The sequence below is a fragment of the Agrobacterium sp. LAD9 genome (genome assembly GCF_003031125.1).
GTDB classification, from domain to species: Bacteria; Pseudomonadota; Alphaproteobacteria; order Rhizobiales; family Rhizobiaceae; genus Agrobacterium; species Agrobacterium radiobacter.
On the sequence record NZ_PHGS01000006.1, the window covers coordinates 279,498 to 320,824 of the forward strand.

Consider the following 41,327-nt stretch of genomic DNA (forward strand, 5'->3'; position numbering starts at 1 on the left):
CCTCAAGAATATTCTTGGCGCAAATCCCCGCAGCACCCCATGGTGCGGCCTTTTCCTGCATGCTGTCGCCAGCAAGGCCGGCCGGCAGTCTCCCAAATCCTATGGATTTGCGAAGTCCTGGACATCCTTCGGTTATGCCGTTCCGGTGGGCCAGGCCAAGCCGGGCGATGTCGTTGTCATTCGCAACGGCCGCGGTTATCACGCCGGCATTTTGAAAAGCATGAGCGGCAAGACCGCCCAGATCCTCGGCGGCAATCAGTCCGGCCGGGTGCAGGTGTCGAACTTCAATCGCAAGGCCATCGTGTCGGTCCGTCGATAAAATCTCCAGACATTCCTTTGATAAAGGCGGGCTTTGACCCGCCTTTTCCATTTTCGGCCTATGGCTGCTCTCTGGTGCCCGGCGCCGCCTCGCGCTGGTCGTCGTCCTCAAGGTCCGTAGCGACGATAAAGGCATCCTCATGCTGCCTTGCCGCCTGCCGGCGTGCACGCAGGCTCATGCTCTCGTCCGGGTAAATCTCGCCGTCCTTTGCTTTCAGCTCGCTGTCGGTTTCGAAACGCGCGACATCCTCGTCGCGAATATCAAGCGGTTCGGTTTTCGGCTTTTGCGGGGTGTTCATGAAATGGTCTCCTGCGGGTTTCTGCAGGGCAAACGATCCGCGGTCGACAACGGTTCCCTTTCACGCGGAAATGCTCACCCGCGACGAAACCGCGCGGAACAAACTCTGGCTTTTTTTGTTTTTTCAGTGGCACAATCAAAACCGGTGCAACACGAAGAGGGAGGTCCGTTATGAGCCATGACCGCGAAGCCGCAATCCGTGAAAAAGCGCGCGCAATATGGGAGAGGGAAGGAAGACCCGACGGGCATCATGAAAGACACTGGATCGAGGCAGAACGGGAACTTTCCGCAGATGCGGAAGCGGCAAAGTCCAAAAGCGGGAATGGCGTGAAGAAGCCAGCTGCCGCGAAGGCGTCAGCGAAGAAAACGCCAGCGAAAAAGGCAGCCTCGGCAAAGGCCAAATCCCCGGCGGTAAAATCGCTTGAGAAGGAGCAGAAATCTGCGGTCAAGAACAAGGACGACGATTTGACCGAGAGCCTTGAGGAGAGTTTTCCGGCAAGTGATCCGCCGGCACTGACCAACGCCACAAGGGCGACGAAACGGGTGGTCAAGAAGACCTGACCGTTTGACGGCTGAATAATCGGGAATTCAGGAAAATCCCCGATCCAAATCGGGCGAATTGCAGCGGCACTTCGCTCTTCAAAACATGTTTTTGAGAGAGATGGCTCCCCGGGCCGGATTCGAACCGGCGACCTGTCGATTAACAGTCGAATGCTCTACCGCTGAGCTACCAGGGAACGTGCACCGCTTGGCGCGGTGTGAGCGGGGTAATACAAATGCTTTTCCGATTTGCCAAGCGGTTTTTTCAAAAAAAACGCATTCCTCTTGTTTTATCCCTCCAGAGTCCCGATTTTCCGGGCTTATCGGCGGTGAAAAAATTATCCACAGGCCAGATGAAAAAGGGCAGGATGGAATGAAATTCGGTATCGACCACAGAACGCATCGTCTCCATGTCGGAAAATGGAGCATTGCCATGCCGCGTTCGCGCGTCGGCAGGATCGCGACGGGCTCGGCTCTGGTGGTGGGCGGAACGCTGGGTTTCCTGCCCGTCCTTGGCTTCTGGATGATTCCGCTTGGTCTCATCGTGCTTTCCCACGATCTGCCCGTGGTTCGCCGCCTGCGGCGACGGCTGGCGGTCTGGTGGGCGTCGCGGCAGAACAGCCGCGACAGCCGTAATGGCGGCCGGTGATAGGTCTAAGCGCCGAAGGAGCTGCTGATGCCCTGGCCGGCCCAGAAAGCCGCATAGGCGAGCGCTGCGAAATAAATCGTCGTCAGACCCAGGAAAAGATAGCCGCCGAGCACGGTGACGCCATCCCGCTGAATCATCCCGGCCGAAAAAAGCAGGATCGCGACGCCCGGAAGGGTGTTGGAGAAGGGAATGAAGCCGAGCGGCATCATCAGCAATACGCCCGCCGTCATCAGCGCAAGCCCGTTTATCCGGTTGGCGATGATGCCCGTCGTCAGCGCGGGAATGCGCGGACGGATGAAACCATCGAGCTTGGAGACAATGGCGACGCCTTTTTGAAGGGCGGGAACAAGCTTTGCCGTTTCCATCTGCCGGTCAAGAATTTTTGCCGGCAACCATGGCAGGCGATTGAGGGTGATTGCCAGACTGACAAGGATGATCGCTGCGCCAAAGACCGTGCTGACGCCGGGAATGGAAACCGGAATGAGAAAGGGTAGAGAGGCGATCGCGCAGATGAGCAACAGGCCCTGTTCGCCGATTGCTTCCATCAACTCGCGCAACGTGATCGTCTGACCCTGCAGCTTTCCTATCAGCTTCTCAAGCGTCGTGCTGAGCTTTTCAGACGTATCAGTGAATGCGAATTCGTTCGTCATACGGCTTCCCGGGAGTTGTTTTAACTCCGGGCTTGATAACATTCATCCGGCCCAATGCCTATCGTTGATAGAAACGGAGCCTTTCACATTTGGTCGAGTGGTTCCGTCCTGCTCAGTGCGAAACCCAGCTGCTGTAAGCCCCTGCAAGAAGAACCACCAGCAGAATGACAAGTATGACCGGATTGATCGATGTAACGAAGCTTACATATTCCATGATAACTTCCTCCTCTTCCGTCCACCTTCATTCTACAGCAAAAAGGCGAGCTCATCTACCACAGGGTGAAATTTCGCATCGCAGCAACCGGCTCTCGGTATGGGCGGGAAATGCTCGTCATTATGATTTTTTGCGATGCAAAAATAAATTTTCCAACATTTGCCATTCTCTTGCGTTGTCTCTAATTCTCATTCGGGTTCGGTCTCTCCCGCCCGCCGGCCGCCGTCGGCAAACCACATGAATCACCGCCGGCCTGCCCTGGCTCCTTCACTCCGCAACACTCTTCCCCGGGGACATGAAATGCTGAAAAACATCTATGCCTGGACGATGGCGCTCGCTGCGCGCAAAACCGCCGTATGGTGGCTGGCGATCGTGGCTTTCGTGGAAAGCTCCGTCTTCGTCGTGCCTGCGGATGTGCTTTTCCTGCCCATGGTGCTGGCCAAGCCGAAAAAGGCGATGTTTTATGCCCTCGTGGCAACCGTCGCCTCGGTTCTCGGCGGCATCGCTGGCTGGTTCCTCGGTCACTATGCCTTTGAGAGCATCGCGCGGCCCATTCTCGAATTTTACGGCAAACTCGACAGCTTCGAGCATCTGAAGAGCTCGGTGGATTACGAGACCATCGTTCTCCTGCTGGTGACATCGGGCCTCGCGCATCTGCCCCCGATCAAGGTCGTCACGATTCTCTCCGGTGCGGCCAATATCAGCCTTGGCCTCTTCATTCTTTCGGCTGTCGTCACGCGCGGCGCGCGTTTTTTCATCCTTGCCGGGTTGCTGCAGAAATACGGTGAATCGGTACGCCATTTCATCGAAAAACGTCTCGGCGCCATCACCGCTGCGGCCGCCGCCGCACTCATCGCGGTCTATGCCGTCTACGTTTTTGTGCGTTGATCAAGCGCAAATTTTCTACTCTTACAATACTGTCGCAGAACTTTCAGCTTACTGTCAGAATCCACCTGTATCGGTTCTCTCGTCGAATGAGGGAACCGTTTTATTATGCGAAGATTCTGGAAGTGCTCCTTTTGGGGCATGGGTATTGCTGTGCTTGCCACAGGCGGTTATCTCTACGCCATTCAGCTCCTCGGCAATTTTCACGAGGTAGTCGCGGGGCAGCTTTATCGCTCCAACCAGCCGAGCAATGAGCAGCTCGTCCGCTATACCAGGGACCATGGTATCAGGACGGTCATCAATCTGCGCGGTGCGAATGAAGCCAAGGCCTGGTATCGGGATGAGGTCGAGACCTCCCGCGAGCTCGGATTGAATCACATCGATTTCGGCATGTCGGCCAGCCAGGAGCTTGACATGAACAGGGTCAACGAGCTGGTCGCGATCATGCGCGATGCGCCGAAACCCATTCTCATTCATTGCAAGGCCGGTGCGGACAGGACAGGCCTCGCCACCGCTCTCTATCTCAGCCGCGTCGCACGGTTTGATGAGGAACAGGCGGAAAGCCAGCTTTCCTTCCGCTTCGGCCATATCGGCATTCCCTATCTGTCGCAAACCTACGCCATGGACCGGACGTGGGAAAACGCGGAAAAGATGCCTGTCATCGACGATTTCGCGATCGCGTCCAACGAATATTGAACATCGCGTGGGGCAGGCGGTGTAGGCAACAGATGCCGGCACCGCCCTTCGTCGGGACACCTTGCCGGCTACGCCCACACAGCGGACTACCACGCAGCCTTAAACTTATCCCATCGCCCCGGCAGCCGATATGGCGGAGGATTTTTGTCCAAGGCTCAATCGCTCATCAGGCTTGCCGGTGTGTCATCGCGCCCAAAAGACTGTGGCGGAGACGATTCTAATCCCGCCTCGCGTCGGGCTTCCACCCGCGGGTATATCCATTTCCCATGATGGCGACCGCAAGGGAAAGCTGTTCCTGCAAATGCTCGATTTCGCCGAGAAGCGCTTCGACAGCCGCCTTCGCATCGCCGTCATGACACTGGATGACATATCCCGCTATGTCGTCGGGCCGTGTAGGGGTGATTTTTTCAGCGTCGGGCATAGTGGATGACCTCTCTTTTGTTCACTAAATGTTCTAATTTTAGCGGAGAGTCAACAAGGCAATGCGCGCTGTCCTTCTAAGGCTAGCGGCTTTACACCTGAGCTTATATTGTCGGGAATTTAACCGGAGAACGCTCTCGATCAAAAATGGGGATCGAGAAGAGAACGGTCGGAGCACGGGATTCTGGCCCAAAACCCCTACGGCTTGGTGCCGCAGAATCAAACGTTAATGAACGGACGGATCGTCGCCATCCAGGAAGCTGCGAATCCCATCTTTCTCACAAGTGGCCAGGAATTCTTCCCAGGCGTCTTTGTCGGTAGCGAAAGGTTCGTCCCAGGTGGTGACGTCATCGTGCTCGCTGATAACCTCGAGCGTCCAATCCTGCTGGGTACCAGCGGGCCGGTAGATATCAACAAGGACGGTGATGCCCTCGTCTTCAAACTCGCCCGAGAATTCTGAGTGTTCTATTTTCGGTTTTTTTGCCATCTCAGCACACTTCGTTCTCAAGGCTTGGATAAATGCACACCCGAACAGGGTCGTTTAAACTCGCGCATAGCGCTCATTACTAGAGAGCTAAAACAAATATAGCCAGCTCTGGGGGAACTGGCTATCTATCTGATTTTAATGGTCGGAGCGGCGGGATTCGAACCCACGACCCCTTGACCCCCAGTCAAGTGCGCTACCGGGCTGCGCTACGCTCCGAACCTGAAAGCCGTTTATATATAAGCCTGTTAGGGTGCAAGCGGAAAATGGTCTTTTCATAAAAAAAGGAACAAAAGGTGTGGACGGCAGGAAGGGGCCGGGGCAGGGTGATGCTTCCCGGCATGGGCGACCGTCAAACGCGTGACACATCCTCTTTCCATCATTGCCGGAACAAGCTGCGTTCTTCGGCGTTCAATCGCAGCGGAATTGAAACTCAGGGAGACGAACTATGTCCGAACTCGTCGTTGTTGGTTTTGACGGAACGGAAGTGGCCGACAGGGTGCTTCTGAAGCTTGCAGGCCTGAAAAAGGAATATCTGGTCGATCTGGAAGATGCCGTGGTCGTCGTTCGCGATGAAGACGGCAAGGTGCATCTGAAGCAGAGCGTCAATCTGACGGCAATCGGCGCAAGCTCCGGTTTCCTGTCTGGCGGTCTGTGGGGCGGCCTTGTCGGCCTGCTGTTCCTCAATCCGCTGGCGGGATTTGCCATCGGCGGCGCGATTGGCGCCGGCACGGGCGCCCTTGCGGGTTCGCTGACGGATTTCGGTATCGACGATGATTTCATCAAATCACTCGGCGAGACCATTCCCAATGGTTCTTCGGCGCTATTCGTGCTGATCCGCAAGGTGCAGCCGGAAAAGGTGCTGGCAGAATTCGAAGGCCTGCGCGGGCGGGTCATCAAGACCTCGCTGTCGCCGGCGCAGGAAGCGCAGCTGCAAAAGGCGCTCTCTGGTGGAACCGAACCGGCCACCGCGCCTGCCGTCTGAGCAGACGAAAAAGCGACGCTGCGGCATGTTCCATGTCGCAGCGATCCGTTCAGTCCTCGGGAAATCTGGCTTTATACGGTCAGGGTGCCGTTTTTCGCCTGTGGCCAGGTGAGATAATAATAACGGCTGCCGACGCTGCCGAAAAACGCGTTGTCGCCGGAAACAGTGTCGACATAGGCGCCGGTCTCGCTTCTGGCATAAGCCGAGCCGTCGCGTTTGAGATGGTCTTTCAGAAAGTCGCTCCATCCCGTCGTGGTGATCTCCGTCGTCGGCTTGGAGGTGGTTTTTGTATCGGAGGCCACGTCCCACGCCTTGATTTGGGCGCCCTCGGCGGGATCGGAGACCGTCAGCGTGCCTGTTGTCAAAGCCTCCAGCATGGCCTTGGCCTGCGAAGCCTTGTCCGGGTCCCTGGTCAGTTCTTCCAGCATCTCCTTCAGCTCCTTCATGAAATCGGCCTTGCTAATATCGCCGGAAGAAAGCTGCGTATCGGTATCGTCGGTCTGCGTGTCTTCGCTCGAGGTCTGGGAATATTGCGCCAGAAGCTGGGTGAGGCGCGTATTGGTGGAAGAAGATGAGGTGTCAAGCCCGTAGGAATCGAGGAGAGCCGCCCGCGTCGAGGAGGATGTGGCAGGGGAATTGTCTTCCTGCTCCTTGATGGCCTTGAGGGCGAGCCTGGTGGCGGTGAGGCGGGTGGACAGGTCGATGGAGGAGACCATTGCGCTAGCTGTTTCCTTGATCGGGCGATACGGATCATTCGTACCGAACCGGCGCAGCGGGCATCGATCCCGCCTTTCGTCCTCTCTCATAAGAAGACCGGGTACATCCCGGCCGTGTTCGGCGTGGGATGCACCCGGTCTTAATGGTCGGACTTTGCGCGACGCTTGCGGATCAGTTCTCCTGAACGGAGACGCCGTTCGGGCCGATATTCATCTCGATCCCCTTCGGCTTGCTTTCCTCGTGCCAGACATAAGCCCCAAGGCCAACAAGGACCACCAGGAGTGCGCCGATGATGAGATAGAGATTATTGGTCTGCGTCATAAGATGTCTCCCCGTTTAACAATCAGAATCGGGGGCTAAACGCATGAAATGGCGTAAGGTTCCGTAAGGGGAAGCGTTTTAGGCGGCCCGCGCGCGGCGGTGTAGGCTTTCGCGCTTCTCAAGCGCCATGCATCCCCACAATATGCCCAGCAGCAGGAAGAAATGCCGCCAGTGGTCGGTATCAATGACGGCGCCGATCATTACATGTCCGACGAAGGTCACCCAGGAAATGATCAGGAACGGCTGCCACGGGCGTGGCCGCAGCAGATGCCTGAAACCTGCGGCAATGGTCCAGCAGATCAGGACCAGATAGATGACGAAACCGAACCAGCCATGCGTGGTCAGGCTCTTCAGCCAGATATTATGTTCGGCGGCGGGGAAGATATTGTCGAACACCATGGGGCCGATGCCGAGCGGGTGTTCCATGGCGAGCAGGAAGCCGAGATAGTGGCGTGCAAAACGCCCGAGATGGCCGCCATCATAAGATTGCACCGCCGAAGCGCGGCTGGAGAACAGATCCGCCACCTGCTTGAACTGCAGCGCGATGATGACCGCCGCAACCATCAGCCCGGCGGCGACGAGAAACAGCACGAGGATTTTCAGACGAAACGCAGCCGTCCGTTCCTTCAGCAACATGACGAAGACGAGGAGAATGGTGGCGAACAGAAACAGGCCCCAGGCCGCGCGCGAGAACGACAGGAACACGCCAAGCGACAGGATGAGCAGCCCGACGATCCGCCAGGGCGCATGCATCGCCTTGCCGGTGAGAAGGCCGTAGATCAGGTAAAGCGAGGGTGTCACCAGAAAGGGACCGAAGACGTTCGGGTCCTGAAAGGCGCCTTTTGCGCGGTCGTAGAGGGTGAAGACCTCAAAACCCGGAATGGCGTGGAAATATCCGATGATGCCGAGCAGCGCTGTGATCAGCGCTGCCGTAAGCCAGGCCCGGAAAATCAAAAGCAGCCGCTGGTACTTGTCCTCCACGATCGCCGCATAAAAAACCGAGGTCAGCGCCAGGAAGGTCGAGACGGCGAGATAGAGCGGTCCCTCATCCAGATCGGCCATGGTGGTGAGCGAAAGATAACCGCCGACATTAAAGGCAAGCAGCAGGCACAGAAGCAGGACGACGGTGCGCGAAAGGCGAAGGCCAAGCAGGAACCACACGGCCACTTGTCCCACCATCATCAATTCATAAGGGGCCGGTTCGGAGATGACGAAGCCGGAAAGGAACACGCCGAAGGCGATGAAGAACGATCCGATGAGCCGCATGGTGGCCAACGGTGCGTCGAAATTCGCCGCGTGCTGGTAACCGGTGTGGGTCAATAGGCGTTTTCCGATTTGAGCAGCCGTATCGGCGTGAGGAACAGGATCTTCAGATCGAGGAACAGTGACCAGTTCTCGATGTAATAGAGATCATATTCGGTGCGGAACTTGATCTTGTCGCCGTGGTCGATCTCGCCGCGCCAGCCGTTGATCTGCGCCCAGCCGGTAACGCCGGGCTTCACCTTGTGGCGCGCGAAATAATGCTCCACCACCTCGGTATATTTCAGATCGCCCGTCTGGGCATGAACGGCGTGCGGGCGCGGCCCAACGAGCGAAAGATCGCCATAGAGAACGTTGAAGAGCTGCGGCAGCTCGTCCATCGAGGATTTGCGCAGGAAGCGGCCGACGGGTGTGACGCGGGGGTCGTTCTTCGTCACGGCCTTTTTAGCGGTGGGATCGCTGAGTTCCGTATACATGGAACGGAACTTCCAGACATTGATCGTTTCATTGTTGAAGCCGTGGCGCTTCTGCTTGAAGAGAACAGGGCCTTTCGAGGTCGTTTTCACCGCAATTCCCGCCCCCACCATCACCGGCCACAAAATGGCGATACCGATGAGGCTGAAAGTAATGTCGAACACCCGTTTCGCCACCGAATCCCAGTCACGGATCGGCTTGTCGAACACATCGAGCATCGGCACCTTGCCCACATGGGAATAGGCGCGGGGACGGAAACGCAATTTATTGGCATGCGCCGCGATGCGGATATCGACCGGCAGTATCCAGAGCTTGTGCAGGAGCTGGAGAATGCGCGCCTCGGCACTGAGCGGCAGGGCGATGATCAGCATGTCAAGCTTCGTCAGACGGGCAAACTCCACCAGTTCAGCAAAGGTGCCAAGTTTGGGATAACCGGCGACAACTTCGGGAGAGCGGGCGCTTTTCCGGTCGTCAAAGATACCGCAGATGCGGATATCGTTATCGGATTGCTGCTCCAGCGAGCGGATAAGGTCCTTGGCGGTATCGCCACCGCCGACGATGACGGCGCGGCGCTCCATGACGCCGTTGCGGCCCCAGTGGCGAATGGCAAAGCCGAGGATCAGTCGATCGGCGAAGATCGCGATCGCACCCGTTGCGTACCAGATGCCGAAAGCCTGCCAGGAGTGCAGCGCATCGGGAAAGAAGAGGAGAAGGAAACAGGCAATTCCCACGAAGGAGAGACAGACAGCGCCCTGAATGCGAGCGAACATCTTTAGTGGCGTGCGCAGCGTCGGAAGCTGATAACAATCACCCGCCTGCAGAAGAAAGACGCAGAGCGCCGCCCCCAGCACGCCACCGCCGAACACCGCCAGAAATGTTTCGAGACCGCGATCGGCTGCGATGCCGTTGACGATGGCGGCGATGACCACGAGCATCGTGAATTCGAGAAGCCGCAATTGCCCGATCACCATATTGGGCGAATGATTGCCGGCGCGAAGCTGGTTGGCGATCTGCCGAGCAAGCGGATTGAGAACGACGGGTTCGGATGCGGAGGATTCTCCGGTTTGACGCTCGGAGATTTTCTTGCGCAATGACGCCAGATCGAATTGCAGTCTGTCCTTGTCAGTCTTGGTCATTGCTTTGGTCCGCACCCTCCAGCGCATCGACCTGAAAACCGCACAGATTTTCAACCGGAACGATACGCAACCTCAAAGTGGTAGAGCGCCCTTTGTGCATCCGGGTGGATGGCCGCGCTCTACGAGCAGAAAACTAGCCGAAACATGCTAAGAAACGTTTATGATCAGTTTCTACAGGACGGCTGGAATATACAATTAAAAATCGTGTTTTTAAAATAACTTTAGCTCGTCAGCAGGTCGCGATAGAGCTTCATCATCTCATCGGCCATAACAGGGGTTGAAAATTTCGCCTTGAAGCTGTCGGGGTGCGGCATGACCCGCTGCGCCCAATCGGCATCCTCGGCATCCTTGACCATGATGCGCGCCAGCGCATCGGCATCGCCCGCCGGGACGAGCGCCTCGCTGTCTTCTCCGAGGATTTCGGGAATGCCGCCGACATGCGAGGCAATGACCGTCTTTCCCGCCGCAAGCGCTTCCAGCACGATATAGGGCATGGCTTCGGCGCGCGAAGGCACCACCACCGTCGTCGCCAGTTCGAAAGCCTGTCTGGCGGGCATGGCCGCATGCATGGAAATCCGCCGGGAAAGCCCGGCCTTGTCGATCATCGCGGCATATTTGTCCCTGTCCGGTCCATCGCCGACGATCACGCCGGACATGGGCTGGCCGAGGCTGCGTTCCATTTTCGCGAATGCCCTGATGAAGACATCCGGTCCCTTGAGATCACGGAGCATGCCGATGTAGAGGAAACGGGCCGTATCATCGCGGGCGGGGACGGTTTCGAACTCGCTTTCCTGCACGCCGTTATAAATCATCGCGGTGTGGGTGCGCGGCTTGCCGACCTTGGCTTCGTAAGTCGTCTGCTCGAAATTGCAGACGAAACAGAGCGCATCGGTGAAATGCTCCTGAAACCGCTCCAGCCGCAGGAAGAGCTGCCCCTTCAGGCTGTTTCTGGCATAATGCAGGCTGCCGCCATGCGGGGAATAGAGGCGGGCTACGCGATACCTGTTCGCCCGCAGGAGTGAGCCGATCAGCCGGGCAAGAGCGCCACCCTTGGCGCTGTGCCCGTGCAGAATGTCCGGCCGCAAACTTTTGATGTGCTTGTAGGATTTCCACAGCGCCATGAGGTCGCCGGGGCTGATGGACCGCCGGATGGGCAGGCGGGTGAGCCCAAGCTCCAGCATCGGCGTGATCTGTTCGAAAAGCCGTTCCTCATGCGCACCGCCGGTGGAACTGTCGCAGACGATGCCGACCTTGTGGCCCTGTTTGACATGTTCCTCGATAAGGTCGCGCACATGGCGGAAAACGCCGCCCACCGGGGAGCGGAAGCAGTGAATGATGCGCAGGGGAGGGCCGTCATCCGACACGTTCGCCGCTCCGTTTTCAGAAGAAGCGTTCGCGTACATAGACGGTATCACCCGCCAGAATGGGGGCGGTGATCCCGATCCGGCCGGTCATCACCTCGGCATTGATCTTGCGGGTGATGTCGACATCGGCCTGGTTGGCGCGCGGGGTGAAGCCGCCGGCAATGGCGATGGCGTTCTGTACCGTCATACCAGGCACATAGGAATATTGGCCGGGACGGCCAACTTCGCCCATGATGAAGACCGGACGATAACGGTCGATCTCGATCGTCACGTCGGGATCGCGCAGATAACCCTGGCGCAGCTTGGCGGCGATGGCCGCTTCGAGCTGCGGCAGCGTCTTGCCGCGCGCCGGAACCTGGCCGACCAGCGGGAAGGCGACGTAACCGGCCTGATCGACCGTATAGGTATTGGTCAGCCCGGCCTGCTCGAACACGTTGATGCGCAGCCTGTCGCCGCTATCGACATGATAGGGTTGCAGGGCAGCCTCATTGAAGGACCTCGGCGCGGGTTGATATGCCGCGCAGCCGGAAAGGGCCGTCAGAACGGCAAGCGTCAGTGCGGTGACATGTCGTGATCCGGCGAGCGGCATCTGATCTGGCTCCGAGTCGATCTTTGATCATTCTTATCGTTCTGTTAGGGTTAATGTGCGGTAAACAACCCGGGCGAGCGATGGTAATATCAGCTTTATTTCGTCGGATTCTCCGGGATTAACTGTTGTGTTACCGGCAAGACTTAAACTTCGCGAAAATTGGCCATCTATATTTGAGCGCCCGAGGTTTGTCTCGGTTACGGAGCCTGCATGAACGGCGATCGCATTGACGACAGGGATGTGGATATCGATCTTGCGCAGCTTGTCGCAGCCATATGGCAGCGCAAGGGACGGATCGCGGCGATCACGCTTCTGGCCGGAGGCTCCGCCTTCGTGATATCAAGCATGATGTCGCCCGCCTACAAGGGCGAGGCGCGCGTGCTCATCGAATCCCGCACCGCCTCCTTCGGCGCTTCGCAGCAGTCCAATGCGCCCGCCGAGCCCGTGCTCGATGAATTGACCGTTTCCAGCCAGGTGCAGATCATGCAGTCGGTCGATCTCATCAAGCAGGTCGCCAAAGACATGAAGCTCTACGAGCTGGATGAGTTCGATCCGGAAGCCCATCCTTCGCTCATTTCGCAGCTGCTGGTCGCCGTCGGCGTCAAGAAGGACCCGCTTCAGGTGCTGCCCGAAGAACGGGTGCTGAAGGCCTTCCGGGAGAAGCTGCAGGTCTATCAGGTCGAAAGCTCGCGCGTCATCACCGTCGAGTTCTCCTCGCAGGACCCCAAGCTTGCCGCCGCCATCCCCAATGAGATGATGAAGGCCTATATCGCCCTGCAGAGCGGCGCGAAACTGGATACAAGCACGGAAGCGGCGCGCTGGCTGGAACCGGAAATCGCCAATCTGCGCGAAAAGGTGCGCGACGCCGACAGGAAGGTCGCAGATTACCGCGCTTCGTCCGATCTTCTCTCGGCGGGGCAGGGCGAAACCCTCGCCACCCGCCAGCTCAGCGATATCTCCACCGAACTTGGCCGTATCCGCGGAGAGCGCGCCAATGCGGAGGCGCGGGCGGAAGGCGTGCGCAACGCGCTTGCTACCGGCCGTCCGCTTGATACTTTCCCCGATGTCGTCGGTTCCCCGACGATCCAGAGGCTGAAGGAAAACGAAACCACGATCCGCAGCCAGATTTCCGATCTCTCGTCTTCAATGCTGGAAGGCCATCCGCGCATCCGGGCGCTGCGCAACCAGCTCGACGGCATACAGCGGCAGATTCAGGAGGAAACCCGCAAGGTGCTGGCAAGTCTCGAAAACGAGGCCAATGTTTCGCGTCTGCGGGAACGGCAGCTGATCCAGCAACTGAACATGCTGAAATCGGAAAGCGTGCGTGCGGGTGAACAGCAGGTCGGCCTCAACGATCTGGAGCGGGAAGCTTCGGCGCAGAGGCAACTTCTGGAAACCTATCTTGCCCGTTATCGGGAAGCGACGTCGCGCGCCGGCTCGGTGGATTCCACGCCGGCCGATGCTCGTGTCATTTCGACGGCGGTGGAGCCGCGCGAACCCTATTTCCCGAAGATCGGCGCCATTACCATCGTCGTTACTCTGGCGGCCTTTCTGCTGTCCTGCATCGTGGTCATGCTGGTGGAGCTTTTCACCGGCCGGGCCTTGAAGCCGATGGGCCGGAAGCAGGTTCCGCCGCTCTCCGATCCGCCTTCCCCTTCGCGTGCTCCAGCCGATCCGGACAAGGCAACGGATATGCCGGAACAGCCTGTTGCCGTGCATCATGAGAGCATACCGTCTGCTGCGCGGGCCATGCCGGTTGCGGCATACCAGCCCGCTGCCGAAAAGGAGCAACGGCACCTGCCGGCTGTAGCCGCTACCGCCACGCTGGCCCCGCCGGTGGAAGCTGTCGCGGCTGCGAAGGAAGAGGCAGTGGAAGAGGACGTCGACACTTCTGACGATTTCTCGATCGATGCTGTCGCAGGTTTCCTGGCCAGCCGTCTTGCCAAACCGGTTGCCGCCATTGTGTCTCCAGCCGGTGATAGCGGTTCGACAACGACCGTCATGCTGGCTCGCGCTTTGTCCGAGATGGGCCGTTCGGTCGTTCTCGTTGACATGACGGCGTCTGCCTGTCCGACGCGGCTGATGGCGCCGGAAGCCGGGCTTCCCGGTGTCATGGACCTTCTGGCGGGTGCGGCCGCCTTCGGTGAAACCATTCACAGTGACCGCCTGTCCGACGCCCATATCGTGCCGCGCGGCAATGCGCAGCCGCGCGAGGCCATGCGCGCCATAGATCGCCTGACGATGATCCTCGGCGCGCTCTCCGACGCCTATGATACGGTTCTCGTCGAATGCGGCGCGGTGCAGATTTCGAGCCTTGGGAAAATGCTGCGCAACCTGCCGGCGGAAATCATCGTCTCGGTTCCCGGCAAGGATAGCGAACTTCTGGAAAAGACGCTCGGTGAACTGGTTGACCAAGGCTATGAACAGGCATTGCCGATGACCGGTATGCGCAAGCCGGACCGTCTGAGCGCGGCGTGATCTGCGCTCAGTCGGCAGCGGTGTCCGTCTTCGGCCGTCCGGCACGAAAACGCTGAATCAACGCATAAAGCGCCGGATTGGATTTGATCAGGCTCTTCGTCCGGGCAATGGCGACATAGACCGAGGCCGCTGCGCGACCCTTCAATGTCACCGGTAGGAATATATCGTGCTGCACGGTGAAAAGCGGGCACCAGCTGCGCTTATAGAGCTGGTCGCCGACGCCGAAATCGAAGATCGCCGCCTTCTCTCGACACGCCCTTTCGATCATCAGCCAGAACAGCAATTCGCCGGGGCTGAGTTCCGAAACGGACTCGTCGATCGAGCCGAACTGGCAGATGATGTGATCCTGCTTGCGCGAAAGGCCGGCTATCGCGGCAATGACGCCCTCGTTTTCACCATGAAGGCGAATGGCATGCAGTTCCAGCAGGCTGCCTGTGCCCGTCTCGGGAAAATTGGCGAGATCGTAGAAGAAATCCTTCACAGATTGATTGCGAAAGACATCCGGAATGCCCTGCGAGGCGAAACGGGCGGCCTTCTGGCGGAAAAACGCCTGCAACAATTCGCATCTTTCCTGTGGCGAACGCGCGATCACATGGCTGTAACCGCCCATTTCCTCGGCCCTTCGGCTCTGGATGCGGAATTTCTTCCGTCGCCTCTTGGCATTGACCTGCCGAAGCGTGGCCTCGAAGCTCTCGAGCAGGGGAAGCTGGAAGGCCGGATTCTGGTTTTCGACGGAAGCAAGATGCGAGAGGGGATTGGTCCTGCCGCGCCACGTCAGCGGTATGTTCTGCAAAGCCAGAATATCGGCCCGGCCATGCAGCAGCTTCCGCGCCTCGCGGGCAATTGCCGCCGCGATTTCCTGTCCGGCCTGTTCGGCAAAGGAGGGGTCGAAAAGCCCCGTATTGATATTGTTGAAACGGCCGCCGGGAAAACGTGCCTTGCGGATGCCGCCTTCCAGCACGATTTCGAGCGGAAGCAGGAAGATCGTCTTGCCGCCCTGCCGGCCGCGAAGTGTCAGGAGCGCGCTGTCCTGCGTTTGCGCCCAGATGGAGCACCAGCCAAAACCCTGATGCAGCGAATTGAGCGGGTCGCCTTCCAGCTGCTCCCAGTCGGAGCGGATGGTTGCGGCGTCATCGACGAGATCGATCAACAGACGATCAGCACTCCGCCGCTCGTTTTGCACGGCGGTCGGCGCTTGCTTGTCGCTGATAAAGACCGGCTCCTCAGCCGCCATCCACTCTCTCCGGTTGTTTCGGTCGGACTATATCGTTCAGCGGCAAACAATCGGTTTATAATATTGCGACCTGTGGATGTTATACAACGGCTGGCGCTCAGCCCTGTTTTTTAGGTCCGGCCATCCATTTGATGATCAGCATCGCCGGCAAAATCCACAAAATTCCGGTGAACACGAAATAAGCGAGATGCACCCACCAGGGCGATTGCGCCAGAGTCGCCGATGCAATGGCCGTCGCCACCACGGCGTAAACGACGACGAGGCAGATGATGACGACGGTGCCGATGAGCGATCTGAGGCGAGGATGCATGAAATCTTCCGTGATTGAACAGCTGTTGCGACTATACCGCCGCGACCGCATGCCGCAAACCCTGAGGCCTTGTTTTGTGGTGCCGGTTGGGGCTAATCAACATGACTGTATGAGGGAGACCTGAAAGATGCGTTCGAGCGGCATGACGATGGCAAATGGTTCTGCGGAAATGGTGGTGGAGGCTGCCCTGCAGAAACAGGAGAAGGACCGCCGCCTGCTGCGCATCTGGCTGCGCGTCGTGCTTTTCACGCTCGTCTGTCTGGTCCTCGTCGGCGGCGCCACGCGGCTTACCGAATCCGGCCTGTCGATTACCGAATGGAAGCCGATCCACGGCGCCATCCCGCCGCTTTCCGTTGCTGAATGGGAAGAAGAGTTCCAGCTCTACAAGCGCATTCCCCAATATCAGGAAATCAACAAGGGCATGTCGCTTGACGAGTTCAAGACGATTTTCTGGTGGGAATGGGCGCATCGCCTGCTTGCCCGCACCATCGGCATCATCTTCGCACTGCCGCTCGCCTTCTTCTGGCTGACCGGCCGCATCGAAAAGCGTCTGCGCCTGCCGCTGGTCGGCCTTCTGGCGCTTGGCGGCTTTCAGGGTTTTATCGGCTGGTGGATGGTATCGTCAGGCCTCGTCAACCGCACGGATGTCTCGCAATATCGCCTTGCCACGCATCTGACCATCGCCTGCCTCATCTTCGCGGGCTGCATGTGGATATTGCGCGGCCTGTCGCATCATTCGCCCGACGCCGCCGACGAAAAGACGGGCAGGGGCTTTGCTGCGTTGCTGACGGTGCTCTGTCTGTTCCAGATCTATCTCGGCGCATTGGTTGCGGGGCTGAATGCCGGCCTTTCCTATAATACCTGGCCGCTGATGGACGGCTCGCTGGTGCCGGGCGATCTCTTCCTGCAACAGCCCTGGTGGATCAACCTCTTCGAAAACCCCAAGACGGTGCAGTTCATCCACCGCCTCGGCGCCTATACGCTGTTTGCCGCCACGCTGTGGCATATGGTGTCGATGGCGCGCGCGCTGCCGAATACGCCACACGCCCGCCGCGCCGTACTGTTCTTCGTGCTGGTTTCCATTCAGGCGGCGCTCGGCATCACCACGCTTTTGATGCATGTGGATATTCATGTCGCGCTTGCTCATCAGGGCATGGCGCTGATCGTGCTTGGTTTTTCCGTCGCCCACTGGCGCGGGTTCATCGGCGAATATCCTGCGCCGGTTTCGGTCGAAATCAGGGACTAGAGTATGCAGGTTCATTCTGAACCTGCATACTCTGGATTCTTTTGTTTTCGTTTATCTTTTCGGGAAAACCGGGTTCCACTTTTCCCTGACAAACTCTGAGCCTGCTCAGAACTGTTTCAGGACGGCCTTGATGGTTGCCGCGACGGCGAGTTCGTTGTCGCGCTCTTCCGCATTATCGTCCTCTTCGTGCCACGTGGCCGAAAGGCAGCCATAGGCGAAGGCATATTGCAGCAACAGCCGTTCATCCCGTTGCAGCGTCTTAGCGAAAATCGCCGCCATGGAGGCGATGCGCGCCTCGCTACGGGTGAGGTCGAAACGGTCCAGCGGATTGGAGAACATGTTGGCGACGTCGAATGCCGCATCACCAATCAGGCCTGACGGGTCGATGATGATCCAGCCGCGTTCGCTGCGCATGATGTTCTCATGGTGCAGATCGCCGTGCAGCGGCTTGATATCCCGCTGCTTGCCGATCAGTTCCTGCGCAAGCGTGGCCGCCTCGATATAGGGGCTTTCCACGCCGTCAGTGCGGTCCTGTTCGGCCTTGCGGAACAGGCTTTCGAAATAGAGCGGCAGCGTCAGCAGGCTTGAGGGCGGCGTCTGCTGCGATGGCTGATGATATTCCAGCAGAACGTTAGCGGCGATTTCCGTGGTGGCATCGTCGTCACCGTCGCGGAACAGCACATCGCGCAGCGTCTCGGTTCCGGCATGCTCCATCAGCAGAATGTCGTCCGAGCGGTCGAGCAGCTCCACGCAGCCGACACCTGCGCGCCATGCGATGAAATCCGCACCGCGAAGGCTGTCTTTCAGCACTTTCTTTTTCAGGACCTTGGCAACGGCAAGGGAACCGTCCTTGCGCGTCAGTTCGTAAACGATGCCGGCTGGTGTATCGGCGATGCGTTTTGCGGCCTCGATATTCCACGAGGCCGGAAAAGATGGCGTGGTGCTGTTCATGCAAGTCTCATGCGGAGAGCATCAGTTCCATGTTCTGGACGGCCGCGCCAGACGCACCCTTTCCGAGATTGTCGAGCAGCGCGACGAGATTGATATGCTCGCCGCCCGGCGTACCGAAAACGAAGAGCTTCATCGTGTCCTTGCCCGCCAGTTCTTCGGCGTCAATGCGCGCGAGGCCCTTGCTTTCGGCCAGCGGCACGACGCTGACGATGTCCTGTCCCGCATAGTGGGCGCTCAGCGCCGCATGGATCGTTTCGATGGTCGCGCCTTCCTTCAGGTCAGCGGCAAACAGCGGCACCTGCACGATCATGCCCTGCGGGAAACGACCGACGGAGGGCGAAAACAGCGGTGCACGGTCGAGCTGACCGTGAATGGTCATCTCCGGCACATGCTTGTGCTTGAGCGTCAGGCCATAAAGGAAATTATTGGCGCTGATTGAGTCATCGCGGCTCTGGTCTTCCATCTGTGCGATCATCTGCTTGCCGCCGCCGGTATAGCCGGAAACCGCATTGACGCTGACCGGATAACCGTCCGGCAGGAGGCCTGCGGTGCGTAGCGGGCGCAGAAGGGCGATCGCGCCGGTCGGGTAGCAGCCCGGATTGGCGACGAGGCGGGCGGAACGAACCTTTTCGCCCTGTTCCTTATCCATTTCGGCAAAGCCATAAGCCCAGTCCTGATGGACGCGATAGGCGGTCGAGGTATCGATGATACGGACATTATTGTTGCCGGCCACCATGGAGACGGCTTCTTTCGAGGCATCGTCGGGCAGGCAGAGGATCGAAATGTCGGCGTTGTTGAGCATGTCCTCGCGCATCGCCGCATTGCGGCGCTCGGCCTCAGGGATGGACAGCAGCTCGATATCGCGGCGACCGGCAAGGCGCGTGCGGATCTGCAGACCCGTGGTGCCGTGTTCGCCATCGATGAAGATCTTCGCTGTCATGTCCTTGTCCTGACTTTTCAAAGGGTTGCGAGGGTATTCGGAATCAGTTCGGTAGGTGCCGTTTTCTTTGTCAGCCGGCCTTCGCCAGCCGTTCGGCACGCAGGCCAAGCATATACATTGCAACGGTGGCTCCGGCAATGGCGGTAATATCAGCATGGTCGTAAGCGGGGGCGACTTCCACGACATCGGAACCGCGAATATCCAGCTGGCCAAGCCCGCGTAGAACGGAGAGAATTTTCGCACTGGTCGGCCCGCCGGCGACAGGCGTGCCGGTTCCCGGCGCAAAGGCTGGATCGAGGCAATCGATATCGAAGGTCAGATAGGTGGGCATGCCGGCCGTGTGCTTGACGATCAGCGAGGCGATATCGCTCGCCCGCATTTCCTCCACCTCGTAACCATGGAGAATGCGAATGCCGAAATCGTCAGGCGCATGGGTGCGGATGCCGATCTGGATCGAACGGTCGGGATCGATCAGGCCATCGCGCACGGCGCGCGCCACGAAGGAGCCGTGGTCGATGCGCTTGCCGTCATCGAACCAGGTGTCCTGATGCGCATCGAACTGCACCAGCGCCAGCGGCCCGTGTTTGGCGACATGCGCCTTCAGGAGCGGCCAGGTAATGAAATGATCGCCGCCGAGCGTCAGCAGATAATCCGTCTTGGAGATGATCCGGCGCGCTTCCTTTTCGATCGTGTCAGGCGTTTTCCAGTGGTTGCCATAGTCGAGCAGACAGTCGCCGTAATCGATGGTGGGCATATGGGCGAAGAGATCGCGCGCGAAGGGATATTGCGGGTCGTTGTCGAAAATCGCCGAAGCCCTGCGGATAGCCTGCGGCCCGAAGCGCGCACCGGGGCGGTTGGAGGTTGCTGCATCGAAGGGAATGCCCCAGATGGCAGTCGATACGCCCTTGAGGTTCTTTGTATATTTGCGCCGCATGAAGGAGAGCGCACCCGCGTGGGTCGGGTCGGTGGCGGCAGATGTCAGCGTCGTGGCGGAAAAGGCATGGTCGATTGTTTTGGCCGGCATATGTCACCCCATCGCGTTTTGCGCTGAAGGTGCTGTCTTCGCGCCGAAAAAACAAGGGAGCAGACATGAAAAAAGGCGAAGCCGAAGCCCCGCCTTTCGAAGTTCTGAGCGAACCGTTCCGAGAAGCGATTAGCGCTTGGAGAACTGGAACGAACGGCGGGCCTTGGCCTTACCGTACTTCTTACGCTCGACAACGCGGCTGTCGCGGGTCAGGAAGCCACCCTTCTTCAGAACGGAGCGCAGGCCCGGTTCGAAGTAGGTGAGCGCCTTGGAAACACCGTGACGTACGGCGCCGGCCTGGCCGGAAAGACCGCCGCCTGCAACCGTTGCAATGATGTCGAACTGACCGGAGCGGGCAGCTGCGACCAGCGGCTGCTGGAGGATCATCTGCAGAACCGGACGTGCGAAATACGTGGTGAAATCGCGGCCGTTGATGATGATCTTGCCAGAACCGGCCTTCACCCATACGCGGGCTACGGCGTTCTTGCGCTTGCCGGTCGCGTAGGAGCGGCCGAGCGTATCAACCTTGCGGACGTGCACGGGAGCCGAAGCTTCCGATGCCGGGGCGAGGTCTTTCAGAGAGGAAAGATCGGCCATTATCAGGCGCTCCTTACGTTCTTCTTGTTAAGCGCGGCCACGTCGAGAACGGTGGGCTGCTGTGCTTCGTGCGGATGGTTCGAGCCGGCGTAAACGCGCAGGTTCTTCATCTGGCGACGGCCGAGCGGGCCGCGCGGGATCATGCGCTCGATGGCCTTTTCAACGACGCGCTCCGGGAAGCGGCCTTCGATGATCTGGCGAGCCGTACGCTCCTTGATGCCACCCGGGTGACCGGTGTGCCAGTAGTACTTCTTGTCGGAGTACTTGTTGCCGGTGAAGGCAACCTTTTCAGCGTTGATAACGATGACGTTGTCGCCATCATCAACGTGGGGGGTGTAGGTAGCCTTGTGCTTGCCGCGCAGGCGGGTTGCAACGATGGTGGCGAGGCGACCAACAACGAGGCCTTCGGCGTCGATGATGACCCACTTCTTCTCCACCTCAGCGGGCTTCTGAACGAAAGTAGACATAGATTTCACTTTCTAACGTGGACCCGTCATCCTCTTCATGAAAGAGCATACGGGCGTTTCTTGTTGCTTGGTTTGGTTGCCATCAAGGACAACCGCAAATGACCCTATTCCGGCTGGAATCCGATCTGGCGCGCTTATACGGTGCGCGAGCGAAAGCGTCAATATGACGGATTTTGGAGGTCGTAAAAATAATATAGTAAAAACAATAACTTGATAATGGGGTATTATTTTACCTCACCAAACGAACCCGTTTTACCCCAGTCGCATCACCAGAACGCCCGCTGCTATGATGCCTCCGGCAAGATAACGCCAGATGCTGGCGCGTTCTTTGAGGATCACCACGGAGATTACCAGCGCGAAGAGAATGGAGGTTTCCCGCAGCGCCGCGACGACGGCGACGGGCGCCTTGGTCATGGCGTAAAGCGCAAGTCCGTAGGACAGAATGGAGCCGCCGCCGCCGATCAGGCCGCGCCACCAGTTGCGTCGGACATGCTGGACGACAGGGCCGACGCCGCGCTGGAAAAAGGCAAAACCGAAAAGCAGCACCGGCGGCAGAAGCGACATCCAGAGCGTATAGGAGATGGCGTTGCCGGAAAGTCTTGCGCCGACACCGTCGACGAAGGTGTAGGACGCGATCACGAAGGCGTTGAGCAGCGCGACCAGAATAGCCTTTCCGCCGCCACGCCTTGCCTCGAATACGAGTGTCAGGATGCCGCCGGAGATGATCGCGATCCCGGCAAGGGCCAGCGGGCTCAAAACCTCGCTCAGGAACAGGCTGCTCGTCGCCGCGACGATCAAAGGAGCCACACCGCGCATGACGGGATAGACAAGGCCGATATCGCCGATCGTATAGGCGGCGGCGACAAGGCGGAAATAGGCGAATTGCAGAACGGCCGAAGCGATCAGGAAGGGAATGGCGACCGGCGTGGGGAAGGGCAGGAAAGGCAGAAACGGCAGTGAACAGGCCGCAGCTCCCGCCGCAATCAGTGAGGCGTCCAGTGATTTGTCGGATCCGGATTTGACCAGCGCATTCCATCCGGCATGCAGCATCGCGCCCAGGAGCACCAGAAGAAGAATGTCAAATGTCACAATAGAGACTCGCTCGCGGGCTACTTTGGGCAACCTACAGCATCGGCCTGAAAACCGGAATCGATTTTCGGTGAGGGCGACGCGCCCCTGCGAATTGTTCGAGTGAGCGTTTTGCGCCGGTGGAACCGCCCACAAACGACATGTGCCAGCGGCTGATATTGCAACACGCGTAAAATTCTTGCTTTGTGCATGTCAGGCGCGCGCGGAATGATTTTCCTCCGGCGCGATATGGTATTCTGCTCAGGATTTCATCCGTCAGATGGTGGCATGAGCGCTGGGCGCACAGCTTGTGGTTTCGATTCGGAGCGTGTTTTGGCCCATAATACTACCTGTTTTGTCAAATAGCTCCGCTGGGTGCTTCGGTCGGAAGGTGTATCAATTGGATGAGATGTACATGAAAAGAAATTTCATATCTGCTATGAACGGCTTACTGTAACGTTGCAGATTTGTTTATAGATTGATTTACAGAATAACTTTCTGAAAATTAGATAGCTCTAATTCACCTGCGAACGGAATGAAAACAAACAGGAGACGAAGGGCGCATAACTTGCACGCTAATGTTGTTTGGGCCGCTTTTGTGCCGGTTTGCGCCATTTTGAAAACTGGACAAAATTAGTCAATACAACCGGGATTCTAGTGTTTTGGTGAAATCATTTTGCGTGGACGAAAACGTGCCACTGCGCCACGATAGGTCTGTCGTGGTAGCGATTTTCGGCCGGGCAGGGGTTCAAGACAGCAGGGAAGCTTCCTAGATGGGAAGGGCAGGCGCATTCGGCAGTGTCAGGAATGCGTCGGTGGAATTATGCAGACGAGGCTATGCTCGCGCAGCTTTCAAATGGCGCATCTGCATTGGTATTCTTCAAACCATGTGACGTTCCAAGAGGGATAAGTTGACATGCAGCATGATAGTTACGAGCCCGATTACCTCAGGAGAATTCTGACTAACGTCAAAACCATCGCGCTGCTCGGCGCTTCGCCCAACCCGGACAGGCCGAGCCATGGCGTCATGCGCTTCCTGCTGTCCAAGGGTTACCGCGTGTTTCCGGTCAATCCCGGCCAGGCAGGCAAGGAGATATTGGGACAGAAGGTCTACGCCAGGCTCGCCGATGTTCCCGAGCCGGTGGACATGATCGATGTTTTTCGCGCGCCGGAATATTTATCGGCAATCGTCGAAGAGGCGATATTGCTGCCCGAGCGACCATCGGTGATCTGGGGCCAGCTTTCCGTTCGCGATGACAATGCCGCCGCCAAGGCGGAAGCCTATGGCATAGAGGTTGTGATGGACCGTTGCCCTGCAATTGAGTATCCGCGTCTCAATATTGTGCGATAGTTGGTACGGATCGGACTTATCATTTGGCCGCAAGGCATTATGATCCCTTCAAAATTCCATTGGAGGAAACATTATGCCGAGCAGCAATCCCGGGTTTTCAACGCTGGCCGTCCACGCGGGCGCACAACCTGATCCGACCACCGGCGCGCGTGCGACACCCATTTATCAGACGACGGCCTTTGCTTTCCGCGACGCCGATCACGCCGCCGCCCTGTTCGGATTGAAAGAGTTCGGCAATATCTACACGCGAATCATGAACCCCACCCAGGCTGTTCTGGAAGAGCGCGTGGCGGCGCTGGAAGGCGGCACGGCGGCGCTTGCCGTGGCGTCCGGCCATGCCGCGCAATTGTTGGTCTTCCATACCCTCCTGCAGCCCGGCGACAATTTCGTCGCCGCTCGTCAGCTTTATGGCGGCTCGATCAACCAGTTTGGTCACGCCTTCAAGGGCTTCGACTGGCAGGTGCGCTGGGCTGACGCCACCGATCCGGCCAGCTTCGAGGCGCAGATCGACGACCGCACACGCGCCGTCTTCATCGAAAGCCTTGCCAATCCCGGCGGTACTTTCGTGGATATAGCCGCGATTGCCGATGTCGCCCACCGGCACGGCCTGCCGCTGATCGTCGACAACACCATGGCGAGCCCCTATCTGCTGCGGCCGCTGGAACACGGCGCTGACATCGTACTGCATTCGCTGACGAAATTCCTTGGGGGGCACGGCAATTCCATGGGCGGCATCATCGTTGACGGCGGGACCTTCGACTGGTCGGCGACGGATAGATATCCGGCGCTGTCGCAGCCCCGGCCGGAGTATTCCGGCGTCGTGCTGCACCAGACCTTCGGCAATTTCGCCTTCGCCATCGCTTGCCGCGTTCTGGGATTGCGTGACCTCGGACCGGCCATTTCGCCCTTCAACGCCTTCCTCATCCTGACGGGCATCGAGACACTGCCGCTGCGCGTTCAGCGCCATTCCGACAATGCGCTCGCCGTCGCCAAATGGCTGAAGGCGCATCCCAAGGTCAGCTGGGTGCATTATGCCGGGCTGGAGGACAGCGACAACTACGCCCTCCAGCAGCGATATTCGCCAAAGGGCGCAGGCTCCGTCTTCACTTTCGGCGTCAAGGGCGGTTATGCGGCCGGCAAGGCGCTGGTGGAAGGGCTGCAGCTCTTCTCCCATCTCGCCAATATCGGCGACACGCGCTCCCTCGTCATCCACCCGGCCTCCACCACGCATGCGCAATTGACACCGGAACAGCAGACGGCCGCCGGTGCAGGGCCGGATGTGGTTCGCCTGTCGATCGGCATCGAGGACGTCAAGGACATCATCGCCGATCTCGAACAATCGCTTGCCAAGCTCTGACGTGGTTCGTCACGCGAGTTTGGTACTCGCGTGACCCACGATGATATCTAGTGTGATTGTGCGGCCGCCGGAAAACCATGAAATATGGGGTTTTCGGCGGCAACGAATTTCAGTGTTGCGGCTTCGCCGGAATTCGCACCGAGATACAGTCACTCGGCTAGCTTATTTCTTCTGCGAGGAGATGATGAAGTCCTTTGAAATGGCGCATGATTTTTCCATGAAGCCAATGATGAGCTGCAATTGCTCTTCATCATATTCCCCATAGAGCGCCTCCATCTTTTCCTGAAGGGGCGCATACATCTGAAACAATTCCCGCATTTTTTCAGGATGGGGCGCTGCCAGCACGCGCCGGCGATCCGCAGGATCGGGCAAACGTTTTATGAAACCCGCCTTCTCCAGCCGGTCGAGCAGCGCTGTTATCGCCCCGGTCGTCAGGCCGGTCGCTCTTGCGAGCTCGCCCGCACTTGCCTGGCCCTGCATTTGAAGGATGTCCAGGCATTCCAGATCGGTGGTGTTCAATCGAGCCTTTGCCGCGATGGCCTGGCTGATGAGCAGCGATTGCGCGCTGGCCAGGCGAAGTACATCCGTCAACCGGCGATCCATGATATCTCTTGACATTTAAATATCTCAATAATTAAGAAATGATAGTCATCAAGATAATTGGCTGAGCCAAACTTCGCTAGCGGTAAATGAATGCCTACGCCTGCGTGCGTCGAAAAAGTGCAAAAGGCGTGCAGGCCGAACATGCACCCGCAAGCATCACGGCGATGGTTTCTGGAAGAGGGGGATGAAGACAATGTTCGAGCCGTTGGTTTTCAATGCGATCATCGTCGCCGGTTTTCTTGGCGCCGTCGGGCTGGGCGGCGGCATCTACGAAACACTTCTTGTCGATAGGGTGTGGCCTTCTCGGCCGATGCTGATCCAGCCTGAACGGGGCGGGATCAACCGGAAACTCTTTTGGGGCCCTATTCATGGGCTGTTCGAGGTGGCGCTGCTGCTGGCAGTCTGGCTGACATGGGCCCACCCCGCAATTCGCCTTTGGATATGGTCGGCGCTGGCGGCGCATCTTGTCGCGCGGATCTGGTCATTTGCGTATTTCATCCCGATGGCGCTACGGTTTGAGGCGGAAACGGCCGGTGACATGGCGGCTGATTCCAGAGCGGCGGCCAAATGGGTCCGACTGAGCCGCTGGCGACTGCCCATCGAGTTGCTCGCCGTGATCTTCCTGTTCATTGCGCTGGCGAAATCAGCGGCAAACTGAGCGTGTCATTTCGGTTTACGCCGAATCTGCCTAGAACAGGCCCTTGCACTCCCATCGCGAAAGATAGGCCATATGAAAAACCGAACCGGAATGCTCCGCATCGTCACCCTTCTCCTTGCGATCGGGGTCGCGGGTATGGCTGATATACCTGTCGTCGCTTCGATTTCGCCGGCAAAGGCGGAGGCGGAATATTTCCCGACTCAGAAGGATTTTGTCGGAAAGTGGAAACTCAGCGGTGCGACCAGCCGCCCGCCGCGCGATATGAAGACCGCGCCCACCGCCCAGCAGGAAGCGGATGCGACACTGTTCCAGGAGACGGTAACGACATTTTACTCGGCGTTCGACTATCTGGAGATCACGGCGGACGGTCGTTATAATTTCCATCAGGCCGGTGATCCCTCGGGTTCATGTGTCTGGTGCGGAACATGGTCTTTCAACAAGAGTTCGCTTTGGCTGAAGCTGGATACGGCGCCCAGGCTCGATATTTATGCGAAGGACGGCGATATACAGATGACCTACACCGCCGAACCCGACAAGAAGTCGAAATATACCTGGCTGGTTTTTGGCTGGACGAGGATGGAGTGAACGGCATCTTCTCCCGCTGCAAAGCCGCGACGGGAAACGGGGCAACGAGCAAGCGTTCGCCGTCCATGAAATCAATTTTAAGTTGTATTTGAAGTTGAAGACGTTTGACGAAGCGCTCACAAATGAGCAAAGCTATTTTACCAACCACGTTTGATGGATCCGGATGTCATGGCGAATTTTCTGTCCTTTGATGATGTTACCGAGGTGGAGCATGGCGCGCCTGCGCCGGAAAGGCTGATCTCCGGCGATCCGAGATTCACCACATGGAATATCGAGGAGGCTCCCGGCGGCATCTATGCCGGCATCTGGCAGTCCACGCCCGGCAAATGGCGGGTTGTTTATGACGAGTGGGAATATTTCAACATTCTCGAAGGCCATTCCATCCTGACCGAAGATGGCGGTGCGCCGCGCGATCTGAAACCCGGTGACCGCGTTATCCTGCGTCCGGGCTTTGCCGGCACGTGGGAAGTGGTGGAAACGACACGCAAGGACTACGTCATCCGGCTCTGAGGCCGGATGCGGTTTGGTGCTTATTGCTTATCGAATTTGAGAATTGATGGAAGGAGTCCGGGAAAGCGGGCTTCCATATCCTCAATGCGCACAACGCTGATATTTTCGACGCCCTGTTTATGGGTGCGGATCAATCCTGCCTCACGCAGGATTCGCATATGGCTGGACAGGGTGGAGCGCGGCATATCCTGACAGGGGGCTGCCGCACCGCAATTCTGCCCGGCCTCCGACCCCCATAATTTGCGGATGATGCCCATGCGCGCGGGCTCGCCAAGGGCGGACAGCACGGCGGTAAGCGATATGTCCTCGCGAGCGGGATGAAAAAACTGAACCATGGACCGCCTGTAGCATATGGATTGACAAGCTTCAATATTTCAATAAAACCGAAATACCGAATTATGGTAATTCGGAAATTATGATATTCATGGAGTTTGCAATGTCTGGACTATTCAGCGGACAGGTGGTCGTCGTCACGGGCGGATCGACAGGCATCGGCTTTTCAGTCGCCAGGTTGTTTCTGGAAGGCGGCGCCTCTGCGGTCTATGTGACGGGCCGCAATTCAGCCAATCTCGACGCCGCCGTCGCCAAGCTCGGGGAAGGGGCAATCGGCTTCGTTTCCGATGTTGCCAAGCTTTCGGATCTGGAACAGCTCAAGGCTCGCATTGAAGCCGACGGGCGAAAGGTGAATGTGTTGGTCGCCAATGCCGGCATCGCCGAGAACAACGATCTTGGTGCGACCCATGAGGCGCTCTACGACCGGATTTTCGACATCAACGTGAAGGGCGTGTTCTACACGGTGCAGACGTTGTTGCCGGTACTGAAGGACGGCGGTTCGATCGTATTGACGGGGTCGATCGTCGGTAACAAGGGCATGGAAAAGCTGAGCGCTTACAATGCTTCGAAAGCGGCAGTTCGCTCATTCGCCCGCAGTTTTGCCAATGATCTGAAAGCGCGGGAAATCCGCGTCAATACGGTGAGCCCGGGCGTTACCCGCACGCCGATCATGGAAAATGGCCTGAAGATGGACGATGAGAAGATCGCCGGTTTCAAGGCCTATCTGAAGGATGCGGCACCGATCGGCCGTATGGCCGACCCCGACGAAATCGCCGAGGCGGTGTTGTTTCTGGCATCTTCCAAGGCCAGCTATATCACCGGCGTCGAGCTCTCGGTTGATGGCGGTCTGGCCCAGATTTAAGGCTGAATCCTCCCTCTGCCTTACCAGCTGAGATCGAGCCGCTCCAGGCCATGGAAATGATAGACATCCTTGACCTTGGGCGGCTCGGCAATCTTCAGGCCCGGCAGGCGTTTGAAAAGCAGGGGCAGGGCGAGATTAAGCTCCAGCCGTGCAAGCGGTGCGCCGATGCAGAAATGGATGCCGGCGCCGAAAGAGACGTTGGCGCCTTCGTTCCGGTCCGGCCGGAAGGTCAGCGGATCGGAAAATTTTGCCGGGTCGAGATTGGCGGCTGCCAGGATGAGGCTGACCTTGTCGCCGCGCTTGAATGCGACGCCGTCGATTTCGACCGGTTCCAGAACCCAGCGCTGGAAAATATGAACCGGGGCGCAGATGCGCAGGGTTTCTTCCACCGTGCGTTCCGTGGCGGCCTCGTCGTGGAACAGGGCCTCCGGAGAAATGCCGCTTTCCAGAATGATGCGCACGGAATTGCCGATCTGGTGCACGGTCGCCTCGTGCCCGGCATTCAGCAGCACGATGGTGGTGGAGATGAGCTCGTCGTCGGTCAGGTACTGGCCCTTGTGCTCCGTATGGATCATGTGGCTCAGCAGGTCATCCTTCGGCTCCGCCCGCCGCTCGGCGATCACGCTGCGCACATAGTCTGAAAATTCATGCGCGGCCCTGTCGGCCAGAAGCTCGTCCTCGGGCGTGCGCTTGAACATGTACATGCCGACATAGGCATGCGACCATTTCAGAAGCTGCGGCCCCATCTCTTCGGGAATGCCGATCATGCGGGCGATCATCGTCACCGGGATGATATCGGCATAAGAGGAGAGCAGCTCGGTTTCGCCCTTGCTCTCGAAGGCATCGATCAGGCGGTTGGCGAGTTCCTCGATTTCCGGTTTCATCTTGTCGACATGCCGAGAGACGAAGGCGCGGTTGATGAGCGTGCGCAGCCGCGTGTGTTCCGGCGGCTCCAGCTCCAGAAGCGAATGCTGCTCGGCGGCGTCGAAATGCTTCACATGTTCCAGCGGTTGCGGCAGGCCGATTTCCTCGCGGCTAGCCACATGCAGGATCTGCCGTCCGAAGCGGCGGTCGCGCAGAAGTGCGCTGACATGGTCGTAACCGGTGAAGAACCATTGCCGCTGCTCCTCCCAGTAAAAGGTGGGACATTGCCCATGCAGGGCGGCATAAACCGGGTTCGGATCGTTGTAGAAGGCCGGGTCGCGGGCGTCGAGTGAAACGCGGCGGGTGGCGGGATCGATCTTGAGAAAGGGAAATGTCGCTGTCATGCCCATGGTTTATTCCGCGCGTGGCGCTTTGGGAAGGGAGGGGAACTCCCCTCCGTCTGTCACTGGATGGTTACATCGTCATCGACTGGCGATGGCGGATATCCGGTTCAGCGCCGCAACCTGGCGGTCGGCATTGTTGTCCATCGGGTTTTCGTCGCGGTCCGAGGCGGGCACGACGACATTGGCCGAATTGACGTGGATGACGGTCCGGTTGCGCCCGGCCTTCTTGGCAGCATAGAGCGCACGGTCGGCTTCCGTCATCATGGTGTTGAGGTCGGCATCCCTGATCATGGCTTCGGCGATGCCGACGCTGGTGGTCACCTCGATGCTTTCACCACGCGAACTGATCTTCGACTGGCGCAGATTGCTGCGGATGGCTTCCGCAAGCGTCGCTGTGCTGGAAGGGCTTTCGACTTCGGCGACCAGCGCGAATTCCTCGCCTCCCATTCTGACGAAAAGGCCGCGATCGCCGATCACACGCTGGGCGATATTGCAGAAATGCACGAGGACCGCATCCCCGGACTGATGGCCGTATCTGTCGTTGATCTTCTTGAAATGGTCGATGTCGAACAGCACCAGCGCCACGTAACGGCTGGAGGCCGGCGACCTTTTCTTGATGCGCTCGAACTCCTCCAGCAGACCGCGACGGTTGAGAACGCCGGTCAGATGATCGGTCATGGCGAGTCGGTGAAGACGAATCTCCGTGTCTTCCATGATGATCTTGGCGCTGATCATGATGATGGCCGTGAAACCGAGCATGCCGGAAATGGAGAGCGCCGATGTCATGGGAATGGCATTGGGGATTGCGGCATTGGCCGGGATGACGATGGATGCGACGATCGCTCCGGCAAAAGCCTGCAGGATCAGGATCGTGGCCAGGACCTTCCGGCTGCGTGATGCGCACGCCCTGCTGGCAAGAAGAACGCCGGCGAGCATAAAATAGCCCGTGGCCGCGCTGGCATGATAAAGCAGGATGCGGGCGACCATGTCTTCGCGCACGGGCGGCACGAACATTCCGGCGATCCACAGCAGAGCCGGAATAGCAATCCAGCCGCCGCATTTGCGCTGCTCGAAGCGCAAGAGGCCCGCCAGCCAGAAACCGAAGGCGGAAAGCGCCAGCGTGTTGCCGACCTGAATGGACAGAAAACTGGAAATATCTCCGCGAAACGCCACCAAGACAGTGCCGATGCCTGTGGCGAGGAAACCGGCGGCGAAATAGAGATTATGCCGGCGGGAAGGGCGGTGCAGCCACAGCGTTCCCAAAAGCACGGCAAGGGTGAACGTTTCCGCCGCCCATAGTAGCGTGCTCGTCTTTGCATCCAGCATTGCAAAATCCTATCTGCGCCATCATGCGGTAAAAGCGGGCCCTCTCGCACAAGGTGCGTTATGCCCGCTGGAATTGTTGAGCTGCCATTTCGCCCGGATGGGCCCATTCCCCAACGGGAACCGGAAATTCGCTGGCCAGTATCAGCAGCAAATACTAACGAGTTCTTGCCGGTGAGAAGTTATATCTGTGCATGGCGGGCGATTTTTGCCCCCGTCGCGCGCCATAGTAAAAAATTGGTGGCGGTGAGGGAAAGAGGCCCGGCCGGGCCCGCCCGGTTCGAAACCCTTGCCAAGCCGGGCCTCGGCGGCCTGCAAACGCTGTTGAGCCGTTAAGGATATGCGGCTTCGTGTCTTGAAGTACGGGGCAGGGACACTCTATGTAGGGAGTATGAAGGTTAGAAGTGATTCCGGAGCGGTTTTCCGCGAAGGGCAGAGTTTGACAAAGGACGGACATGAAAAATCCAGTTGATACCGCCATGGCTCTGGTGCCGATGGTCGTAGAGCAGACCAATCGCGGCGAACGCTCCTACGACATATTTTCCCGTCTTCTCAAGGAACGCATCATTTTCCTTACCGGCCCGGTGGAAGACCAGATGGCGTCGCTCGTCTGCGCGCAGCTGCTTTTCCTCGAGGCTGAAAACCCGAAGAAGGAAATCGCGCTCTACATCAATTCGCCGGGTGGCGTCGTGACCGCCGGCATGGCGATCTACGATACGATGCAGTTCATCCGCCCTGCGGTTTCCACGCTCTGCGTCGGTCAGGCCGCGTCCATGGGCTCGCTGCTTCTGGCTGCCGGTGAAAAGGGAATGCGTTTCGCCACCCCGAACGCCCGCATCATGGTTCACCAGCCGTCCGGCGGTTTCCAGGGCCAGGCATCGGATATCGAGCGCCACGCCCGCGACATCATCAAGATGAAGCGTCGCCTGAATGAAGTCTACGTGAAGCATACTGGCCGCACGCTCGAAGAGGTTGAAAAAACCCTTGATCGCGACCATTTCATGGATGCAGACGAGGCGAAGGAATGGGGCGTGATCGACAAGATCCTGACCTCGCGCCAGGAAATCGAAGGCGCCGCCGCGAATTGAGGCGCGCCGCTTTTTGACGTTTGTTTGAACCCGCAAAAGTAATTTCGGGGCTTTCAACCGCAACAGAAAGCGATATTAGTATATATAAAGGCTATGTTGAATTTTTATGACGTGGCCTTTGGTTTGATGGGGAATTCGTTGCAGCCGGTTGTCAGCTCATGTATCTGATACCGGTTAGTACCCCGGGAAACGAGGCGGATACGGCGATGCACCCCAAGGGCTGCCGTATCGGCGGGCGGTAAGTTGACCGCGATCCGTTTGGCGGACCTGCGGCGTGCTGGAAGGAAAGAGATATGAGCAAAGTCAGCGGCAGCAACGGCGGCGACTCTAAGAATACACTCTATTGTTCATTCTGCGGCAAGAGCCAGCACGAAGTCCGGAAACTCATTGCCGGACCGACGGTATTCATCTGCGATGAATGCGTCGAATTGTGCATGGACATCATCCGTGAAGAGAACAAGACATCGATGGTGAAGTCGCGCGAGGGTGTTCCCACCCCGCAGGACATCATCAAGATCCTCGACGAATATGTCATCGGCCAGAAGCAGGCGAAGAAAATCCTGTCGGTGGCCGTTCACAACCACTACAAGCGCCTCGCGCACGCCTCCAAGAACGGCGATGTCGAGCTTGCGAAGTCGAACATCATGCTCGTCGGTCCGACGGGTTGCGGCAAGACCTATCTTGCCCAGACGCTCGCCCGCATCATCGACGTTCCCTTCACCATGGCGGACGCAACGACGCTGACCGAAGCCGGTTATGTCGGCGAGGACGTGGAAAACATCATCCTGAAGCTGTTGCAGTCTGCGGATTACAATGTCGAACGCGCCCAGCGCGGCATCGTCTATATCGACGAAGTCGACAAGATTTCCCGCAAGTCGGACAACCCGTCCATCACGCGCGACGTGTCGGGCGAGGGCGTTCAGCAGGCGCTTCTGAAGATCATGGAAGGCACGGTCGCTTCCGTTCCGCCGCAGGGCGGCCGCAAGCATCCGCAGCAGGAATTCCTGCAGGTGGATACGACCAACATCCTGTTCATCTGCGGCGGCGCGTTTGCCGGCCTCGACAAGATCATCTCGGCCCGTGGTGAAAAGACCTCGATCGGCTTTGGTGCGACCGTCAAGGCGGAAGACGATCGCCGCGTTGGCGAGGTTCTGCGCGAACTGGAGCCCGAAGACCTGGTGAAGTTCGGTCTCATCCCGGAATTCATCGGCCGTCTGCCGGTTCTGGCGACGCTGGAGGACCTCGACGAGGATGCACTGATCCAGATCCTGTCCGAGCCGAAGAACGCGCTGGTCAAGCAGTATCAGCGCCTGTTCGAGATGGAAGATGTGGAACTGACCTTCCACGAGGACGCTCTGCGCGAAATCGCCCGCAAGGCGATCACCCGCAAGACCGGCGCCCGCGGCCTGCGCTCGATCATGGAGAAGATCCTGCTGGATACCATGTTCGAACTGCCGACGCTGGAAGGCGTACGCGAAGTGGTCATTTCCAACGACGTCGTCAGCGGCGTCGCCCGTCCGCTCTACATCTATGCGGATCGTCAGGAAGAAAAGACCAACGTTTCGGCCTGATCGACCGGTCCGGTACTTTGATGAAATCAAAAGGCCCGCATCCCGTGCGGGCCTTTTCTGTTGTCGACAGGTGTGAAACTTGCGCCTAACTTGGCGAAGCCCGATTTTGCGTTTGGAGCGGATTGCGCTTTGCTGATAAAGTCTTACAACTGATTTGCAGCGCGATATGACGGAAATGTGAATTCCCGTCGGCGACCCGGTTCCTGACCTTCAAGGATAACCGGAAATGTCGGGAGTACTAGCCGGCGCTGGGTTTTGTTGAATTTCACGGTCTTGCCGCTCAGCGGGATCGTCTGTTCCGGCGACTTGAAATCGGTGTTTCGAAACTCCATTTTCAGTCTCGAGAAATGAATGTGCCGGATGCCCCAAGCTGTCCGGCAAAGTGTCCCGAAAGGGACCATGAAAGGAAATGATATGACGAACATCACGTCTGCGGCATCTGGTGGTACCTATCCGGTACTTCCCCTGCGCGACATTGTCGTTTTCCCGCATATGATCGTTCCCCTGTTCGTCGGGCGGGAAAAATCCATTCGTGCGCTCGAGGAAGTCATGGGTTCGGACAAGCAGATCATGCTTGTCACCCAGATCAACGCCAGCGATGACGATCCGGCTCCCGAAGCCATCCACAAGGTCGGCACGGTCGCAAATGTCCTGCAGCTTCTGAAGCTTCCCGACGGCACCGTGAAGGTGCTGGTGGAAGGCAAGGGCCGCGCCCAGATCGACAGCTACACCGGCCGTGAAGACTTCTATGAAGCCACTGCGACGCCGTTGCAGGAGCCTGCCGAAGATCCGGTCGAGATCGAGGCGCTGTCGCGTTCGGTCGTTTCGGAATTCGAGAGCTATGTGAAGCTCAACAAGAAGATTTCGCCCGAGGTTGTCGGCGCTGCCGGCCAGATCGACGATTATTCGAAGCTCGCTGATACGGTCGCTTCGCACCTGTCGATCAAGATCACCGAAAAGCAGGAAATGCTGGAAACCGTCAGCGTGAAGCAGCGGCTTGAAAAGGCGCTTGGCTTCATGGAAGGCGAGATTTCCGTGCTGCAGGTCGAAAAGCGTATCCGCTCGCGCGTCAAGCGCCAGATGGAGAAGACCCAGCGCGAATATTACCTGAACGAGCAGATGAAGGCGATCCAGAAGGAACTCGGCGACGGCGAGGACGGCCGTGACGAGATGGCCGAACTGGAAGAGCGCATCGCCAAGACCAAGCTTTCCAAGGAGGCCAAGGAAAAGGCCGAAGCGGAAATGAAGAAGCTTCGCCAGATGAGCCCGATGTCCGCGGAAGCGACCGTCGTGCGCAACTATCTGGATTGGCTGCTCGGTCTACCCTGGGGCAAGAAGTCGAAGATCAAGGCCGACCTCAACGCCGCAGAGAAAATCCTCGATCAGGATCATTTCGGTCTCGACAAGGTCAAGGAACGCATCGTCGAATATCTGGCCGTGCAGGCGCGCGCGTCGAAGATTCGCGGCCCCATCCTGTGCCTCGTTGGCCCTCCCGGCGTCGGCAAGACCTCGCTCGCCAAGTCGATCGCCAAGGCGACCGGCCGCGAATATGTGCGCATGGCGCTTGGCGGCGTGCGTGACGAAGCGGAAATCCGCGGTCACCGCCGTACCTATATCGGCTCCATGCCTGGCAAGATCGTTCAGTCGATGAAGAAGGCCAAGAAGTCCAATCCGCTCTTCCTGCTCGACGAGATTGACAAGATGGGCATGGATTTCCGTGGCGATCCGTCTTCCGCACTGCTGGAAGTTCTCGATCCGGAACAGAACTCCACCTTCATGGACCACTACCTTGAAGTGGAATACGACCTGTCCGACGTGATGTTCGTGACCACGGCCAACACGCTGAACATTCCGGGTCCCCTGATGGACCGTATGGAAGTGATCCGCATCGCCGGTTACACCGAAGACGAAAAGCGCGAAATCGCCAAGCGTCACCTGTTGCCGAAGGCGATCAAGGAACATGCCCTGCGTCCGGAAGAGTTCTCGGTCAGCGATGACGCTCTGATGATCGTGATCCAGCAGTACACCCGCGAGGCGGGCGTGCGCAGCTTCGAGCGCGAGCTGATGAAGCTGGCGCGCAAGGCCGTCACCGAGATCATCAAGGGCAAGGTCAAGTCCGTGGAAGTCACCGCTGCCAATGTTCCGGATTATCTGGGCGTTCCGCGGTTCCGCCACGGCGAGGCCGAGCGCGAGGATCAGGTTGGCGTCGTCACGGGTCTGGCCTGGACGGAAGTCGGCGGTGAGCTGCTCACCATCGAAGGCGTGATGATGCCGGGCAAGGGCCGCATGACGGTCACCGGCAACCTCAAGGAAGTGATGAAGGAATCCATTTCGGCAGCGGCATCTTACGTCCGCTCGCGCGCCGTGGATTTCGGCATCGAACCGCCGCGCTTCGACAAGAGCGACATCCACGTCCACGTTCCGGAAGGCGCAACCCCGAAGGACGGACCGTCCGCCGGTGTTGCCATGGCAACCGCCATCGTCTCCATCATGACCGGCATTCCGGTCTCCAAGGATGTGGCGATGACGGGCGAGATCACGCTTCGTGGTCGCGTGCTGCCGATCGGCGGCCTGAAGGAAAAGCTGCTTGCGGCCCTTCGCGGCGGCATCAAGAAGGTGCTGATCCCGGAAGAAAACGCCAAGGATCTGGCGGAGATTCCAGATAATGTGAAGAACGAGATGGAGATCATCCCGGTATCGCGCATGGGCGAGGTTATCAGGCACGCCCTTCTGCGCCAGCCGGAGCCCATCGAGTGGGACGGCAGCATCGAGACGCCTGTTATCGCTACGGTCGAAGGCGTCGACGACGGCAGCCAGACCATCGCACATTGATACATGCTTCGTCGCGAGGGGCGGGAATCGCCTTTCGCGACGGGTGCTGCATAGATTCAATATGTTAGGTGTCGGAAGGCGCATTCTGCGCTCAACTCCGGGCAAGTGATGCGAATTTGGCACGAATATGTGGAAGGCCGGCAGAAATGTCGGCCTTTTTTGTGAAAAAAATCGCAGACCCCTTGTTTTTCAGGCGATTCCAGCGCTTTTGGGTTGCTGCGCGCGGATGCAAACGTATTCTGCGCCGGCTTAATTTGAGTCGTTTCAAACCATTGAAAGGGGTGGAAACATGAACAAGAACGAGCTCGTCTCTGCTGTTGCCGAAAAGGCTGGTCTCACGAAGGCAGATGCTGCTTCCGCTGTTGATGCCGTATTCGAAACCGTACAGAGCGAACTGAAGAACGGTGGCGACATTCGCCTCGCTGGCTTCGGCAGCTTCTCCGTTAGCCGCCGTGAAGCCTCCAAGGGCCGTAACCCTTCTACGGGTGCTGAAGTCGATATCCCGGCTCGCAACGTACCGAAGTTTTCCGCAGGCAAGGGCCTGAAGGACGCCGTCAACTCGTAAGGTTTCCGGAAAGCCGCAACGCCCGGCGGCGGGCGGGCGGCTTTTCAGGTTCACGAGGAAACATGTTTTGACGCGCTGACGCCTTCATGCCGGCTCAAAACCGGGCGGTTTTTCGAAATGCTTTTCGGACAGCCCGGTTCTCAATCCGGCAGGATGTAAACGAAAGTAGGGAGCGCGCCTGTGCAGCCTCCATCCGGTCACACGGTGCTCCGATACGCGGAATGTGCGCAGAAACAAGAAAGCCCGGTCTCCATGGCCGGGCTTTTTGATTCCCGACAGGAAATGTCATGCCACTGTCATGTCTTTGACGCAGAAGCCATGGGGTATTTCTGGACCCAAGGGGGATTAAAATGGCGTTCCGATTTTCTCAAATGGCCTTGACTGCTGCTCTGCTCACGTCCGTGGCCTTGCCGGCCGCTGCCGAGCCGGTTTTCAACCGCATCGCGTCTTTCCCGGTGGCGAAAAACCTTCCCGCGGACAAGGACGCCAAGTCCGTCACCTCGGCTGAAATCATCACCGCCAGTGAAGACGGCAAGACGCTGATCTATTCGGACAGCCCGCTCGGGGGCATCGGTTTCATCGACATCACCGACGCGAAGGCCCCCAAGGCCGGCGGCGCATTGCTGCTGGAAGGCGAGCCGACCTCTGTTGCCGTTGCTGGTCTCAAGGTTCTGGCCGGCGTCAATACGTCGGAAAACCGCGCCAACCCGTCCGGCAAGCTGGTGACGGTCGATATTGCCACGAAGAAGATCGAGGCAAGCTGTGATCTCGGCGGCCAGCCCGATTCCGTCGCCGTTTCCCCTGATAAAACCTTTGCCGCCATCGCGATCGAAAACGAGCGTGATGAAGACGTGAACGAAGGCGCACTGCCGCAGATGCCCGCCGGCTATCTGGTAACGGTCGGCCTGAAGGACGGCGTGGCCGACTGCGCGACGCTGAAGAAGATTGACGTTACCGGTCTCGCCGAAATTTCCCCTGAGGATCCGGAGCCGGAATTCGTCTCGATCAACGCCAATGGCGAGATCGCTCTGACGCTGCAGGAAAACAACCATATCGTCATCATCGATGGCAAGACCGGCACGGTGAAGACGCATTTCTCCGCCGGCAAGGTTGATCTGGAAGGCATCGACACGAAGACCGACGGCCAGCTGAAGTTCACCGACAAGCAGGAAGGCCGCAAGCGCGAGCCGGACGCCGTCAAGTGGCTGGACAATGACCGTATCGTCATCGCCAATGAAGGCGACTGGCAGGGCGGTTCGCGCGGCTTCACCATTTTCGACAAGACCGGCAAGCTTGTTTATGAAGCCGGTGCTTCGCTCGAGCGCGCGGTTGCCGCCATCGGCCACTATCCGGAAAAGCGCTCCAAGGCCAAGGGCATTGAGCCCGAGGGTCTGGAAGCGGCAACCTTTGATGGCCAGAAGTATTTCTTCGTGCTTGCCGAGCGCGCTTCGGTGGTCGCCGTCTACAAGGATACCGGTGCGGAGCCGCAGCTGACGCAGCTCCTGCCTTCGGGCGTCTCGCCGGAAGGCGCCGTCGCCATTCCGTCGCGCAATCTCCTTGCTACGGCCAATGAGGTCGATCTGATCGAAGACGGCGGTGTCCGCTCGCATGTCATGCTTTATGAGCGCGCCGAAGGCCAGCCTGCCTATCCGCAGCTCGTTTCCGCCACCGTCGACGGCGCGCCGATCGGCTGGGGCGCTCTTTCCGGCCTGGTCGGCGATGCTGAGAAGCCCGGCATTCTCTATGCCGTCTCCGACTCGGTCTATGGCAACCAGCCGTCGATCTTCACCATCGACGCCACGAAGAAGCCTGCCACCATCACCAGCGTGCTGCGCGTCAAGCGTGACGGCATTGCTGCTCAGAAGGTCGACATCGAAGGCATTACGCTTGATGGCAAGGGCGGCTTCTGGCTGGCCTCTGAAGGCGACAGCGCCAAGCTTGTTCCGCACGCGCTCTATAACGTCAACGCCAAGGGCGAAATCAAGGCCGAGATCGCTCTGCCGAAGGAACTCCTTTCCGGCGATACCCGCTTCGGTTTCGAAGGCGTGACCATGATCGGCAAGGGTGACGACGCCACGCTGTGGATGGCCGTGCAGCGCGAATGGGGCACGGATGAGAAGGGCTTCGTCAAGCTCGTCTCCTATAATCCGAAGTCCAAGGAGTGGGGCGCCGTGCGTTATCCGCTCGACAAGACCGAGGCAGGCTGGATTGGCCTTTCCGAAATCACCGCGCAGGGCGACTATGTCTATATCGTCGAGCGCGACAACCAGATCGGCGACAAGGCCAAGATCAAGAAGCTCTACCGCGTTGCGATCGCGGACCTGAAGCCGGGCAAGATCGGCGGCGAACTGCCGCTGGTGGCCAAGCAGGAAGCCCATGACTTCCTGCCCGACCTCAAGGCCCAGACCAACGGCTACGTCGTTGACAAGCTGGAAGGCTTCACCTTCGACAAGGCTGGAACGGCCTATGCCGTGACCGACAATGACGGCGTGGACGATTCTTCCGGCGAGACGCTGTTCTTCACCGTCAACATGAAGGCGATCAACTGATCGAGCCGAAAGGCGCTGTAAATGAGAAAAGCCGGGCTATGCCCGGCTTTTTTGTGCGGCGAGGGCCCCCCGGGCCGGGTTCCCCGATTTTGCGCGATTCCTGGCGATGGCTAGCTATTGAAATCAGCATTGCCGCTTGGATATCGGATTGTGGAGGATTTCGTCCGGAGACCGTCCGGGAAAATACTACGGGTCGACCGTAACGGATCACCGCCCCATGGAATTTTTGCTTTTGGGAGTATCTTGTTTTTCTGAGTCCTGCTGGACCCAGCGGAAAAAAATATAAACAGGCAGCGCAATAAGCGCGAGTGTTACAAACGCGTCGATCGACATGGTTTCATCCATCAGTTCAACCGTTCATCATGAAACGGTGCGCAAACAATGCCCGAAATCTCTTTAAAAAGTCTGAATCCGCTTATTTTTCGGTATGTTACGCGGTGGCACAGGGATTCGGTGAAGCTGTCGGAATCCGAAACGGACGTATCGATTTGGAATAGATGAGGGCTGGAAAACGATTCCGGTGGTTCCGGGCTCGGATTGATACGCCCAGCGACGAGATGCGGGGCAGGGCCGGCTGATTCCAGATGCGGAAAATGCAGGACAAAAGACCGCGCCAGCTGAAGAACATTCAGCTCATAACATGTGAATTTGAGAAGTTTGGAAAATGGTGGGCGATGAGAGACTCGAACTCCCGACATCCTCGGTGTAAACGAGGCGCTCTACCAACTGAGCTAATCGCCCTTCGCGTCCTGCGGATCATGTCCGCCGCGTCGGTGGCCGTGATGTATTCGGATCGGAAAAAAACCGCAAGGGCTTTTGTGAAGTTTTTTTGTTTTTTTTCGGAGCGGCTTTTCCCTCCGTCGAAGGGGAGGGGCAAAAAGCCGGGAACTGCGGGCTTTTTGGTGAAATCAGAAACCAATGACGCCTTGATGGCCCTGGGGAAATGCCGTCGGGGAAGCCGCTCGCTGTGGACAAGTTTTTTGTTTTCGTTGGGAAAAGCCCGCAAAACAGGGCGTTTGCTGGAACGCCGATCAAAGGCCCCAGGGTTTTTCCCGATCAAAATCAAAAAGCTTATTCTTTTGTCGTGAAACCTGCTTGACACCCCCGCACGAACGCCGTAGTTAGCCGCTCAACGAACAGCCGAGGCTGGTTCGTACGGCGGGGCAAGGTCCTGTCCGTCAGGATAAGCGGGTGTAGCTCAGTTGGTTAGAGTGCCGGCCTGTCACGCCGGAGGTCGCGGGTTCGAGCCCCGTCACTCGCGCCATCCTGTTCCTCGGAAAAAACGCAGATGAATGTCTGTGGAGCGCGGGTGTAGCTCAGTCGGTTAGAGTGCCGGCCTGTCACGCCGGAGGTCGCGGGTTCGAGCCCCGTCACTCGCGCCATTTCTTTCTCTTGAAATGTCTCCTCAAAACCAGATCGACGCGCTGTTTGCACGCCTCGGTTTTTGACGATTCCGATGCTTGATTCCGGCCGTTTCAAACGCGATTTTTCCTGCTTTTTTTAGTCAAGTTTCGATATCGGGATATCGTCACTTCACCGCCGTTTCGACGTAAAATT

The 41,327-nt window shown here is 58.3% G+C and carries 43 protein-coding genes and 5 tRNA genes (1 of these 48 only partly in view); 22 read left to right on the plus strand and 26 right to left on the minus strand.

What is annotated here, in order from left to right; genetic code table 11:
• On the plus strand, nucleotides 1-319 hold the 3' portion of the coding sequence (locus DA915_RS06345) for a TIGR02594 family protein (RefSeq protein ID WP_020810805.1). It extends 125 nt beyond the left edge of the window; only the last 319 of its 444 coding nucleotides appear in the window; its start codon lies beyond the left edge, outside the window; it ends in the stop codon at nucleotides 317-319.
• Nucleotides 320-377: 58 nt separating this feature from the next.
• Here the strand turns inward: DA915_RS06345 and DA915_RS06350 are convergent, their stop codons facing one another.
• Nucleotides 378-617: a hypothetical protein gene (locus tag DA915_RS06350; protein ID WP_003502291.1), complete on the minus strand. Its 240-nt coding sequence runs from the start codon at nucleotides 615-617 to the stop codon at nucleotides 378-380.
• Nucleotides 618-787: 170 nt separating this feature from the next.
• On the opposite strand from DA915_RS06350, the gene DA915_RS06355 reads away from it, so the two are divergent.
• Nucleotides 788-1,177 carry a DUF2934 domain-containing protein gene (locus DA915_RS06355; RefSeq protein WP_107675426.1) on the plus strand — a complete coding sequence of 130 codons (390 nt, stop codon included), beginning with the start codon at nucleotides 788-790 and terminating at the stop codon, nucleotides 1,175-1,177.
• 101 nt (nucleotides 1,178-1,278) lie between these two features.
• Here the strand turns inward: DA915_RS06355 and DA915_RS06360 are convergent.
• Nucleotides 1,279-1,353, minus strand: a tRNA-Asn gene (locus tag DA915_RS06360).
• Between the two features lie 176 nt (nucleotides 1,354-1,529).
• On the opposite strand from DA915_RS06360, the gene DA915_RS06365 reads away from it, so the two are divergent.
• Nucleotides 1,530-1,805 carry a hypothetical protein gene (locus DA915_RS06365; RefSeq protein ID WP_107675427.1) on the plus strand — a complete coding sequence of 92 codons (276 nt, stop codon included), beginning with the start codon at nucleotides 1,530-1,532 and terminating at the stop codon, nucleotides 1,803-1,805.
• Between the two features lie 5 nt (nucleotides 1,806-1,810).
• On the opposite strand, the gene DA915_RS06370 is transcribed toward DA915_RS06365, so the two are convergent.
• Nucleotides 1,811-2,455: an exopolysaccharide biosynthesis protein gene (locus DA915_RS06370; protein ID WP_003502295.1), complete on the minus strand. Its 645-nt coding sequence runs from the start codon at nucleotides 2,453-2,455 to the stop codon at nucleotides 1,811-1,813.
• 514 nt (nucleotides 2,456-2,969) lie between these two features.
• Between DA915_RS06370 and DA915_RS06375 the strand changes: the two genes are divergently transcribed.
• The gene (locus tag DA915_RS06375) at nucleotides 2,970-3,557 is read left to right on the plus strand and encodes a YqaA family protein (protein ID WP_080866080.1); all 588 of its coding nucleotides are present in this window, start codon (nucleotides 2,970-2,972) and stop codon (nucleotides 3,555-3,557) included.
• 138 nt (nucleotides 3,558-3,695) lie between these two features.
• Nucleotides 3,696-4,250, plus strand: a complete 555-nt coding sequence (locus DA915_RS06380; RefSeq protein WP_020810810.1) for a dual specificity protein phosphatase family protein — start codon at nucleotides 3,696-3,698, stop codon at nucleotides 4,248-4,250.
• A 217-nt stretch (nucleotides 4,251-4,467) separates the two neighbouring features.
• Here the strand turns inward: DA915_RS06380 and DA915_RS06385 are convergent, their stop codons facing one another.
• The 3 genes from DA915_RS06385 to DA915_RS06395 form a co-directional block, all read right to left on the minus strand.
• Nucleotides 4,468-4,671, minus strand: coding sequence for a hypothetical protein (locus DA915_RS06385; RefSeq protein WP_020012293.1), 204 nt, complete (start codon nucleotides 4,669-4,671; stop codon nucleotides 4,468-4,470).
• Between the two features lie 225 nt (nucleotides 4,672-4,896).
• Nucleotides 4,897-5,157: a hypothetical protein gene (locus tag DA915_RS06390; protein WP_003502300.1), complete on the minus strand. Its 261-nt coding sequence runs from the start codon at nucleotides 5,155-5,157 to the stop codon at nucleotides 4,897-4,899.
• A gap of 139 nt (nucleotides 5,158-5,296) precedes the next feature.
• Nucleotides 5,297-5,373: transfer RNA gene (locus DA915_RS06395), tRNA-Pro, on the minus strand.
• A 229-nt stretch (nucleotides 5,374-5,602) separates the two neighbouring features.
• Between DA915_RS06395 and DA915_RS06400 the strand changes: the two genes are divergently transcribed.
• Nucleotides 5,603-6,139: a DUF1269 domain-containing protein gene (locus DA915_RS06400; RefSeq protein WP_003502301.1), complete on the plus strand. Its 537-nt coding sequence runs from the start codon at nucleotides 5,603-5,605 to the stop codon at nucleotides 6,137-6,139.
• Nucleotides 6,140-6,210: 71 nt separating this feature from the next.
• Here the strand turns inward: DA915_RS06400 and DA915_RS06405 are convergent, their stop codons facing one another.
• From DA915_RS06405 to uppC, 6 genes are all read right to left on the minus strand, one after another.
• Complete coding sequence (locus DA915_RS06405) at nucleotides 6,211-6,855, minus strand: hypothetical protein (protein ID WP_020012296.1); 645 nt, start codon at nucleotides 6,853-6,855, stop codon at nucleotides 6,211-6,213.
• A gap of 210 nt (nucleotides 6,856-7,065) precedes the next feature.
• The gene (locus DA915_RS29435; RefSeq protein ID WP_153315055.1) at nucleotides 7,066-7,125 is read right to left on the minus strand and encodes a hypothetical protein; all 60 of its coding nucleotides are present in this window, start codon (nucleotides 7,123-7,125) and stop codon (nucleotides 7,066-7,068) included.
• 130 nt (nucleotides 7,126-7,255) lie between these two features.
• Nucleotides 7,256-8,497, minus strand: a complete 1,242-nt coding sequence (uppF, locus tag DA915_RS06415; RefSeq protein ID WP_107675428.1) for a polysaccharide biosynthesis O-antigen ligase family protein UppF — start codon at nucleotides 8,495-8,497, stop codon at nucleotides 7,256-7,258.
• On the minus strand, nucleotides 8,494-10,047 hold the full coding sequence (gene uppE, locus DA915_RS06420; RefSeq protein ID WP_107675463.1) for a polysaccharide biosynthesis glycosyltransferase UppE: 1,554 nt from the start codon (nucleotides 10,045-10,047) through the stop codon (nucleotides 8,494-8,496). Before uppE ends, uppF begins: the two co-directional genes overlap by 4 nt.
• 221 nt (nucleotides 10,048-10,268) lie before the next feature.
• Nucleotides 10,269-11,411: a polysaccharide biosynthesis type 4 glycosyltransferase UppD gene (gene uppD / locus DA915_RS06425; protein WP_192886423.1), complete on the minus strand. Its 1,143-nt coding sequence runs from the start codon at nucleotides 11,409-11,411 to the stop codon at nucleotides 10,269-10,271.
• 16 nt (nucleotides 11,412-11,427) lie between these two features.
• The gene (uppC, locus tag DA915_RS06430; protein ID WP_003502309.1) at nucleotides 11,428-12,000 is read right to left on the minus strand and encodes a polysaccharide export protein UppC; all 573 of its coding nucleotides are present in this window, start codon (nucleotides 11,998-12,000) and stop codon (nucleotides 11,428-11,430) included.
• A gap of 210 nt (nucleotides 12,001-12,210) precedes the next feature.
• Between uppC and uppB the strand changes: the two genes are divergently transcribed.
• Entirely contained in the window at nucleotides 12,211-14,478 is a 2,268-nt protein-coding gene (uppB, locus tag DA915_RS06435) for a polysaccharide biosynthesis protein UppB (RefSeq protein ID WP_107675430.1), read from the plus strand.
• 7 nt (nucleotides 14,479-14,485) lie between these two features.
• Here the strand turns inward: uppB and uppA are convergent, their stop codons facing one another.
• Both uppA and DA915_RS06445 read right to left on the minus strand, forming a co-directional pair.
• Nucleotides 14,486-15,712 carry a polysaccharide biosynthesis GNAT family N-acetyltransferase UppA gene (gene uppA / locus DA915_RS06440; RefSeq protein WP_080866085.1) on the minus strand — a complete coding sequence of 409 codons (1,227 nt, stop codon included), beginning with the start codon at nucleotides 15,710-15,712 and terminating at the stop codon, nucleotides 14,486-14,488.
• Nucleotides 15,713-15,809: 97 nt separating this feature from the next.
• Nucleotides 15,810-16,022 carry a DUF2842 domain-containing protein gene (locus DA915_RS06445; RefSeq protein WP_003502315.1) on the minus strand — a complete coding sequence of 71 codons (213 nt, stop codon included), beginning with the start codon at nucleotides 16,020-16,022 and terminating at the stop codon, nucleotides 15,810-15,812.
• A gap of 142 nt (nucleotides 16,023-16,164) precedes the next feature.
• Between DA915_RS06445 and DA915_RS06450 the strand changes: the two genes are divergently transcribed.
• The gene (locus DA915_RS06450; protein ID WP_035212501.1) at nucleotides 16,165-17,268 is read left to right on the plus strand and encodes a COX15/CtaA family protein; all 1,104 of its coding nucleotides are present in this window, start codon (nucleotides 16,165-16,167) and stop codon (nucleotides 17,266-17,268) included.
• A 105-nt stretch (nucleotides 17,269-17,373) separates the two neighbouring features.
• Here the strand turns inward: DA915_RS06450 and DA915_RS06455 are convergent, their stop codons facing one another.
• From DA915_RS06455 to DA915_RS06480, 6 genes are all read right to left on the minus strand, one after another.
• Nucleotides 17,374-18,219 carry an aminoglycoside phosphotransferase family protein gene (locus DA915_RS06455; RefSeq protein ID WP_107675431.1) on the minus strand — a complete coding sequence of 282 codons (846 nt, stop codon included), beginning with the start codon at nucleotides 18,217-18,219 and terminating at the stop codon, nucleotides 17,374-17,376.
• Nucleotides 18,220-18,226: 7 nt separating this feature from the next.
• Nucleotides 18,227-19,159 carry an N-acetyl-gamma-glutamyl-phosphate reductase gene (gene argC / locus DA915_RS06460; RefSeq protein WP_107675432.1) on the minus strand — a complete coding sequence of 311 codons (933 nt, stop codon included), beginning with the start codon at nucleotides 19,157-19,159 and terminating at the stop codon, nucleotides 18,227-18,229.
• A gap of 70 nt (nucleotides 19,160-19,229) precedes the next feature.
• On the minus strand, nucleotides 19,230-20,183 hold the full coding sequence (speB, locus tag DA915_RS06465; RefSeq protein ID WP_003502332.1) for an agmatinase: 954 nt from the start codon (nucleotides 20,181-20,183) through the stop codon (nucleotides 19,230-19,232).
• 129 nt (nucleotides 20,184-20,312) lie between these two features.
• The gene (rpsI, locus tag DA915_RS06470; RefSeq protein ID WP_003496509.1) at nucleotides 20,313-20,780 is read right to left on the minus strand and encodes a 30S ribosomal protein S9; all 468 of its coding nucleotides are present in this window, start codon (nucleotides 20,778-20,780) and stop codon (nucleotides 20,313-20,315) included.
• A gap of 2 nt (nucleotides 20,781-20,782) precedes the next feature.
• The gene (gene rplM / locus DA915_RS06475; RefSeq protein ID WP_003502335.1) at nucleotides 20,783-21,247 is read right to left on the minus strand and encodes a 50S ribosomal protein L13; all 465 of its coding nucleotides are present in this window, start codon (nucleotides 21,245-21,247) and stop codon (nucleotides 20,783-20,785) included.
• Nucleotides 21,248-21,499: 252 nt separating this feature from the next.
• Nucleotides 21,500-22,336, minus strand: coding sequence for an EamA family transporter (locus DA915_RS06480; RefSeq protein WP_107675433.1), 837 nt, complete (start codon nucleotides 22,334-22,336; stop codon nucleotides 21,500-21,502).
• Nucleotides 22,337-23,231: 895 nt separating this feature from the next.
• Between DA915_RS06480 and DA915_RS06490 the strand changes: the two genes are divergently transcribed.
• Both DA915_RS06490 and DA915_RS06495 read left to right on the plus strand, forming a co-directional pair.
• Nucleotides 23,232-23,666, plus strand: a complete 435-nt coding sequence (locus tag DA915_RS06490; protein ID WP_107675434.1) for a CoA-binding protein — start codon at nucleotides 23,232-23,234, stop codon at nucleotides 23,664-23,666.
• 73 nt (nucleotides 23,667-23,739) lie between these two features.
• Nucleotides 23,740-25,023, plus strand: a complete 1,284-nt coding sequence (locus tag DA915_RS06495) for an O-acetylhomoserine aminocarboxypropyltransferase (RefSeq protein ID WP_003502341.1) — start codon at nucleotides 23,740-23,742, stop codon at nucleotides 25,021-25,023.
• Nucleotides 25,024-25,185: 162 nt separating this feature from the next.
• Here DA915_RS06495 and DA915_RS06500 read toward each other — a convergent pair whose 3' ends face one another.
• Nucleotides 25,186-25,641, minus strand: coding sequence for a MarR family winged helix-turn-helix transcriptional regulator (locus tag DA915_RS06500; protein ID WP_107675435.1), 456 nt, complete (start codon nucleotides 25,639-25,641; stop codon nucleotides 25,186-25,188).
• A gap of 169 nt (nucleotides 25,642-25,810) precedes the next feature.
• Between DA915_RS06500 and DA915_RS06505 the strand changes: the two genes are divergently transcribed.
• The 3 genes from DA915_RS06505 to DA915_RS06515 all read left to right on the plus strand — a co-directional run bounded on the left by DA915_RS06505 (nucleotide 25,811) and on the right by DA915_RS06515 (nucleotide 27,379).
• Entirely contained in the window at nucleotides 25,811-26,284 is a 474-nt protein-coding gene (locus DA915_RS06505) for a hypothetical protein (RefSeq protein ID WP_243016482.1), read from the plus strand.
• A 72-nt stretch (nucleotides 26,285-26,356) separates the two neighbouring features.
• Nucleotides 26,357-26,869 (plus strand): hypothetical protein, encoded by a 513-nt coding sequence (locus DA915_RS06510; protein WP_060726152.1) that lies wholly within the window; start codon nucleotides 26,357-26,359, stop codon nucleotides 26,867-26,869.
• Nucleotides 26,870-27,037: 168 nt separating this feature from the next.
• Nucleotides 27,038-27,379 (plus strand): cupin domain-containing protein, encoded by a 342-nt coding sequence (locus DA915_RS06515; protein ID WP_003502345.1) that lies wholly within the window; start codon nucleotides 27,038-27,040, stop codon nucleotides 27,377-27,379.
• Between the two features lie 20 nt (nucleotides 27,380-27,399).
• On the opposite strand, the gene DA915_RS06520 is transcribed toward DA915_RS06515, so the two are convergent.
• The gene (locus DA915_RS06520) at nucleotides 27,400-27,714 is read right to left on the minus strand and encodes a transcriptional regulator (RefSeq protein ID WP_107675436.1); all 315 of its coding nucleotides are present in this window, start codon (nucleotides 27,712-27,714) and stop codon (nucleotides 27,400-27,402) included.
• 89 nt (nucleotides 27,715-27,803) lie between these two features.
• Here DA915_RS06520 and DA915_RS06525 point away from each other — a divergent pair, with 89 nt between their 5' ends.
• Nucleotides 27,804-28,574 carry an SDR family oxidoreductase gene (locus DA915_RS06525; RefSeq protein ID WP_192886424.1) on the plus strand — a complete coding sequence of 257 codons (771 nt, stop codon included), beginning with the start codon at nucleotides 27,804-27,806 and terminating at the stop codon, nucleotides 28,572-28,574.
• A gap of 20 nt (nucleotides 28,575-28,594) precedes the next feature.
• On the opposite strand, the gene DA915_RS06530 is transcribed toward DA915_RS06525, so the two are convergent.
• Entirely contained in the window at nucleotides 28,595-29,848 is a 1,254-nt protein-coding gene (locus DA915_RS06530; protein ID WP_192886425.1) for a cytochrome P450, read from the minus strand.
• Nucleotides 29,849-29,920: 72 nt separating this feature from the next.
• On the minus strand, nucleotides 29,921-31,168 hold the full coding sequence (locus tag DA915_RS06535; protein WP_107675437.1) for a diguanylate cyclase: 1,248 nt from the start codon (nucleotides 31,166-31,168) through the stop codon (nucleotides 29,921-29,923).
• A gap of 452 nt (nucleotides 31,169-31,620) precedes the next feature.
• Between DA915_RS06535 and clpP the strand changes: the two genes are divergently transcribed.
• The 5 genes from clpP to DA915_RS06565 all read left to right on the plus strand — a co-directional run bounded on the left by clpP (nucleotide 31,621) and on the right by DA915_RS06565 (nucleotide 39,770).
• A complete protein-coding gene (gene clpP, locus DA915_RS06540; RefSeq protein WP_003502355.1) occupies nucleotides 31,621-32,253 on the plus strand; it encodes an ATP-dependent Clp endopeptidase proteolytic subunit ClpP in 633 nt (210 codons plus the stop codon).
• Nucleotides 32,254-32,546: 293 nt separating this feature from the next.
• Nucleotides 32,547-33,824, plus strand: a complete 1,278-nt coding sequence (gene clpX, locus DA915_RS06545; RefSeq protein ID WP_003496489.1) for an ATP-dependent Clp protease ATP-binding subunit ClpX — start codon at nucleotides 32,547-32,549, stop codon at nucleotides 33,822-33,824.
• Between the two features lie 414 nt (nucleotides 33,825-34,238).
• Entirely contained in the window at nucleotides 34,239-36,656 is a 2,418-nt protein-coding gene (gene lon / locus DA915_RS06555; protein ID WP_003502358.1) for an endopeptidase La, read from the plus strand.
• Between the two features lie 289 nt (nucleotides 36,657-36,945).
• Nucleotides 36,946-37,221, plus strand: a complete 276-nt coding sequence (hupB, locus tag DA915_RS06560; protein ID WP_003502360.1) for a DNA-binding protein HupB — start codon at nucleotides 36,946-36,948, stop codon at nucleotides 37,219-37,221.
• 350 nt (nucleotides 37,222-37,571) lie between these two features.
• Entirely contained in the window at nucleotides 37,572-39,770 is a 2,199-nt protein-coding gene (locus DA915_RS06565) for an esterase-like activity of phytase family protein (RefSeq protein ID WP_107675438.1), read from the plus strand.
• 207 nt (nucleotides 39,771-39,977) lie between these two features.
• Here DA915_RS06565 and DA915_RS28825 read toward each other — a convergent pair whose 3' ends face one another.
• Entirely contained in the window at nucleotides 39,978-40,115 is a 138-nt protein-coding gene (locus tag DA915_RS28825; protein ID WP_003502364.1) for a hypothetical protein, read from the minus strand.
• Nucleotides 40,116-40,435: 320 nt separating this feature from the next.
• Nucleotides 40,436-40,511: transfer RNA gene (locus DA915_RS06570), tRNA-Val, on the minus strand.
• A gap of 41 nt (nucleotides 40,512-40,552) precedes the next feature.
• Here DA915_RS06570 and DA915_RS28830 point away from each other — a divergent pair.
• The 3 genes from DA915_RS28830 to DA915_RS06580 all read left to right on the plus strand — a co-directional run bounded on the left by DA915_RS28830 (nucleotide 40,553) and on the right by DA915_RS06580 (nucleotide 41,152).
• Nucleotides 40,553-40,858, plus strand: coding sequence for a hypothetical protein (locus DA915_RS28830; protein ID WP_162691269.1), 306 nt, complete (start codon nucleotides 40,553-40,555; stop codon nucleotides 40,856-40,858).
• Nucleotides 40,859-40,957: 99 nt separating this feature from the next.
• Nucleotides 40,958-41,034: transfer RNA gene (locus DA915_RS06575), tRNA-Asp, on the plus strand.
• A 41-nt stretch (nucleotides 41,035-41,075) separates the two neighbouring features.
• Nucleotides 41,076-41,152: transfer RNA gene (locus DA915_RS06580), tRNA-Asp, on the plus strand.
• Nucleotides 41,153-41,327: the final 175 nt, after the last annotated feature.

Coding starts and splice junctions, on each gene's coding strand:
- DA915_RS06350 (WP_003502291.1), bottom strand. CDS start 617: ATGAACACCCCGCAAAAGCCGAAAACCGAACCGCTTGATATTCGCGAC.
- DA915_RS06355 (WP_107675426.1), top strand. CDS start 788: ATGAGCCATGACCGCGAAGCCGCAATCCGTGAAAAAGCGCGCGCAATA.
- DA915_RS06365 (WP_107675427.1), top strand. CDS start 1,530: ATGAAATTCGGTATCGACCACAGAACGCATCGTCTCCATGTCGGAAAA.
- DA915_RS06370 (WP_003502295.1), bottom strand. CDS start 2,455: ATGACGAACGAATTCGCATTCACTGATACGTCTGAAAAGCTCAGCACG.
- DA915_RS06375 (WP_080866080.1), top strand. CDS start 2,970: ATGCTGAAAAACATCTATGCCTGGACGATGGCGCTCGCTGCGCGCAAA.
- DA915_RS06380 (WP_020810810.1), top strand. CDS start 3,696: ATGGGTATTGCTGTGCTTGCCACAGGCGGTTATCTCTACGCCATTCAG.
- DA915_RS06385 (WP_020012293.1), bottom strand. CDS start 4,671: ATGCCCGACGCTGAAAAAATCACCCCTACACGGCCCGACGACATAGCG.
- DA915_RS06390 (WP_003502300.1), bottom strand. CDS start 5,157: ATGGCAAAAAAACCGAAAATAGAACACTCAGAATTCTCGGGCGAGTTT.
- DA915_RS06400 (WP_003502301.1), top strand. CDS start 5,603: ATGTCCGAACTCGTCGTTGTTGGTTTTGACGGAACGGAAGTGGCCGAC.
- DA915_RS06405 (WP_020012296.1), bottom strand. CDS start 6,855: ATGGTCTCCTCCATCGACCTGTCCACCCGCCTCACCGCCACCAGGCTC.
- uppE (WP_107675463.1), bottom strand. CDS start 10,047: ATGACCAAGACTGACAAGGACAGACTGCAATTCGATCTGGCGTCATTG.
- uppC (WP_003502309.1), bottom strand. CDS start 12,000: ATGCCGCTCGCCGGATCACGACATGTCACCGCACTGACGCTTGCCGTT.
- uppB (WP_107675430.1), top strand. CDS start 12,211: ATGAACGGCGATCGCATTGACGACAGGGATGTGGATATCGATCTTGCG.
- uppA (WP_080866085.1), bottom strand. CDS start 15,712: ATGGCGGCTGAGGAGCCGGTCTTTATCAGCGACAAGCAAGCGCCGACC.
- DA915_RS06445 (WP_003502315.1), bottom strand. CDS start 16,022: ATGCATCCTCGCCTCAGATCGCTCATCGGCACCGTCGTCATCATCTGC.
- DA915_RS06450 (WP_035212501.1), top strand. CDS start 16,165: ATGACGATGGCAAATGGTTCTGCGGAAATGGTGGTGGAGGCTGCCCTG.
- DA915_RS06455 (WP_107675431.1), bottom strand. CDS start 18,219: ATGAACAGCACCACGCCATCTTTTCCGGCCTCGTGGAATATCGAGGCC.
- argC (WP_107675432.1), bottom strand. CDS start 19,159: ATGACAGCGAAGATCTTCATCGATGGCGAACACGGCACCACGGGTCTG.
- speB (WP_003502332.1), bottom strand. CDS start 20,183: ATGCCGGCCAAAACAATCGACCATGCCTTTTCCGCCACGACGCTGACA.
- rpsI (WP_003496509.1), bottom strand. CDS start 20,780: ATGGCCGATCTTTCCTCTCTGAAAGACCTCGCCCCGGCATCGGAAGCT.
- rplM (WP_003502335.1), bottom strand. CDS start 21,247: ATGTCTACTTTCGTTCAGAAGCCCGCTGAGGTGGAGAAGAAGTGGGTC.
- DA915_RS06490 (WP_107675434.1), top strand. CDS start 23,232: ATGCAGCATGATAGTTACGAGCCCGATTACCTCAGGAGAATTCTGACT.
- DA915_RS06495 (WP_003502341.1), top strand. CDS start 23,740: ATGCCGAGCAGCAATCCCGGGTTTTCAACGCTGGCCGTCCACGCGGGC.
- DA915_RS06500 (WP_107675435.1), bottom strand. CDS start 25,641: ATGTCAAGAGATATCATGGATCGCCGGTTGACGGATGTACTTCGCCTG.
- DA915_RS06505 (WP_243016482.1), top strand. CDS start 25,811: ATGAAGACAATGTTCGAGCCGTTGGTTTTCAATGCGATCATCGTCGCC.
- DA915_RS06510 (WP_060726152.1), top strand. CDS start 26,357: ATGAAAAACCGAACCGGAATGCTCCGCATCGTCACCCTTCTCCTTGCG.
- DA915_RS06515 (WP_003502345.1), top strand. CDS start 27,038: ATGGCGAATTTTCTGTCCTTTGATGATGTTACCGAGGTGGAGCATGGC.
- DA915_RS06520 (WP_107675436.1), bottom strand. CDS start 27,714: ATGGTTCAGTTTTTTCATCCCGCTCGCGAGGACATATCGCTTACCGCC.
- DA915_RS06525 (WP_192886424.1), top strand. CDS start 27,804: ATGGAGTTTGCAATGTCTGGACTATTCAGCGGACAGGTGGTCGTCGTC.
- DA915_RS06530 (WP_192886425.1), bottom strand. CDS start 29,848: ATGGGCATGACAGCGACATTTCCCTTTCTCAAGATCGATCCCGCCACC.
- DA915_RS06535 (WP_107675437.1), bottom strand. CDS start 31,168: ATGCTGGATGCAAAGACGAGCACGCTACTATGGGCGGCGGAAACGTTC.
- clpP (WP_003502355.1), top strand. CDS start 31,621: ATGAAAAATCCAGTTGATACCGCCATGGCTCTGGTGCCGATGGTCGTA.
- clpX (WP_003496489.1), top strand. CDS start 32,547: ATGAGCAAAGTCAGCGGCAGCAACGGCGGCGACTCTAAGAATACACTC.
- lon (WP_003502358.1), top strand. CDS start 34,239: ATGACGAACATCACGTCTGCGGCATCTGGTGGTACCTATCCGGTACTT.
- hupB (WP_003502360.1), top strand. CDS start 36,946: ATGAACAAGAACGAGCTCGTCTCTGCTGTTGCCGAAAAGGCTGGTCTC.
- DA915_RS06565 (WP_107675438.1), top strand. CDS start 37,572: ATGGCGTTCCGATTTTCTCAAATGGCCTTGACTGCTGCTCTGCTCACG.
- DA915_RS28825 (WP_003502364.1), bottom strand. CDS start 40,115: ATGGATGAAACCATGTCGATCGACGCGTTTGTAACACTCGCGCTTATT.
- DA915_RS28830 (WP_162691269.1), top strand. CDS start 40,553: ATGTATTCGGATCGGAAAAAAACCGCAAGGGCTTTTGTGAAGTTTTTT.